General features: G+C 40.4%; 59 protein-coding genes (1 of these 59 cut by a window edge). 37 read left to right on the top strand and 22 right to left on the bottom strand.

All coding sequences use genetic code 11. The features are described from left to right. Nucleotides 1-1,094, bottom strand: partial view of an alpha-glucan family phosphorylase gene (gene glgP, locus J4N25_RS10900; protein WP_207422233.1) — the 5' portion only. 559 nt of this gene lie to the left of the window's left edge; only the first 1,094 of its 1,653 coding nucleotides appear in the window; it begins with the start codon at nt 1,092-1,094; its stop codon lies off the left edge, out of view. A gap of 191 nt (nt 1,095-1,285) precedes the next feature. Next, nucleotides 1,286-2,248 carry an isopenicillin N synthase family dioxygenase gene (locus tag J4N25_RS10905; RefSeq protein ID WP_207422234.1) on the bottom strand — a complete coding sequence of 321 codons (963 nt, stop codon included), beginning with the start codon at nt 2,246-2,248 and terminating at the stop codon, nt 1,286-1,288. A gap of 255 nt (nt 2,249-2,503) precedes the next feature. Between J4N25_RS10905 and J4N25_RS10910 the strand changes: the two genes are divergently transcribed. From J4N25_RS10910 to J4N25_RS10920, 3 genes are all read left to right on the top strand, one after another. Next, nucleotides 2,504-4,609: a ferredoxin-like domain-containing protein gene (locus tag J4N25_RS10910; RefSeq protein WP_207422235.1), complete on the top strand. Its 2,106-nt coding sequence runs from the start codon at nt 2,504-2,506 to the stop codon at nt 4,607-4,609. A 9-nt stretch (nt 4,610-4,618) separates the two neighbouring features. Then, nucleotides 4,619-5,347, top strand: a complete 729-nt coding sequence (locus J4N25_RS10915; RefSeq protein WP_207422236.1) for a precorrin-2 dehydrogenase/sirohydrochlorin ferrochelatase family protein — start codon at nt 4,619-4,621, stop codon at nt 5,345-5,347. A gap of 78 nt (nt 5,348-5,425) precedes the next feature. Continuing rightward, nucleotides 5,426-5,929, top strand: coding sequence for an RrF2 family transcriptional regulator (locus J4N25_RS10920; RefSeq protein ID WP_207422237.1), 504 nt, complete (start codon nt 5,426-5,428; stop codon nt 5,927-5,929). A 201-nt stretch (nt 5,930-6,130) separates the two neighbouring features. Here J4N25_RS10920 and lnt read toward each other — a convergent pair whose 3' ends face one another. Further along, the gene (lnt, locus tag J4N25_RS10925; RefSeq protein WP_207422238.1) at nt 6,131-7,765 is read right to left on the bottom strand and encodes an apolipoprotein N-acyltransferase; all 1,635 of its coding nucleotides are present in this window, start codon (nt 7,763-7,765) and stop codon (nt 6,131-6,133) included. Nucleotides 7,766-7,821: 56 nt separating this feature from the next. Continuing rightward, on the bottom strand, nt 7,822-8,601 hold the full coding sequence (locus J4N25_RS10930; protein ID WP_207422239.1) for a hypothetical protein: 780 nt from the start codon (nt 8,599-8,601) through the stop codon (nt 7,822-7,824). Nucleotides 8,602-8,707: 106 nt separating this feature from the next. Between J4N25_RS10930 and J4N25_RS10935 the strand changes: the two genes are divergently transcribed. After that, the gene (locus J4N25_RS10935; RefSeq protein ID WP_207422240.1) at nt 8,708-9,799 is read left to right on the top strand and encodes an alkaline phosphatase family protein; all 1,092 of its coding nucleotides are present in this window, start codon (nt 8,708-8,710) and stop codon (nt 9,797-9,799) included. 75 nt (nt 9,800-9,874) lie between these two features. Then, nucleotides 9,875-11,131, top strand: a complete 1,257-nt coding sequence (locus J4N25_RS10940; protein ID WP_207422241.1) for a prephenate dehydrogenase — start codon at nt 9,875-9,877, stop codon at nt 11,129-11,131. Between the two features lie 48 nt (nt 11,132-11,179). On the opposite strand, the gene J4N25_RS10945 is transcribed toward J4N25_RS10940, so the two are convergent. The 6 genes from J4N25_RS10945 to J4N25_RS10970 all read right to left on the bottom strand — a co-directional run bounded on the left by J4N25_RS10945 (nt 11,180) and on the right by J4N25_RS10970 (nt 19,532). After that, complete coding sequence (locus tag J4N25_RS10945; RefSeq protein WP_207422242.1) at nt 11,180-11,908, bottom strand: proline and serine-rich protein 1 family protein; 729 nt, start codon at nt 11,906-11,908, stop codon at nt 11,180-11,182. 207 nt (nt 11,909-12,115) lie between these two features. After that, entirely contained in the window at nt 12,116-12,706 is a 591-nt protein-coding gene (locus tag J4N25_RS10950) for a hypothetical protein (RefSeq protein WP_207422243.1), read from the bottom strand. Between the two features lie 196 nt (nt 12,707-12,902). Continuing rightward, nucleotides 12,903-14,663 (bottom strand): RagB/SusD family nutrient uptake outer membrane protein, encoded by a 1,761-nt coding sequence (locus tag J4N25_RS10955; RefSeq protein ID WP_207422244.1) that lies wholly within the window; start codon nt 14,661-14,663, stop codon nt 12,903-12,905. 7 nt (nt 14,664-14,670) lie between these two features. Further along, nucleotides 14,671-17,946: a SusC/RagA family TonB-linked outer membrane protein gene (locus J4N25_RS10960; protein WP_207422245.1), complete on the bottom strand. Its 3,276-nt coding sequence runs from the start codon at nt 17,944-17,946 to the stop codon at nt 14,671-14,673. Nucleotides 17,947-18,012: 66 nt separating this feature from the next. After that, on the bottom strand, nt 18,013-18,924 hold the full coding sequence (locus tag J4N25_RS10965) for a FecR family protein (protein ID WP_207422246.1): 912 nt from the start codon (nt 18,922-18,924) through the stop codon (nt 18,013-18,015). Nucleotides 18,925-18,995: 71 nt separating this feature from the next. Further along, nucleotides 18,996-19,532: an RNA polymerase sigma factor gene (locus J4N25_RS10970; RefSeq protein ID WP_207422247.1), complete on the bottom strand. Its 537-nt coding sequence runs from the start codon at nt 19,530-19,532 to the stop codon at nt 18,996-18,998. Nucleotides 19,533-19,695: 163 nt separating this feature from the next. On the opposite strand from J4N25_RS10970, the gene J4N25_RS10975 reads away from it, so the two are divergent. After that, nucleotides 19,696-21,579, top strand: coding sequence for a metallophosphoesterase family protein (locus tag J4N25_RS10975; protein WP_207422248.1), 1,884 nt, complete (start codon nt 19,696-19,698; stop codon nt 21,577-21,579). Between the two features lie 15 nt (nt 21,580-21,594). On the opposite strand, the gene J4N25_RS10980 is transcribed toward J4N25_RS10975, so the two are convergent. Next, nucleotides 21,595-22,671 carry a phosphatidylinositol-specific phospholipase C1-like protein gene (locus J4N25_RS10980; RefSeq protein WP_207422249.1) on the bottom strand — a complete coding sequence of 359 codons (1,077 nt, stop codon included), beginning with the start codon at nt 22,669-22,671 and terminating at the stop codon, nt 21,595-21,597. A gap of 50 nt (nt 22,672-22,721) precedes the next feature. Beyond that, complete coding sequence (locus tag J4N25_RS10985; RefSeq protein WP_207422250.1) at nt 22,722-23,456, bottom strand: hypothetical protein; 735 nt, start codon at nt 23,454-23,456, stop codon at nt 22,722-22,724. A gap of 592 nt (nt 23,457-24,048) precedes the next feature. On the opposite strand from J4N25_RS10985, the gene rplC reads away from it, so the two are divergent. The 29 genes from rplC (at nt 24,049) to rplQ (ending at nt 39,109) form a co-directional block, all read left to right on the top strand. Further along, the gene (rplC, locus tag J4N25_RS10990; protein ID WP_207422251.1) at nt 24,049-24,666 is read left to right on the top strand and encodes a 50S ribosomal protein L3; all 618 of its coding nucleotides are present in this window, start codon (nt 24,049-24,051) and stop codon (nt 24,664-24,666) included. A 1-nt stretch (nt 24,667) separates the two neighbouring features. Beyond that, nucleotides 24,668-25,297 carry a 50S ribosomal protein L4 gene (gene rplD, locus J4N25_RS10995; protein WP_207422252.1) on the top strand — a complete coding sequence of 210 codons (630 nt, stop codon included), beginning with the start codon at nt 24,668-24,670 and terminating at the stop codon, nt 25,295-25,297. Nucleotide 25,298: 1 nt separating this feature from the next. Further along, complete coding sequence (rplW, locus tag J4N25_RS11000) at nt 25,299-25,589, top strand: 50S ribosomal protein L23 (RefSeq protein WP_207422253.1); 291 nt, start codon at nt 25,299-25,301, stop codon at nt 25,587-25,589. A gap of 6 nt (nt 25,590-25,595) precedes the next feature. Further along, nucleotides 25,596-26,420 (top strand): 50S ribosomal protein L2, encoded by an 825-nt coding sequence (gene rplB / locus J4N25_RS11005; protein WP_207422254.1) that lies wholly within the window; start codon nt 25,596-25,598, stop codon nt 26,418-26,420. Continuing rightward, entirely contained in the window at nt 26,420-26,686 is a 267-nt protein-coding gene (gene rpsS / locus J4N25_RS11010) for a 30S ribosomal protein S19 (protein ID WP_207422255.1), read from the top strand. Before rplB ends, rpsS begins: the two co-directional genes overlap by 1 nt. 3 nt (nt 26,687-26,689) lie before the next feature. After that, nucleotides 26,690-27,043: a 50S ribosomal protein L22 gene (gene rplV, locus J4N25_RS11015; RefSeq protein WP_207422256.1), complete on the top strand. Its 354-nt coding sequence runs from the start codon at nt 26,690-26,692 to the stop codon at nt 27,041-27,043. Between the two features lie 10 nt (nt 27,044-27,053). Further along, on the top strand, nt 27,054-27,920 hold the full coding sequence (rpsC, locus tag J4N25_RS11020) for a 30S ribosomal protein S3 (protein ID WP_207422257.1): 867 nt from the start codon (nt 27,054-27,056) through the stop codon (nt 27,918-27,920). Between the two features lie 42 nt (nt 27,921-27,962). After that, on the top strand, nt 27,963-28,385 hold the full coding sequence (gene rplP, locus J4N25_RS11025; RefSeq protein WP_207422258.1) for a 50S ribosomal protein L16: 423 nt from the start codon (nt 27,963-27,965) through the stop codon (nt 28,383-28,385). Between the two features lie 82 nt (nt 28,386-28,467). Continuing rightward, nucleotides 28,468-28,695 (top strand): 50S ribosomal protein L29, encoded by a 228-nt coding sequence (rpmC, locus tag J4N25_RS11030; RefSeq protein WP_207422259.1) that lies wholly within the window; start codon nt 28,468-28,470, stop codon nt 28,693-28,695. A gap of 14 nt (nt 28,696-28,709) precedes the next feature. Next, complete coding sequence (rpsQ, locus tag J4N25_RS11035) at nt 28,710-28,964, top strand: 30S ribosomal protein S17 (RefSeq protein ID WP_207422260.1); 255 nt, start codon at nt 28,710-28,712, stop codon at nt 28,962-28,964. Between the two features lies 1 nt (nt 28,965). Next, entirely contained in the window at nt 28,966-29,334 is a 369-nt protein-coding gene (gene rplN, locus J4N25_RS11040; protein ID WP_207422261.1) for a 50S ribosomal protein L14, read from the top strand. Between the two features lies 1 nt (nt 29,335). Continuing rightward, complete coding sequence (gene rplX, locus J4N25_RS11045) at nt 29,336-29,677, top strand: 50S ribosomal protein L24 (RefSeq protein ID WP_207422262.1); 342 nt, start codon at nt 29,336-29,338, stop codon at nt 29,675-29,677. Continuing rightward, a complete protein-coding gene (gene rplE / locus J4N25_RS11050; RefSeq protein ID WP_207422263.1) occupies nt 29,677-30,243 on the top strand; it encodes a 50S ribosomal protein L5 in 567 nt (188 codons plus the stop codon). Before rplX ends, rplE begins: the two co-directional genes overlap by 1 nt. Beyond that, nucleotides 30,236-30,505 carry a 30S ribosomal protein S14 gene (gene rpsN, locus J4N25_RS11055; RefSeq protein WP_207422264.1) on the top strand — a complete coding sequence of 90 codons (270 nt, stop codon included), beginning with the start codon at nt 30,236-30,238 and terminating at the stop codon, nt 30,503-30,505. The genes rplE and rpsN overlap by 8 nt, the downstream gene beginning before the upstream one ends. A 234-nt stretch (nt 30,506-30,739) precedes the next feature. Then, nucleotides 30,740-31,138 (top strand): 30S ribosomal protein S8, encoded by a 399-nt coding sequence (rpsH, locus tag J4N25_RS11060; RefSeq protein WP_207422265.1) that lies wholly within the window; start codon nt 30,740-30,742, stop codon nt 31,136-31,138. 16 nt (nt 31,139-31,154) lie between these two features. Continuing rightward, on the top strand, nt 31,155-31,712 hold the full coding sequence (rplF, locus tag J4N25_RS11065) for a 50S ribosomal protein L6 (RefSeq protein ID WP_207422266.1): 558 nt from the start codon (nt 31,155-31,157) through the stop codon (nt 31,710-31,712). A 5-nt stretch (nt 31,713-31,717) separates the two neighbouring features. After that, nucleotides 31,718-32,071 carry a 50S ribosomal protein L18 gene (gene rplR / locus J4N25_RS11070; protein WP_207422267.1) on the top strand — a complete coding sequence of 118 codons (354 nt, stop codon included), beginning with the start codon at nt 31,718-31,720 and terminating at the stop codon, nt 32,069-32,071. 79 nt (nt 32,072-32,150) lie between these two features. After that, the gene (rpsE, locus tag J4N25_RS11075; RefSeq protein WP_207422268.1) at nt 32,151-32,669 is read left to right on the top strand and encodes a 30S ribosomal protein S5; all 519 of its coding nucleotides are present in this window, start codon (nt 32,151-32,153) and stop codon (nt 32,667-32,669) included. Between the two features lie 4 nt (nt 32,670-32,673). Further along, nucleotides 32,674-32,853, top strand: coding sequence for a 50S ribosomal protein L30 (gene rpmD / locus J4N25_RS11080; protein ID WP_207422269.1), 180 nt, complete (start codon nt 32,674-32,676; stop codon nt 32,851-32,853). 2 nt (nt 32,854-32,855) lie between these two features. Continuing rightward, nucleotides 32,856-33,302 carry a 50S ribosomal protein L15 gene (gene rplO, locus J4N25_RS11085; protein WP_207422270.1) on the top strand — a complete coding sequence of 149 codons (447 nt, stop codon included), beginning with the start codon at nt 32,856-32,858 and terminating at the stop codon, nt 33,300-33,302. A 7-nt stretch (nt 33,303-33,309) separates the two neighbouring features. Further along, nucleotides 33,310-34,644 carry a preprotein translocase subunit SecY gene (gene secY, locus J4N25_RS11090; protein ID WP_207422271.1) on the top strand — a complete coding sequence of 445 codons (1,335 nt, stop codon included), beginning with the start codon at nt 33,310-33,312 and terminating at the stop codon, nt 34,642-34,644. A 2-nt stretch (nt 34,645-34,646) separates the two neighbouring features. Next, the gene (gene map, locus J4N25_RS11095; protein ID WP_207422272.1) at nt 34,647-35,423 is read left to right on the top strand and encodes a type I methionyl aminopeptidase; all 777 of its coding nucleotides are present in this window, start codon (nt 34,647-34,649) and stop codon (nt 35,421-35,423) included. An 80-nt stretch (nt 35,424-35,503) separates the two neighbouring features. Then, a complete protein-coding gene (gene infA, locus J4N25_RS11100; RefSeq protein ID WP_021071231.1) occupies nt 35,504-35,722 on the top strand; it encodes a translation initiation factor IF-1 in 219 nt (72 codons plus the stop codon). Nucleotide 35,723: 1 nt separating this feature from the next. Then, nucleotides 35,724-35,840, top strand: a complete 117-nt coding sequence (gene rpmJ / locus J4N25_RS11105) for a 50S ribosomal protein L36 (RefSeq protein ID WP_008506259.1) — start codon at nt 35,724-35,726, stop codon at nt 35,838-35,840. 81 nt (nt 35,841-35,921) lie between these two features. Beyond that, nucleotides 35,922-36,299: a 30S ribosomal protein S13 gene (rpsM, locus tag J4N25_RS11110; protein ID WP_207422273.1), complete on the top strand. Its 378-nt coding sequence runs from the start codon at nt 35,922-35,924 to the stop codon at nt 36,297-36,299. Between the two features lie 13 nt (nt 36,300-36,312). After that, on the top strand, nt 36,313-36,702 hold the full coding sequence (rpsK, locus tag J4N25_RS11115) for a 30S ribosomal protein S11 (protein ID WP_207422274.1): 390 nt from the start codon (nt 36,313-36,315) through the stop codon (nt 36,700-36,702). A 109-nt stretch (nt 36,703-36,811) separates the two neighbouring features. Then, on the top strand, nt 36,812-37,420 hold the full coding sequence (rpsD, locus tag J4N25_RS11120) for a 30S ribosomal protein S4 (RefSeq protein WP_207422275.1): 609 nt from the start codon (nt 36,812-36,814) through the stop codon (nt 37,418-37,420). A gap of 61 nt (nt 37,421-37,481) precedes the next feature. After that, the gene (locus J4N25_RS11125) at nt 37,482-38,474 is read left to right on the top strand and encodes a DNA-directed RNA polymerase subunit alpha (RefSeq protein ID WP_207422276.1); all 993 of its coding nucleotides are present in this window, start codon (nt 37,482-37,484) and stop codon (nt 38,472-38,474) included. A 116-nt stretch (nt 38,475-38,590) separates the two neighbouring features. Next, nucleotides 38,591-39,109 (top strand): 50S ribosomal protein L17, encoded by a 519-nt coding sequence (gene rplQ / locus J4N25_RS11130; protein WP_207422277.1) that lies wholly within the window; start codon nt 38,591-38,593, stop codon nt 39,107-39,109. A 114-nt stretch (nt 39,110-39,223) separates the two neighbouring features. On the opposite strand, the gene J4N25_RS11135 is transcribed toward rplQ, so the two are convergent. The 5 genes from J4N25_RS11135 to truA form a co-directional block, all read right to left on the bottom strand. Then, nucleotides 39,224-40,150, bottom strand: a complete 927-nt coding sequence (locus J4N25_RS11135; RefSeq protein WP_207422278.1) for a hypothetical protein — start codon at nt 40,148-40,150, stop codon at nt 39,224-39,226. 73 nt (nt 40,151-40,223) lie between these two features. Further along, nucleotides 40,224-41,147, bottom strand: a complete 924-nt coding sequence (locus J4N25_RS11140; protein WP_207422279.1) for a FimB/Mfa2 family fimbrial subunit — start codon at nt 41,145-41,147, stop codon at nt 40,224-40,226. Between the two features lie 495 nt (nt 41,148-41,642). Then, nucleotides 41,643-42,542 (bottom strand): nucleotidyltransferase family protein, encoded by a 900-nt coding sequence (locus J4N25_RS11145; protein WP_207422280.1) that lies wholly within the window; start codon nt 42,540-42,542, stop codon nt 41,643-41,645. A gap of 228 nt (nt 42,543-42,770) precedes the next feature. Beyond that, nucleotides 42,771-43,877, bottom strand: coding sequence for a M42 family metallopeptidase (locus tag J4N25_RS11150; RefSeq protein ID WP_207422281.1), 1,107 nt, complete (start codon nt 43,875-43,877; stop codon nt 42,771-42,773). Nucleotides 43,878-43,936: 59 nt separating this feature from the next. Beyond that, nucleotides 43,937-44,725, bottom strand: a complete 789-nt coding sequence (gene truA / locus J4N25_RS11155) for a tRNA pseudouridine(38-40) synthase TruA (protein WP_207422282.1) — start codon at nt 44,723-44,725, stop codon at nt 43,937-43,939. Nucleotides 44,726-44,841: 116 nt separating this feature from the next. On the opposite strand from truA, the gene J4N25_RS11160 reads away from it, so the two are divergent. Further along, nucleotides 44,842-45,309, top strand: a complete 468-nt coding sequence (locus J4N25_RS11160) for a DUF4293 domain-containing protein (protein WP_207422283.1) — start codon at nt 44,842-44,844, stop codon at nt 45,307-45,309. A 190-nt stretch (nt 45,310-45,499) separates the two neighbouring features. Continuing rightward, a complete protein-coding gene (locus tag J4N25_RS11165; protein WP_207422284.1) occupies nt 45,500-46,918 on the top strand; it encodes a glycoside hydrolase family 28 protein in 1,419 nt (472 codons plus the stop codon). Nucleotides 46,919-47,004: 86 nt separating this feature from the next. On the opposite strand, the gene J4N25_RS11170 is transcribed toward J4N25_RS11165, so the two are convergent. From J4N25_RS11170 to J4N25_RS11190, 5 genes are all read right to left on the bottom strand, one after another. Continuing rightward, nucleotides 47,005-49,872 carry a glycoside hydrolase family 2 protein gene (locus J4N25_RS11170; protein WP_207422285.1) on the bottom strand — a complete coding sequence of 956 codons (2,868 nt, stop codon included), beginning with the start codon at nt 49,870-49,872 and terminating at the stop codon, nt 47,005-47,007. A gap of 41 nt (nt 49,873-49,913) precedes the next feature. Next, on the bottom strand, nt 49,914-52,778 hold the full coding sequence (locus tag J4N25_RS11175; protein WP_207422286.1) for a glycosyl hydrolase: 2,865 nt from the start codon (nt 52,776-52,778) through the stop codon (nt 49,914-49,916). A gap of 61 nt (nt 52,779-52,839) precedes the next feature. After that, nucleotides 52,840-54,390 (bottom strand): rhamnogalacturonidase, encoded by a 1,551-nt coding sequence (locus J4N25_RS11180; RefSeq protein ID WP_242695869.1) that lies wholly within the window; start codon nt 54,388-54,390, stop codon nt 52,840-52,842. Next, the gene (locus tag J4N25_RS11185) at nt 54,380-55,663 is read right to left on the bottom strand and encodes a rhamnogalacturonan acetylesterase (RefSeq protein WP_207422287.1); all 1,284 of its coding nucleotides are present in this window, start codon (nt 55,661-55,663) and stop codon (nt 54,380-54,382) included. Before J4N25_RS11185 ends, J4N25_RS11180 begins: the two co-directional genes overlap by 11 nt. A gap of 88 nt (nt 55,664-55,751) precedes the next feature. After that, complete coding sequence (locus J4N25_RS11190; RefSeq protein WP_207422288.1) at nt 55,752-57,134, bottom strand: glycoside hydrolase family 88/105 protein; 1,383 nt, start codon at nt 57,132-57,134, stop codon at nt 55,752-55,754. Between the last annotated feature and the right edge of the window lie 537 nt (nt 57,135-57,671).

Genomic DNA, 57,671 nt, shown 5'->3' on the forward strand with positions numbered 1-57,671 from the left:
TACATAAGTAGGTCTGCTCTCTTATAAGCTGCAAATCTTCTTGCCCATACGATAGTTAGTACTTCTTCTTTGAAGAGCTTACCTGTTTGATTGGCTACTTCTTTGAATAAATCCCTTTTTAGCTCTCTTTTGCGTTCTATGATCGCTTCATCATTATTTTCGTTGATCGCCTTGTCTAAGATCGGATCCGCCCAATACCTCTTATTTTGAGCATTGGTAATAGAGTTAATAGAGCAAATTCCCGGATTTCCTTTCCACATTTCCCTGGAAACCGTTTCATGCATTTTAGATACAGCATTTGCCCTTCTAGCAAATTTCAAAGCCGCTAGCGTGTAATTGAAATAGTCTCCTTGTATTCCCAAAAGATGCTTAACCTCATGATCTTGCATATGATAGAAAAAGCTCATTTGTTTTAACTTATCAAAGTGATGCTCTTCGTTCCCTGCTACTTCCGGAGTATGGGTTGTAAAAACCACTCGCTTGTTTACCTCCGTCAAACTCCTGAACTTAGAGTAGAGGTAAAAGTTTAAAGAAACAGAATGTCCTTCATTCATATGGTAAACTTCGGGTGTTAAGCCAAGGATATCCAAAAGGGTTGCACCGCCTGTGCCCAAAAGAATAGATTGCGCTATACGCGTACTTTCATTCGAATCGTATAAGCGACGTGTTATTGTTTGTGATAGGTAGTCGTTCTCGGGAAGGTCTGTGCTTAAAAGAAACAGGGGGGCAGAACCAAATACCTCAGGTCTTAAAAGCCAGGCTTTAACTTTAACAGGTGAGCCATGAACCTCGATAGTGAAAACTATACCCGTGTCTTCAAGAAAAGAATAATTTTTTTCAATATAGGATGCTTTCATATGAGCATTCTCATCCCATTCCTGATTGTAATAACCATACTTCCATAATATGCCAATTCCAATTAAGTTCTGTTTCTGCTCATAGGCGCTTCTCAAGTGAGAGCCTGCCAGAAAGCCCAAGCCACCTGAATATATTTTCAGCGCCTGGTCTATTGCAAACTCCATTGAAAAATAAGCAACGGAAGTGGAGTATTGAGGATCTATATCGTATCCAAAAATTTCTTGTCTTGTCAACATGGAAGGATTTATTTGTTAAGCATTTAAATGTAAATAAAAAAACTTCATGAGCAGAAACTCATAAATCGAAGAGGAAATTAACCAGGAACGTTTTCCTTTAAAAAATGCATCAATAGGCATTGCAGAACATCTACAAGCTGAATTATTTAGAGGGGTGAACTAGATCTCATATTTAGCGTTCCTGGTATTTTTTATTTTTTCAAACCGATCTCTCTCAGGCGTTCGTCCAGATATTCGCCCGCAGTGGTGTCTGGATAAGCCTTAGGATGCTGCTCGTCAATGCAATTATTCAGGCAAGTCAGGTCCATTTCGCTTTTTGGGTGAAGGAAGAACGGAACAGAATAACGCGACGTTTTCATTAACTCCCGCGGTGGATTCACTACCCGGTGAGTGGTTGATTTTAACTTGTTATTTGTTAGTCGCTGTAACATGTCGCCCACGTTCACAACAATGTCTTCAACGTTTGCTTTCACCGGGTACCACTCTCCATGTCGGGTTAGCACCTCCAAACCATCCGCGCTGGCGCCAATTAATAAGGTAATTAAGTTGATATCTTCATGAGCACCTGCACGGACGGCATCTGCAGGAATTGAATCCGGATCTTCGATAGGAAAGTAGTGAATGGCTCTAAGTATGGAATTGCCGTTATGAACCTTCGAATCAAAGTAATTCTCGTCCAGTTCAAGATATACAGAAATCGCACGAAGCAATTGTTTTCCCGCACTTTCAAGACGTTCATATACTTCTTTGGTTACCTCATTAAAAGCTGGTAATTCATCAACAATTATGTTATCAGGATAAACCTCTTTGACCACATCCTCATCTGTTACAGTTTGGCCTCGTTGCCAAAATTCTTTCAGATCAGGCGTCTTCGCGTCCTTGGCCTTTTCTTTCCCCTTGCTCGTGTACCCCCGCTGTCCCGCCAGCTCCGGTTTCTCGTATTTTAGTTTTATGTCTTCAGTTAAGCTAAAGAAATTTTTTACCTCAGCGTACAGCTTATCCATCAGCTCCTTGGTCATGCCATGGTTGGCTATTGTAACGAATCCTGTTTCTGTAAATGCTTTACCTATATCGTCAGAGAACTTCTTCTTTTGCTCGGCACTACCTTGCAGATAATCATGCAGATCAAGGCGTGGAATATTAACTTCTGTCATATTAATGCGTTTGAATCTAAAATAAATGTATTTGTGGAAAATGATCAATTATTTTACCTTTAATAGTAATAAATATCAGTTTTTCAGTGCCTTAAGTTGTTCACATTTGTTGTAAGCTCCGATTTTCTTATAAACACCAGCCTTGGTATCACTAATGTCATAATTAACTCTCTGTGCTACTGTCTTTAAACTTAAATTTCAGCAAAGGGTTTATAATTCGTAGTTTTGAGGTTCCAAATATTAATTCTATAGGTAATGCAAAGTTTTAGATCTGAACTGGAAAACCCGATTGTACAGAAAGACATAATTGAGCTTGAGAAAAAGATCAGGTTGTTCAGAGAGGGAAAAATACACGAAGAAAAGTTCAGAAGCTTAAGATTGGCTCGTGGTGTTTATGGCCAGCGCCAGCAAGGAGTTCAGATGGTCCGTATTAAATTACCCTACGGAAAAGTAACCACTGCACAGTTATTACGTATCTCCGATGTTTCGGACGAATTTGCTACAGGAAATCTTCACATTACCACCCGTCAAGATATTCAGGTGCATTTTGTTAGCTTGGAACGCACCCCTGAACTTTGGGCTGAACTTGAAAAAGATTCTATTACCCTTCGCGAGGCTTGTGGTAATACAGTAAGAAATGTAACAGGTTCTGCCATGGCCGGAGTTGATCCGGAGGAACCATTTGATATAACTCCTTATGCTCATGCATTCTTTGAGTACCTTTTAAGGAATCCTATATGTCAGGATATGGGACGTAAATTCAAAATAGCGTTTTCATCTTCTGAGCGTGATACCGGTTTTGCTTTTATTCATGATTTAGGCTTTATCCCTAAAGTAAAAATAGAAAACGGTCAAGAGGTACGCGGATTCAAGGTTGTTATGGCCGGAGGATTAGGATCTCAGCCACATATAGCCGAAGAGGTTTCTGAGTTTGTACACGAAGATCAAATCATTCCTTTTGCTGAATCGATCATCCGTATTTTCGATCGTTATGGTGAGCGGGCAAAACGTAACAAGGCCAGGTTTAAATATCTTATTCAGGATTTTGGAAGAGACAAGATCCTTGAGCTGGCGGAGCAGGAGCGTAAAGCATTAAAGGTTAAGGAATATAAGATCAATAGAGATCTACCTCAGCCAGTACTTCCTGCAGCACAAGTTCCTGTTGTTGAAATTACCGACTCTGTTAAATATGAGCAGTGGTTGAAGTCCAATATTTACCCTCAGAAACAAGAAGGATTTGTCTCTGTAGGGGTAAGAGTGCAAAATGGTGATATCAAAACTCCTGTTGCGCGCAAACTGGTTGATATTGTTCGCGCTACAGCAGCAGATGATATTCGCCTGACTAACTCACAGGGCTTAATGCTTCGCTTTGTTAGAGAAGAGAGCTTGCCTTATTTGTTTGAAAAGTTGAACGAACTGGGTTTAGCACAACCTGGATTTGAGAGTGTAATCGATATCACTTCTTGTCCAGGTACCGACACTTGTAATCTTGGTATTTCTAATAGTACTGGTATTACCCGCGAATTGGAAAGAGTTCTTCTGGAGGAATACCCCGATCTGATCTACAATAAAGACATCCTGATTAAGATCAGCGGTTGTATAAACTCCTGCGGCCAGCACGCAATGGCTGCCATCGGATTCCACGGCTCTAGTATGAAAGTTGGAAAAATGGTAGCTCCAGCCCTGCAGGTATTATTAGGAGGTGGCCCAACAGGAGATGGAACAGGTGTGGCTTCAGAAAAAGTGATCAAGGTGCCAAGTAAACGCGGTCCGCAGGTTTTGCGTACTCTTTTAAACGATTACTTCGCCAACGCTCAGGAAGGTGAGCTATACAACCAGTATTACAACAGACAAGGTAAGATCTATTTTTACGACTTGTTAAACCCGATAGCAAGTCAGGAAAATATCACACCAGACGACTTTATCGACTGGGAACAAACCGAACCATACAAACCGGAAATCGGTGTAGGTGAGTGTGCCAGTGTTCTGATCGACCTTGTTGCTACCTTATTATTTGAAGCTGAGGAGAGAATTCAGTGGAGTGAGGAAGCTTTTGCAAGGGCAGACTATTCAGACGCCATTTATCATGCATATACTGGTTTTATTAATTCGGCTAAAGCCTTATTAGTTTCAGAAGGTGTTAAAACGAATACCCAGGCAGGGATTATTAAAGATTTTGATGAAAAGTTGGTTGCAACCGGGAAAGTAAAATTACCTTCTTCGTTCGACGAGCTGGTTTATCAGATAAATCAGAATGAGCCTACCAAAGAGTTCGCTGAGTATTATTTAGAGCAATCTAAGTTGTTTAATCAGCAGCTTAAAGAGTACCGGAACGCACAATTAGTCAATACTGAAATTTAAGCTGATTGGATGTCTGATTCAACAGAAAATAATCCAAATACTGGTACGAACGGGAAAGAGCAGAATACGCTCTTTCCCGTTTTTTTAAAGCTCGAAAAATTAAATTTACTGATAGTTGGAGGAGGAAATGTTGGGGAAGAGAAACTATCAGCGGTTCTTAATAACAGCCCTCAGGCTAAAGTAAAGCTGGTCGCCACCGAGATCTTTCCTCCCGTTCGGGACCTTCTTCAAAGAAACAATATCAGTTTTCTGGAAAAGCCCTTTACCGAAGACGATTTGGATGGAATAGATTTGGCTATAGTTGCTATTAATGATAAAGAGATCAGCAGTCAAATCCATGCGTCCTGCAAGGCAAAAGGAGTTTTAACAAATGTAGCGGATAAGCCTGCATTGTGTGATTTTTATCTTGGTTCAATTGTGCAGAAGGGAAACCTAAAGATCGCAATTTCTACAAATGGAAAATCGCCGACGATATCCAAAAGAGTTAAGGAAGTTTTAAATGAGGCTTTTCCCGCCGAAATTGATGATTTGCTAGACAATATGGAAAAGATTAGAAATTCTCTCAAGGGAGATTTCTCTGAAAAGATCCGCCAATTGAATACTATAACCAGTAGTCTTTCTGCCCAGCCGCAAGCTTCAAATAAGCGGAAGAACCAGTTAACTATCCTACTGTATCTCATTATGGCAATAGCATTAATGGGGGTAGGTCACCTCTTGTTCTCCTATATATTCCGCTGATATTTGGCGGATCCCCATTGCGGATAAAAATCAAATATTTGTTGTAAGTTTGTTAAAATCCTTTTCAAAATTTAAGCAGTGTTAACCAAAAAGACTAAATACGCAGTTAAAGCATTAATGGCCCTTGCCAGAAATAAGGACAATAAGCCTATGTTGATCGCTCAAATTGCCGAAAAAGAACAACTTCCTAAGAAGTTTCTCGAGGCAATACTGCTCGAGCTTAAACGCAGCGGTTTCCTTGGTAGTAAAAAGGGAGCAGGAGGTGGATATTATTTGATGAAAAAGGCTGAGGAAATCAAGTTGGCCGGAATTATAAGGGTCATTGATGGGCCGATTGCATTGTTACCCTGCGTCAGTTTAAATTTCTACGAAAAGTGTGAGGAGTGTACAAGTGAGATATACTGTGGCATCCGGGATGTGATGAAGGATGTTCGCGATGCTACCCTGAACGTTCTTACACAAACCAGCCTGGCTGATATGATCGAACGTGAAGAGTCTTTACAGAAGAAGTTAATATCTGAAAAGGCTGAAGGTATATCTGAAGAGAATTTTAAAGGTGACTTCAGCGGCTCTGTAGAGTGATTTTTTTTATAATTCCAGAACAAGGAATTAAACATATTGTTATTTAGATACCCTAATTTTTTAACCAAAGTATTTTCTTAAGAAAAACAAAGGTTGGGTGATTAAGGGTTAAGCAAGCGGCCAGGTTTCCTTTGTTACCTGGCCGTTTTTATAACACTAATATCTCTTTTTTTTATAACTGTTTAACTCAAAGTTGGTGTCTTAGGTCTTATTATAATACTTCCGGATCAATCCTTTAAAACCTAACCATATCATTAATGTAATGCCTGCAACTATGGCTATGTAGGCTAAGTAGTCTCCATACTGAACATAGAAAGTTAGTTCTTCATTAAGATTTATATCAGCCTTAAGGGCCGTGGCCACCCACCATTTGCTTTGCTTTACAACATCACCACGTTGATTAATAAAACCTGATATTCCCGTATTGGCCGAACGTGCAATCCATCTTCGGGTTTCAATGGCCCGTAACTTTGCATACGCGAAATGCTGGTCTTTTCCCGATGTATTACCCCACCAACCATCATTAGTAACAATTGCTATAAATTGAGCTCCTTTTTTGACACTTTTTGCCACGTATTCACCCCAGATAGACTCATAACAGATCACCGGAGATACTCCCATCCCGCTCTGGGCATAAAAAACAGAAGGGTCATCCTGATGCCCGTAGTCGCCGGTTGCCCCTCCAAAGGCTTTAAATAGCGGCTTCAAGAACGTCAATGAATGTGCAAAAGGTGTTTGTTCTACTCCAGGAACCAGTTTCGACTTGTGATACAGTTGTATTCTTGAAGAATTCTCTATTTGTATGGCTGCATTAAATACATCTATATATCTTCGATTTTCCTCAATAAGCCGCGCTGTTGCTGTCTTTTCAGTGTCATACCACGCAAAGCTCTCTATACCAGAAAGAACGTTTCCATTTTTATATTTAGCTAAAAAACCTTGTATTGTAACAAAGTCTGGATTTGTAAGCAGTCTATCTTCATCAGCATTATCTGTAATTGCCGTCTCTGGCCAGATAAAATATTCGGTGTTGGGCTGTCCAACAGAATCAGAAAGTCTTATCAAGTTTTGTACCTGCTGCGCCCCGGGCAGAGAACCGAATTTCTCATAAGGGTCAATATTAGGTTGTACAACAACTACGTTTGCAGGGTTCTCGTGCTCCAAATACTTGTTGTACATAGTTATGGAAAGAGTAATGGGAATAAGTACCCAGGCAGATAGCCCCGGTACCAGTCTTTTCTGTCTTTCCAAAGCCCTGTCATCTGTCGAGCTCCTTGCCAGTGTTAGTTCGAATGTTAGAATGTTTGCGACTAGTATCCAGATCGTGCCTCCATACACTCCTGTATATTCATACCACTGCACAAGCTGATGCGACGAGGCGAAGCCATTGCCAAGCGTCATCCAAGGGAAGGAAAGGTCCCAGGTTTGGTGCAGGTATTCGTAAGCTACCCAGAAACAAACAAGGCCAAGGTAACCTATAATCCTGTTGCTCACCCTTCGCAACTGATAGTACAACCACCAGGCAATTGTCATTAGTACAGCAGCAAGGCCAAAAGGGATTAACGATATAAGCACAGCTACCCACGCAGGCATTACTGAGTTAAGCGAATTGAATACCCAGTAAATACAAGATGTGTTCCATACAAAAAAAGTAAGGAAGGCGATGCCGAAAATCTTTTTTCCCTTATTAGTAAACTTAGCATCAATTATTGCTTCAGTACTAAGTAACAGTGGAACAAATGCAACCAACAGGAGGGGAGCGGTAAAAGACATAGGCGGCCAGGCCAGCCATAATAAAAGGGCGGTGGTTAAGGCCTTTAAATATAATTTCTGCACGTTATCGTAATGATGTTAATATTTGCCGCTTTATTTCTGCCTTACCACTTAATAAATTACTTGTTTTTCTCCAGCAATTCTTCTACCCGGTTTCGCTCGGTCTGAAGTTCACGGGCCAGTTTTTTCTCTTTGTCGTTTGCCTTTATTTTGTAAGCCTGGTATTCAGCTGATATTTCATCAAATAATTGCCTGCGATACTTTGCCTCTCTGATGCTCCGGCCCGCGGTGAATAATACAATCAATAAAGCGGCAGCTAAGGTAATAACGGCGCCCCACATAATTGTATTATAAGTTGATTTATCTACCCGCATACCAAGTAGATTTACCTGATCAATAGTTGATCTCGACTCTTCCAGGTTCTTTTCGCCTTCTGATACCTGCGCTCTCAGATCCTGAATGGTTTTTTCCTGCTGGGCAAGTTTGGCTCTTAAAGGTGCGCCCTGGGTTTTGTACATCCTTAAACTGTCCTGCACACTTCTCCATAAATTCCGCAACCTGTTAGGATTTACTACCTGGTACCCCTGTTGCATCCAGGAGCGTTTAAGTAATTCGTCATATTGTCCTGCCAAACTGTTGTTACCAGGAGCAGGTTGGTATGCCGGTGTAGTCGTTTGAGCCGGTGCAGGTCTGCTGCCCGTTGGTTGTATGGTTTTAGATCCGGATTTTTGAGCACCTGATCCTGTTGTCGCCTTGACTTCACTAACAGAGGTCTTCTTAGCAGGTGCAGCCGTTGTACTTACTCTCTTTCTTACAGCTGAAGTGTCCTGTCCTTGCACTGCCGTTGCAACCATTAGCAGAAGAGCTATCGAGAAGCTTTTAAATAGTCCTTTTTTCATAGTGTTAATGTAAGGTTAATAGCCAGGGTGAAAATATAAATTTATAATAACAACAAAAAGCCAACTTGTCTTTTGTATTGCTTGTTATAACATCAAACGAGACAATATGAGAGCTGGATTTTTAAGGATAATAACGCTGCTTTTTATTTTACCAGGTTTATCGACTGTAGGACAATCAAGGACAGAAAATGTTGTTTTGATTACTTTAGACGGAATGCGTTGGCAGGAGATTTTCCAGGGAGCAGATAAAGATATTTTATATAGGAAGAAAGGTGTCGAGAATGTAGCCGAGATTGAAAGTCAGTTTTGGGACAAGGACCCTTTGAAAAGAAGGGAGAAGCTTTTGCCCTTTATTTGGAGTGAGATTGCTACAAATGGGCAGATTTATGGTAATAGAAGCTTGGGTAACAAGGTAAATGTCAGGAATAAGTTCAGGTTTTCCTACCCTGGCTATAATGAGCTCTTGACTGGTTTCCCCGACAAAAGAATAAATAGCAACGCCAAAAGGAATAATCCTAACCAGACTGTTTTGGAGTTCCTGAACAAAAAAATTGAATATAAGGATAAGGTAGCCGCTTTTGCATCCTGGGACGTATTTCATTATATTCTAAATCAGCAACGATCGGGAGTACATGTCAATGCGGGGAACGATACATTGAAGGCTCAAAAATTGAGTGCAAGGGAAAGGTTTTTAAACCAGTTGCATAAAGCATCTCCAAGTCCCTGGTCTGGCACTCGTTTCGACAAGATTACTCACCAGTATGCTAGCGAATACTTTAAAAATAATAAACCTAAATTCCTGTTAATCGCTTACGGAGAAACTGATGAATATGCTCATCATGGTAATTATTCATCTTATTTGAAGTCTGCCAATAAAACGGATGCATATATCCAGGAGGTTTGGAATTGGATACAGTCGGATGAACAGTACCGCGATAAGACCACTTTGGTTATCACAACAGATCATGGAAGAGGAAATGGCAGGAGATCGTGGAGAAGCCACGGGGTTCTCCAAAAGGGTTCTAACAATACTTGGTTTATGATCATGGGGCCGGATACTCAACCACTGGGCGAGATGAAGGAAAAAGAGCACTACTATAACAATCAGTTAGCGAAAACTATTGCAGGCTTTCTAAACCTTGAGTATCCGGTTCAAGGGGCTTATGGAGAAGTAATAGCTACGGCAATGGAACATTGAACCAGGTACTGAATTCATCTGCTGTGGTGTTTCCCAGTCCTGCACTTCCAGAAATTTTTCTCTAAGTTTACGCCGATGAATATTGGAATAATAGGACTTGGAGACATGGGCTCTATTTATGCCCGAAAATGGTCAGAAAAAGGCTATTCCGTATATGGCTGCGATCTGCCGGAGCGATATGAATTATTAAAACATGCCTTTCAGGGAACATCCGTCACTGTTCTAGAAAGTGCAAAAGCGGTAGCCCGTAAGTCTGACTTCTTGATGTATGCTGTTGAAGCCGCAAAGATTGCTCAGGTAGTTGCCAGCACCGCTGATTCTGTAAAATATGGTGCTGTCATTGCCGGACAAACTTCTGTTAAAGATCCCGAGATTGAGGCCTTCGAAAAATACCTACCTTCCGACGTTCATATTTTTACATGCCATTCCCTGCACGGTCCTGCTTTTTCTACGGAAGGCCAGAAACTAGTAATTGTTCCTCATCGGATAAATAAAGAGAATTATTCCCGTGTCCTGCCAATCTTTGAAGCTTTAGGATCTGAGATCATTGAGGTAGAGAATTATCACATGCATGATCAGATCATGGCCGATACCCAGGCAGTTACCCATATGGGGTTCGAAAGTATGGGGACGGCGTGGAAAAACTCTGGCTTTTATCCCTGGGATCATGGTGCTTATTCAACCGGAATAGATAATGTGAAGATCCTGACAACTCTGAGGATATTTAGCTATAAGGCTCACGTTTATGCGGGACTTGCGATCCTAAATCCTTTTGCGCGGAAACAGGTAAGGCAGTATGCAAAGTCAGAATCTGCACTATTCAAGATGATGATCTGCGAAGATGAGGTTGCTTTCAGGAAACGTCTGAAGGAGGCAAAAGAGTTTGTGTTCCACGGGGAGAGAGATTTTATTACTCTCGATCAGGAGGTGATGGGAGATTTCAAGATGACGTCTGATCCTAAACATCATCATCCTAACTCTCATTTAAGCTTGCTTGCAATGGTAGATGCCTGGCATAAGCTGCAAATCAATCCTTACGAGAACCTGATCTGTCAGACTCCTCCATTCAGATTGCGTCTTGGTATAGCTGAATATCTGTTTAAAAACGAGGATCTGCTTGAAGAAACAATTCAAACAGCATTATATGATAAGAATATCAGGGCCGATGATCTCGAATTTCATTCTGCTGTGCGTGAATGGGCCTCAATAATTGAATATGGAGATATGGAAGGTTATCTTTCTCATTTCAATCTGGTGAAAGATTTCTTCGCCGATCGTTTACAGGAAGGAGCCAGGCAAAGCGCTCGTCTAATCCAGAAATTAACTACCTAAAACAGCTATTCGGGCAAATAGCTGTTTTAGGTGAAAGACTGTTTGTTATTACCCGCCGACCCTTTGGTACCTCTCCGTCACAATAATCGACTTAACTTTATCCTTGTCCTTTTGAAAGTCAAATGCGTCTAATAACATGAATGCATTTTCAGGGTCAGTTACAGAAGGGAACATCTTTCGTACAGCGGAAACCTTTCCGTCTGAAAATGCCATTAGCCTAACAACATCTATCACCTGGTCTACAGTAAAACCAGCATATGGTGCGGTTAAATCAATAACCGATAATTTATTCTTGTCAAAGCTAGCTTGCCTGAGAGATTTCGAAAAACGTTCGAAAGCAGACGAAGTCATTAGGGGAGGACAGTTATTCAGGTAAGGCCGGCCCATAGGAGGCCTGTTGCTATAACCTTCAGTTAGGGGCTTGTCCCAGTTGTCATAACTGCATCTTCCCAAATCAAGGTCCTTTACAGGTCTTAGCGCGTCTTGGTTTAATACCGCTATTGTACGTATCCCCGGTTTAACAAATACATCCGAGCGATAAATAACCTTGTTGTTAGCTTCAATTACAACAGGATACCTTCCTTCTCTGATATCAAAAAACCTGAAGCGTCCGTTAATGCTGCTGATAGACTCATCACCCAGAGAGACAGTGAACCGTCCTCTTGCAGGTACTTCAATGAAATATTCGGAAAACGCTGTCCTAAAGGAAGGCTGGGCATTAACTAGCGAACAGAGAAAAACAAGAGCGGTGATTGTAATAAGTTTAATTGTGTTCATAATTGAAATATCTAAGTGTGTGATATTTCTATGACAAAATCTTTTATCAGGGGTTTAATAGTAGCAGAAAAAACTTCTGCGGATTAGAAGCTGCTGGAGAAGGAATTGTAGTCTAAGACTCTTTATAGCATTGAAATTAACCTGAGTATTTTGATAACCGATATTAAAAAAGAGAACCAATTTCCGCTGGTTCTCTTTTCGAAAAACTTATCTCGGCTTCACGGTAGTTTCTCCATCTTCCTCAACTTTTGTTTTCGAGTTTGGAGTTTTTAGTTTCGCATCATCTCCGGTTTCCACTTTCATTTTTGAATCCCCGGACTTCACTTTCATTTCATCATTGTCCATTTTTAACTTATCGTCGCCCGACTTGATTTTTATACTATTGCCGTCCCTTTTGATTTTAGTTTCATCAAGCTTCCATACGCCTTCTTCCTGAATTAAGGCATTGTTAACGATATTCCCGGAAGGTCCGTAAAGCGTGTCTCCTGTACTAACATTAACAAAAAGCATATCTTCACTGATAGGCTTCCGGGTATCTGCATAAATGTATCCGCCCCCGGATTCTGTATCCTGAATAATGGAGCCGGAGCCCGAACCTGAACCTGCACCAGCGCCTGAACCGGAGTTCAAAGTTACGAATGAAGCTGTTGCGCTATTATCTGTAGCTGTGCCATCTGCTGAAGTCTCAGAGGCAGTAGCTGTAGAATCTGATGCGGATGTACTTCCCGATTTATTAGTACATGCTATAGCTAAAGGCAGTGCAGCTATTGCAATTGTTTTTAAATACTTAATTTTCATCTCCTTTAAGTTTAATTATATGATAACACTATACTTAAAAGAAAGTTTACTTTGGGCCCTGCAAAGCATATTTCCATTTACGTCACTTCTCTTTGTGAACTTATTAATTTCAAGCTTCACCGGAAAAACTTTCAATGCCCCGAAAATAAAACGGGCAGCCCTAATGGACCGCCCGGTGTTAATTTTTGGTCACCTCCTAATTGGTGTACCCAAAGTTTTGTTGGAATTCCTTTGTCACATCCAGGGTCGACTGAGGAATGGGAAATACCCTTCTGAATGGTTGTGTTGAGGGCTTTGCGGTATAGGCTAGATCAAACTTGCCGAAACGGATCATCTGCGGACGGCGGTACATCTCCCAATACATCTCAAAGCCAAGCTCCCTGTAAAGTGTAGCCTCGTCAAGGGTCGTAAGCTCTTTTCCTGCCGCATTCCCATAAAGCTCCTCGCGAGTTCTGGAGGTTCTCAACTTATTAATATCAGCTAAAGCTTCTGCAGTCATTCCCTTTCTGAAATATGCTTCTGCTCGCATTGTATAGATACCACCCAAACGGAATAGTGGTATATCAACATTGCTGCTTCCATTTCCTTCTTCTGGATCGAATTCAAACTTAAAGATCCGCGCCCCACGGTTAATTTGATCCTGCTTTAGAATAGCCTGTGAAGGATTATCAAAGTTTAATTCAGGAGTGAAGTTCATTTTAGTGGTCACACTTTTTTCCATTACAAGTTCAGATACTTTGATCCGGCCATCCGTAGTCATCTCAAACTTTCCACCTGAGGTTAATACCGGCCCATACTGTTGCCCCGCAGAGATTCCCCAGTTAAAGTGGAACCAGGGTAAGTTATTGCTATTAGGTACAATGCTCGTAGCTGGCACACTACCTGGGCCGTCGTTCATAAACCATGTGCCGTCGCTGTAACGGTACTTTCTCGAGAAACGTGGATCGTCATGGTGACCGTCCCAACTATGGTAAAATTCTGGAGTAGTGCATGAGCCATTAGTCCCCCTATTAGCAGGTGACGGCCGCTGATTACGCTCTACACACATGTATCCCAAATCATTATCTCCATTACGGATATTATCTATCTTTTGAACCACAACAAAGATCAACTCTGGTCCATTTTCATTCTTGATAGCGAAATTATCGAAGTAATTGCTTGCCAGTCGGAATTTAGATGAATTGATAAGGAGCGATGTATAATAAATAACACGGTCCATATCTGTTTCATTACCATTTACTGCTTTTTCGTTGAAATTGAACGTAGGAGCATAACGGTCTTTATAAACTGCCCTGTTCAAGTACATGTTCGCAAGAAGTGCATACGCTGCTTCTTTAGTAAAGCGGCCATTATGGGTAGAGTGGTCTCCAAGACTGGCAAGGTCAGGTATTAACGCTTCCACCTGTAGGATCAGCTCATCTATACCAGTTGCCGCTTTTTTAATTTCAAGCGGAGCTTTATCTAACATAGGATCCCTGTAAGGTGCCTGATCATAAAGGTCAAGAATGGTGTAGGTATAGTAGGCCAAAAGGCACTTGGCTTCTGCCAGTAACATTGGTTTTTGCTCTACATCGCTATTGCTGATCTGCTTAATTGCAGTTAATGACCGTGTAATGCCGTTTGTTAATAAATCCCAGTTATCGGTTACTATAGGATTATCAGCCTTCCATGTAAACTCATGCATCGATCTCCACTTCCCCCCGTCTCCCCAGTCACTTCCCCGGGTTGGAAGCATGGCTATATCTGTTGTATATTCCTGAAGAGAAAATATACCGCCGTTATCAACAAACGTACGATCTCCCAGGCGATCATATGCAGCGGCTAGCGCCCCTGTAGGACTAGAGGCATTATCCCCCAGGACTTCATCGAGCACTACCTCATCCAGGTCGGTACAGCTTGCTGTAAAAGCCACTGACATTATTAAAAAAGCGTTTTTTAGCTTATATAGAGTTTTCATTCTAGTATTATAGTTTTAGGGTTGCTCCGAAAATGAATGTTTTTGCAGTAGGGTAGCTCGCATAGTCTATTCCCAGTGACTGGTTTCCTCCGCTTGATTTTGGACTGTTGATCAACGGGTCATATCCGCTATAATTTGTGATGGTGAAAAGGTTTTGGCCTGTCACGTAAAGTCCTAAGCCCTGCAACCATTTCAAACTTTTTAGTTTAAGGTTATAACCCAAGCGAGCAGAGTTTAATCTTAAGAAATCTGATTTTTCAAGGAATAGAGTAGAAAGCTGAGGGGCATTGGATGAGTTAGCGCCTGATTCTAAATAACCTGATGCAACGTTTCGGTCTGAAGCAAGGTTGTTGATATTTAAAGCGTTTAATCCAGTATTATTTACAAGGTAGGCCCCGGTCTGTCCGATAAAAGAAAGGGAAAGATCAAATCTTTTATAGTTCATTTGGCTATTAAATCCAAAGCTGAACTTTGGAATGGCCCCTTCAATAATTACTCTATCATCACTGTTGATCGTATTGTCCCCGTTCCTGTCTCTGAAGATGTTTGCCCCTTTCTCGTCAAACCCAATATGCTCCAATAGATAAAATGATCCGGCCGCATAGCCGCTTTTGTAAATATTTGCTACAACGCCCGATTGTCCTGGGCCTGATATCGTACCTGAATAAATCTCAGATACAGGGAGGTTTTTGATGGTATTATCAAGAGTAGCTCCGTTTACATCAGCAGACCAATTAAAGTTTTTGGTCCTGATAATTCTGGATCCTAGCATGAACTCAAATCCTTTGTTAATTATCTCCCCATCAATGTTCACCCAAACGGTTGTAGTTGGGCTTAGTACTTGAGCCGGTATGTTTAGGATAGCATTTGTGGTGGTTTTATTGAAATAATCAAGAGTTCCATAAAACTTCCCCCTGAACAACTCGAAATCCAGGCCTAAATTCGATTGTGTTACTACTTCCCACTGAAGGTCTGGGTTGGGCGTCCGCGTTACGGATATTCCATTTACCAGAGTAAGGTCTTTATTTAAGTAATAGCCGTCGGCACCAGACAAAGCATAGCTTGCTTTTGTAAGTTTATTTTGAACTTCCTGATTTCCGGTTTGTCCCCAGCTGGCTCGTACCTTCAGGTTGTCCATCCAATTCAGATCTTTCAGAAAGTTCTCCTGCGAAATATTCCATCCAAGTGCAAAAGATGGAAAATATCCGTATTTATTATTTTCCCCGAAACGGGTGGATCCATCGGCTCTTAGCGAAGCTGTAAGAAGATATTTGTCATTTAACGTATAATTTGCCCTTGTAAAAAATGATTGTAGTTCATTTTCCTGGGCAAAACCTGCCACGCCACTTTGTGTTCCCGAAAATGCAGGATTGTTTTCTGGGGTAACCCCTCCCTCAGCTTTCGCAATTGCTGTTAACGCGAAACTGTTTCCTGACCTTTCGAACTTTTGATAAGAAAAACCTCCTAGTACTTCTAAACGGTGTCTTTTTGCAGATAAGTTATACGTCAGATAGTGCTCAAGGAGGCTGCTTTGCGACTCCATATTGTACTGCACGTACCGGCCGGTAGGATTGATGTCTGTGAGGTTCGGGTAGATGGTAGTGTTTCTTTCAGAGGTAGAGCGATCTATACCAACATTGAGTTTATATTCAAGACCCTTTAAAATTCTGAACGATAGATCAGTATTTCCTAATACTCTAAGCGTATTTGTTTTATCATTGTAAACGCTAAGCAGATAAGCCGGGTTGTAGTGGGCATTCATTTTAAAGTTCGTGTACGCTCCCGTCTCGTCAAAAACTGGCCTCGTTGGATTAGCCATCAATGTGTGAACGATCAGCTGCCCATTAGAGCCTCCGTCATCACTTGTAGGAACCCCGAAATCGCGGGTTTGACTCGCTGTAAGGTTTAATCCTATTTTTAGTCGTTGGTTATCAAAGAATGATTCCGATGCGTTAATTCGGGCTGAACTTCGCTTAAAAGAACTATTCGTAATAACCCCTTCCTGGTTCATATGTGCAAGAGAAACATAGTAGTTCCCAGAATTTGATTGCTTCGAAAATGCCAGCGAGTTATTGGTGGTATTGGCCTGTCTGTAAATAACATCCTGCCAGTCGGTATTGCCTCCATGATCAAATGCAGGTTGAGTAAGCGCATTGCGATACTGGTCTGCAGATAATACATCAAGCTTATGAGCAACCTTAGAGATACCAGTATAACTTTCGAAGCTAAGATTGCCGTCTCCTTTCTTACCCTTTTTTGTGGTAATGATAACTACACCATTCGAGCCCCTTGCTCCATATATAGCCGCAGCAGAAGCATCTTTTAATACCGACATCGACTCGATGTCGCTTGTATTGAGAAAGTTTAATGGATTCTTAGCCTTCGAGCTACCAAAGCCAACGTTTTGGCCGGCCGGACTTGCCTCGTCATTGGTAAGTGGTACTCCATCAACAACAAACAAGGGAGTACTACCACTTCGGATAGAGCCAACTCCCCTGATCGTTACATCTACACCACCTCCGGGCTCGCCGCTGTTTCCTACAACTCTAACACCAGCAACTTTTCCTTGAAGAAGGTTATCTGCTGATACAACTATTCCCTGACGGAAGTTCTGTTCATCTATTTGAGCAACAGCCCCTGTTACGTCTTTTTTCGTACGACGTCCATAACCAACTACTAAAACCTCGTTTAGTTTTGCAGCATCAGGCTCCAGCCGGATTTCCATATTTGCAGAGTTTGCTGAAACAGTTTTTACCTGGTATCCCATAAAACTGATTTGCAAAGTTGTTCCCAATGCAGCTTGTATGGAGAATTTTCCATTAGCATCAGTAACAACTGCATTATTGGTTCCTTGTTCCTTTACTGTTGCACCTGGTAAGGGATTTCCTGTTTCATCCAACACCCGGCCTTTTATTGTTTCATTAACAGCTTTTGTATTAGGTCTTTCCTTGTTTTCTACCTTTTTTCGGATAAGGACAGTGTTATTACTAATGTTGAAACTGAAGTCAGCTTTTGCCGCAAGTGCCTTAAGAACGGTCTCTATCGGCTCGTTAAGTGATACTGTATAATGGTTTTTATCTGTAATAATAGCTTCTCCATAGCTGAACTTTAAATTACTTTGTCTGCTGAGGATATTGAAAATGTTTACGAGTGTGTTGCTTGCTGTCTTGCCTTCCTCTTTTCTCTTCTCTACCCGAGCTGAATAGGATGGTTGTGCGATAAGTACGAAAACAGCCAAAAAACAAAACACTTTGAAGATTTCTGTAGTATATTTACGGTACATATTAATTGATAATGGATTTAATTAATGTTGTTTAATAAGCCGCTTTGTTCCAGCAAAGCGGTTTTTTTATTGGCTCACTTTGACTATTTTAACATAGGCTTTAAATTTTAGGGCTGTAACATAATTTATCTGATTAAGAATACTTTGAAGCGATTGTGCAGCTTCGATATAGAGTGATACTTTAGTGTTCAGCAGCTGAGCGTTATCCGTTTGAAAAGTCACTCCGTAACGTAGTTTTAGTACTGTAAACACCTCCGATAAGCTTGCCTGATCCAAATAGAGCTCTCTTCTAAACCAATTTGCCAGAAGTTCTTTGCTACCCCGCTGCTTTATCAGCTTATTATTTGTATAATAAGCTTCTTGATTTGGGAGCAGATTAACATTGATCTCACCTACCGATACATTAACCTTACCCGTAGCTACTGTCACTGCACAAGAGTTTTGACTTAGAGCTATATGAAAAGAAGTGCCTAATACTTTCGTCTGGAGAGGACCTGACTGAATAATAAATGGACGTTCCGGGTTTCTGGCAACTTTAAAAAATGCATCCCCCTTCAGTAGTCTTACTTCTCTGTTATTTCCCGCAAACTTTTCAGGGTATTCGAACTCCGAGTTAGCAGCTAAAAAGATAACGGAGCCGTCTTGTAGCACAACAGAATCCGCCGAAGATTTCGTAACGAATCTTTGCATGGTAAGTCCTTGTACTCTTATAAGAAGGATCGATAAACAAATTACTAATGCTGCACTTGCTGCTATCGCATAAGGGTAGAGGGATCTCGCTCCCTTCTTTTTCCTAATTTTAGCAAGAATAGATGCCCTAACGGCTTCTTTATTGCCCATCTCATTATCATCCCAGACAGATTCTTGATACTTCTTTTCCATGAAAGCATTAAGTACCGCCTTCTCGTCCTCCGACAAATCTTCTCTTCCAAGTTTGGCTGATAGGTCTCCGAGGTAATTCTTTCGTTTTTCTGACATCTGTCCTTATAAATTCATGTATAAGTACCAGAAGCAGGCTAAACGTACTATCGAAAAGTATTAATGATTTGTTAAGAAATTATAAAATGCAGAAGGGCTAAAAGCAGGGGTATCAGACAGGCATGAAGGTTATTTGCCTTGAATTTAAGTTGCTGAAGAGCAGCGCTCAACTGATTCTTAACCGTCTGCTTTGAAAGATTCAATCGCTCGGCTATCTGTTCAATGTCCAGATTTTCAAGCTTGTTCATTATCAGTATCTCCTTTCGTTTTGGAGGTAACTCATCAAGGAGCAGATAAAGTTTGTCTATTAATTCGGCTTCTAAAGTGGGCTCATTTTCCTGGATGTAATCCTCGAACTGTTCATCTAGAATGGTGACATCGAAACTTTTTTTGCGGTACTCTTTAAAAATTTGATTTTTTACAGCGCGAAAGAGAAAGCTCTCGATGGAGGAGATTTGAAGCATGCCGCGTCTCTCCCAAAGATCTGTGAATACCTCCTGCACAATATTTTCTGAAAGGTATTCGTCGTGGGTAAGCTTGAAACAAAAAGCGTATAACTTTTCCCAATGTTGAGAGTAGATTTCTTCAAACTTTGCAAGGTTGCTCATAAAGTTTTGTGAGTAGTGGCGAAGGAACGGTATTAACTTCGATTGAGCTTTATTCCTAAATTATCTTTTAATTAAATTTTCATTTAGCAGATTTGCGAACGTATATCCGTTCTTTTTTTTCTTCATTAACGCTGGATTAATATCTTTTGCAAACTTTTGCCGGATGAAACAATGGCTTTTATGTCTTTTTGTATTTCAAACAGGACTATCCGCTAGCTTATATGCTCAAAATAAATTAGCCGAGCCTAAAATTGCTTTTATTTCCGATGTGCATTTTGCAGATCTCTACGGTCAACTTTCCGGTACTGACTTCCAGGGGGTGAAAAATCCAATTGATGGCAGGAACACACTTTTGCGCACGATGAGTTCGCAATTGCAGTCTACCCGCATTTTTAATGAGAATTATTTTGCATTTATCGCTGCTCTGGAGGATGTTGCAAAGAGAGGTGTTCGACTTGTAGCTCTTCCAGGAGACTATTCAGATGACGGGCAACCGGTGCACTTGAAAGGATTACAAAAAATTCTAAAGGAGTACCACCAGAAGTACGGAATTCAATTTTTCATTACCACAGGTAATCACGATCCTGTTGGTCCGTTTGCCAAGGATGCTGGAAAGAAGGATTTCTTGGGCGAAAAGGGAATGTCACAACCTATCTTTAGCAAGGCAGGTGTCTACAACCCTACTAATAAAAATGAACATCCAACGGCTATCAGTCCGGATATTTCGGAGCTTGGATACGAAGGCGTAATGGATCATCTTTCTGAATTCGGCTTTTTTGCTCAACCACATTACCTGTACTGGGCAAGTCCGTTCAGCTCTTACTCCCCGGACAATTACAGCTATCGAAAGGCGAGAGAAGCTTCTCAACTCCATAACCGGATGTACACAGTTGCTCCGGGTGATACTATCCCCGACGCTACTTATCTTGTTGAACCTGTAGATGGCTTATGGTTACTTGCTATTGATGGTAATGTATACCTCCCTGCCAGAGAGGGTAAGGCAAAAACTTTCTCTAGCGCCGAAGCTGGGTATAATAATGTAATCTTACATAAGAGGCATATCCTCTCCTGGCTTAAAACAATTTCTGAGATGGCAAAGCAACGAGGCAAAACCCTTATCGCCTTCAGCCATTATCCCATGGTAGATTATAATGACTCGGCTTCCCCCGAGATAGCAGAGCTCCTCGGACCAGATAAATGGCAGTTAAAGCGACTGCCTGGCTTAAATGTGGCTCGTGAGTTTGCCAAAGCAGGAATTAATATCCACTTCGGCGGACACATGCACATCAATGACACAGGTGTTTTTTTCGACAACAGTCGAAATTCCTTGGTGAATATTCAAACACCATCACTGGCGGCTTATATCCCGGCCTATAAACTACTGACGTTAAAAGAGCAAGGTAAAGCTGAAATAGAAACGATCACTATAAGTGAAGTAAAGGGCTTTGATAAGCTTTTTCCGCTGTACCGAACAGAGTATGAATTTTTATCAAAAAATTCAAGTGGTGCAATCTGGGATAGCAAGATATTGAATAGTAAAACGTATTATGATTTCACCCGTAATCACCTTGAAGAACTCGTGCGTTTACGTTTTCTACCGCAGGATTGGCCGGAAGATCTGAGAAATTTTCTGCCGAAAGCCTCCGGACAGGACTTGCTTTTGTTGTTGAGTAGTGGTTTAAAATCCTCTGAATCAATCGCGTCCGAAAATAACAAACAGGATCTTTTAAATAGGCTTAAAGCAAACAAACTACAAATGTCCGACTTTGCAAAGTGGACGGGGATTGATCTGATAAACGATTTTTATCGTCTGAGAAGCGCCGATCAACTTGCATTAAAAGACATCGGGGTTCAACGTTTGCGGCAGTACCAAGTTCTTGCTGGTCTGGCTGCATCTTTGCCTGAAAGTCAACTTGCAACGGAAAAGAATAAAAAGAGTCTTGTATTGTTTTTTAGTATATTCAATAAATTCCTCAAAGATTCACCGGCTGATCATTTCCTGATTGACCTGTCAACCGGCGATATAAGAGAACTACCATCAAAATAGGTTGCTATTGGGAACTCAATCGTTTATTTTTTCATCGAGTATAACGGGGTTTGGCCGAACGTAAGTTCCATCATTGAATTGAACCTGGTACGAGGACGGAAAGAATGAGCTGGGCTTATAGTAATCGGTTGTAATAATTTGAGCCCCCGATTTTTCAGCCATGCGAAAATGTGTATAATCGTTTCTTCTAGCCTCCCGGGTGTCTGCATCAGCCCTTGTTCGGACAATGTATCCCTTCTTAACCAATTTTGGTATACTCGAATCCTCAGGATTATTCCTTAGAAGTGCTGCGGCTTCAGGGGTACCAGGTTCTGCATTGACAAAAAGTACCCTGCCTTTAAGGGACGGATGGCCTTTTATATACATATCCCGGTTTTTTCCGGTATTGTCCAGAATGAATAAGAACTTACCTTTTGCCTGCTTCATTTCGGGCCAGTTACCTGCAAGAACAGCAGCCTCGAGAGTATTGTAATTCCCGCGGACCATGTCAGGAGTGATTAAACGATCTGCACCGAGATGTTTTCTAATTGCAGCATCCAGTTCGTTGAACAGCTGCTCAGTGAAGGGTTCAGGTGTAGTTCCTAAATGATTCGTTTCGCCATCCTTAGGTTCAAGAGTAATAAAGACTGGTATATGGCCCGGATTTGCTACCGACCAGTCGTGCAACTGCTTCAGGCAGATCTCGAAAGTGGGAGCCGAACTTCGGAAATCGATATCTGGGATATGAAGAACCTTAAATCCCGGTTTCTGCATAAGTCCCTTTGGGTCGAAAGCTTGTTCTGCCTTCACCATTTCAAGTCCCTTAGGCTTAGCATATTTTCCTCCTTTCGAATCGGGATAGACATCGATCTCCAGGTTCCGCAAGCCCATCTTCAGCTGTTCGGGAATTGTAATATGCTCATATTGCAGGCTATTTAGCCTTTTTGTACTGTCCCCTTTCATTAAATATTGAAGGAGGGCAGGTTCAATTGCTTTTTTATAACTGTTATGAGAACCTATAACCTGAATCTGGTTTAATCTTTCTTGTGCCAAAGCATTAGAAAGCAGGGCAGAAGGTCCAAGCATTAATAATGCAGCTAATATATTTTTCATTGATTTTTATATGTGTATTATAATTTCTGCCCAAAGTTATTTTCGAAGTGTTAAGCAGAAGTTATATCTGAAATAACAAGCTCTTTGGTTTCTTCCTTTTTTTGAGTTTCAATTCTGCTTGCCCAGATACACCGGAATCCGGAGGAGGCAGCTCCAGTGTAAGGCTTGTTCTTTTCAGTGGGATGCAGGATAAGAAATACTATGGCATACTCGTAATCTGAGTATAATTCAAAATCCAGTTTACAGGAACCCATTTTAACCTCCAGTGGATAAATCTCTGAATACTTTACACAACTTGAAGATCGCAACTTAGTGCGGTCGATAAAGATGCAGAGAACACCATATATATAACCGTCCGGAAATTTCCTGTTAAAGTTCGGTGCTTGGCTCCATTCTACCTTAACTGTTATTATCGTCCCATCAACATTAATGTTCCATTCAGGGGACGCCAGACGGTTGAACGTGTATTCTTCATAGACCTCGAAGTTTATAAATTTTGTCGGATCCAGGCATGGGCTGCCTTTGTAAGCTGCTCTGGTGAGTGATAGTAATCTGGGCCAAAACCAACGAGGTTTAGTTTCGTACAAGAATGGTAAAAGCTCTTTTCTTATCAGGGAGGCATCTTTATTAGATATACTTTGCTCCTTACTGCTCATTTTCATTTTATCATTCAAGGTCACCTCTGTGTACGTGCCCCGCTTTGCGCGCTGGTGCTCTCCGTAAGTGTTGCTTTTAACTGTTATCAGGTCGTCATTTTTCTTTTTAGGTTTTTTGCTTTTTTTCATGCCAGGAAAAGGTTTAATTGTATCTTTATAAGATTATCATCTAAGGTAATCCTTCCTTCGGTAAAATTCAATATAATTTCAGCGACCTTATAGCGACCTTACAGCGATGTTATAGCGACCTTATAGCGATATTTATTGTGGAAGCATTTGTACCTGGTTCGTACCTGGTTCGTACCAAAGGGCAGACAGATTCGGGAGACAGGGCAGAAGCGTTCGGGAGAGCTAGCCCGGGCTGCGAACGCTTTCCGAACTAATCCCGAATAAATCCTGACGGTCTCCCAAGGCTGTCTCCTTTTCTTTCTTTATTTGGTAATAATCCTTCGAGAAGCGCTCTAGTTTAATTCGAAAATATGCGGCATTTCATACTTCTTCCAGATCTCCTGATCTGTCATGAATTCTTGGATTAAGAATACCTGAGCTTCCAACCGGCTAATAGCGAACCACTAAACTTATTCTTGAAAAAATAAAAAAATAACTCCCTCACTATTTGATAATTAAAGTATTGTCTCTATCTTTGCCGACCCATTTAGGGGGTACTATGCCTTGAGCGAAGCCCTACTGCTTCGATGGGCGAAAAAAGAAACAAAAGAAAATGTCAGGAATTATTGGTAAAAAAGTAGGAATGACCAGCATTTTCGACGCCGAAGGAAAAAACATTCCTTGTACGGTGATCGAGGCTGGCCCTTGCGTTGTAACGCAGATTCGTACCGCCGAGAAGGACGGGTACGAAGCGGTTCAGTTGGCTTTCGATGAGAAGAAAGAAAAAAACACGACTCAACCATTAAAAGGCCATTTCGCTAAAGCAGGAACAACTCCTAAGCGTAAGCTTGTTGAGTTTAAAACCTTCGAAGACGAAAAGACTTTAGGCGACACTGTTACAGTTGAGATCTTTGCAGAAGGCGACTTCGTTGATGTAGTTGGTACTTCAAAAGGTAAAGGTTTCCAGGGTGTTGTTAAGCGTCACGGTTTTGGTGGTGTGGGTGGTCAAACTCATGGTCAGCACAACAGAATGCGTGCTCCAGGTTCATTAGGAGCTTCTTCATGGCCTTCACGTGTATTCAAAGGAATGCGCATGGCTGGTCGTACAGGTGGTGCTCGTGTTAAAGTTCAGAATCTTCAGATCCTGAAAGTTTACGCTGAGCAGAATTTATTAGTTGTTAGCGGTTCCATTCCGGGAGCAAAAGGTTCTTACGTAATCGTTGATAAATAAGATGGAAGTTAATGTAGTAAACATTTCAGGTAAAGAAACAGGTGCCAAGGTGCAACTTCCTGAAGCGATTTTCGGTGTAGAGCCAAACGATCACGCAATTTACTTAGATGTTAAGCAATACCTTGCGAACCAACGTCAGGGTACTCACAAATCTAAGCAACGTAACGAAATTGCAGGATCAACCCGCAAACTATACAAACAAAAAGGTACTGGTGGTGCCCGTGCTGGTAACATTAAATCACCTTTATTCAATGGTGGTGGTCGTGTTTTCGGTCCTCAGCCACGTGACTATAGCTTTAAACTGAACAAAAAGTTAAAGCAATTAGCTCGTAAATCAGCCCTTTCTTACAAAGCACAAGATAACAACATTGTAGTTTTAGAAGATTTCTCTTTCGATGCGATCAAAACTAAAAGCTACGCTAAGTTAATTGCTGACTTAAATGTTGCCAACGAGAAAACTTTGTTAGTATTACCGGCTGCTAATAACAATGTGTACTTATCAAGCAGAAACATCAAAAAAGCAAAAGTTATCACTGCTGACCAATTAAACACTTACGATGTGTTGAACGCTGGCAAACTTTTGTTAACTACTGATTCTGTTAAAAAATTAGAGGAGGCACTGGCCAAGTAATATGGAAATTTTAAAGAAACCTATTTTAACAGAAAAAGCATCGATTCTAACTGAGAAGCTGAATCGTTATGCATTTAAAGTAGATCACAGAGCCAACAAATTGCAAATTAAAACAGCAATTGAACAAATGTATGGTGTTAACATCGCAGCTGTAAACACTATCGTGGTATCTGGAAAGACAAAAAGCCGTTACACAAAAGCAGGAAATGTATCTGGTAAAACAGCCAAGTACAAAAAAGCGATCGTAACGCTTAAAGATGGTGAAACTATAGACTTTTACGGCACTATATAATTAGACATGGCAGTTAGAAGATTTAAACCAGTTACCCCTGGAACTCGTTTCCGCGTTGGAGGCGATTACTCAGATGTTACTACAAACGTTCCTGAAAAATCGTTAGTAGTTTCTATTAAGAAGTCAGGTGGTAGAAATAACACTGGTAAAATGACTATGCGTTATCTCGGTGGGGGACATAAAAAGTCATACCGATTGATTGATTTTAAACGCGATAAACACAACATCCCCGCAACAGTTGCCACAATTGAGTACGATCCTAACCGTACAGCCCGTATAGCATTGCTACATTACGCTGATGGTGAGAAGCGTTACATTATTGCTCCTGAAGGACTAACAGTTGGACAAACTGTAGTATCCGGAGAAGCATCAGCTCCTGAAGTTGGAAATGCACTTCCGTTAAAGAACATTCCTCTTGGTTCAATCATTCATAACATTGAATTGAATCCTGGTCAGGGTGCTTCAATTGCACGTAGTGCCGGTACTTATGCACAGCTTTCTGCTCGTGATGGTAAGTACGCTATTATTAAATTGCCTTCTGGCGAAACCCGCATGATCCTTGCAACTTGTCTTGCAACTATCGGATCAGTATCAAATGCCGAAAAATCAAATGAGGTATTAGGTAAAGCTGGACGTAAACGTTGGTTAGGTTATCGCCCTCGCGTTCGTGGTGTTGCCATGAACCCGGTAGATCACCCAATGGGTGGTGGTGAAGGAAGAGCTTCCGGAGGTCACCCACGTTCAAGAAAAGGTTTATTGTCTAAAGGTTACAAAACCCGTAACAAGAAGAAAGCTTCTAGTCGTTACATTATCGAAGGGAGGAAAAAATAATGGCACGTTCAATTAAAAAAGGCCCTTATATCGACCACAACTTATTGAAAAAAGTTGATGTTCTTAACGAAAGCAGTAAAAAGACTGTGATCAAAACTTGGTCTCGTCGTTCTATGATCTCTCCGGATTTCGTAGGTCACACTTTTGCTGTTCACAACGGAAATAAATTTATTCCAGTTTATGTAACTGAGAATATGGTTGGTCACAAGCTGGGAGAGTTTGCTCCAACGAGAACTTTTAGAGGTCACGCTGAAAAGAAAAAATAAGCCATGGAAGCAGTAGCAAAATTAAATAATTGCCCTACCTCACCTCGTAAAATGAGACTGGTTGTTGACCTGATCCGTGGTGAGCGTGTAGAAAAGGCACTTTATATCTTAAAGTATACAAATAAAGAAGCTGCACAGAGAGTTGAGAAACTTCTTCTGTCAGCAATAAAAAACTGGGAAGCGAAAAACGAAGGTCAACGTCCTGAAGAAAGCGAACTGTTTGTGAAAACAGTTATGGTTGATGGAGGTCGTCAGTTAAAAAGACTTAGACCAGCTCCTCAGGGTCGTGGATACAGAATTCGTAAACGTTCTAACCACGTAACATTGGTAGTTGACAGTAAAATCGCACAAAACTAATTTATAGGAAATGGGACAAAAAGCACATCCAATAGGTAACCGTTTAGGAATCATCAGAGGTTGGGATTCTAACTGGTTCGGTGGCAACAACTACTCCGATAAATTAGTTGAAGACGAAAAAATCCGTAAATATTTATCAGTACGTATCTCTAAAGGCGGTATAGCTAAATTAGTTATCGAGCGTACTCTTAAACGTATAACTGTAACTATTCACACTGCACGTCCAGGTATCGTTATTGGTAAAGGCGGTCAGGAAGTTGACAAGATCAAAGAAGAGTTAAAGAAACTTACTAAAAAGGATGTTCAAATTAACATCTTCGAGATCAAACGTCCTGAGCTTGATGCTCAATTAGTAGGAGAGAGCGTTGCAAAACAGTTAGAAGCTAGGATTTCTTTCCGTCGTGCAATGAAAACTGCTATCGCGTCAACAATGCGTATGGGTGCAGAAGGTATCAAAGTAATGTGTTCTGGTCGTTTAGGTGGTGCCGAGATGGCGCGTACTGAACAGTATAAAGAAGGCAGAATTCCTCTTCACACTTTCCGTGCAGATATCGACTATGCATTAGCTGAAGCGTTAACTACTTACGGTAAGATCGGTATCAAGGTATGGATCTGTAAAGGTGAAGTATACGGTAAACGTGACCTTTCTCCAAACATCGGTCAAACTTCTAACACTCGCGGAAGAAACGAAGGTGCTTCGAACTTCGGTGGAAATGAAAGAGGTGGAAATGACAGACGCGGTGGAGATAGAAGAGGTGGAAACGATCGTGGCGGAAACCGTGGTGGAAATAACCGTGGTGGACAAGGTGGTCAAAACCGTGGAGGAGGCCAAAACCGTGGTGGAAACCAAGGTGGTGGTTTCAGAGGAAAGAAATAATTGAATTTTTAAAATCGTTTGACGATATAAAAAGATACTAAAATGTTACAGCCAAAAAGAACGAAGTTCAGAAAAATGCAGAAAGGCAGAATGAAGGGTCTTGCAACTCGTGGTGCAGAACTTTCTTTCGGATCTTTCGGTATTAAATCTCTCGAACCAGCCTGGATTACTAGTCGCCAGATCGAAGCTGCACGTATTGCTGTTACACGTTATATGAAACGTGAAGGACAAGTGTGGATTCGTATTTTCCCTGATAAACCTGTTACCAAGAAACCTGCAGAGGTTCGTATGGGTAAAGGTAAGGGAGCTCCTGAATATTGGGTAGCTGTTGTACGCCCAGGTAGAATGATTTTTGAAGCTGAAGGTGTGCCTTTGGAAATTGCTAAAGAGGCATTACGTTTAGCCGCTCAGAAATTGCCGGTTCAAACAAAATTTGTAGTACGTAGAGATTACGTAGAAGCATAAAAAGGTTTTGAGTTGTGAGTTGTAAGTTTAAGTAATCACTTACTTACAACATACAACCTGCAACATAGAACAAGAAATTAAAATGAAACAGTCAGAAATTTTAGAGCTATCAACAGAAGAGATCGTTGCAAGGATTAACGAGGAAAAAGCAAGTTTAACTAAGTTAAAATTTGCTCATGCAGTTTCTGCAATCGAAAACCCTTCTCGCATCGCGAACATCAGAAAAGATATTGCTCGTTTAAACACAGAATTGACTAAGCGCAAAGCGGCTTCAGCTGCTGAGTTACAGTCCGCTTCTGAAACTGAATAATAGTAAAAGTCGACATGGAAAGACGATTAAGAAAAACCCGTATCGGGTTGGTAGTAAGCAACAAGATGGACAAGTCTATCGTTGTTTCTGTAGAAAGGAAAGTAAAGCACCCTATCTACGGTAAATTCGTAAAGAAAACTACCAAATTTATGGCTCATGACGAGGCTAACACTTGCGGTATTGGCGACACAGTGTTAATTATGGAGACTCGTCCGCTGAGTAAAACTAAGAACTGGAGATTAGTTGAAATTTTAGAGAGGGCTAAGTAACATGGTACAACAGGAATCAAGACTGAATGTTGCTGACAACAGCGGAGCTAAAGAAGTTTTAGTGATCCGTGTCCTAGGCGGTACTGCAAAAAGATATGCATCTTTAGGTGACAAAATAGTTGTTACTGTAAAAAGTGCTATCCCTTCTGGTAACGTAAAAAAAGGTACTGTATCTAAAGCAGTAGTTGTTAGAACTAAGAAAGAAGTAAGACGTAAAGACGGATCTTACATCCGCTTCGACGACAACGCAGCCGTATTGTTAAATAACCAGGACGAGCCACGTGGTACACGTATCTTTGGCCCGGTAGCTCGTGAGTTGCGTGAAAAACAATTCATGAAAATTGTATCATTAGCACCGGAGGTATTGTAAAATGGGAAATATCAAAAATACACAAGCCAAGCTTAAAATCCGTAAAGGTGACCTAGTGCAGATCATTGCAGGTGACTCTAAAGGAAAACAAGGTAAGGTTATTGAAGTACTTGTTAAAGCTAACAGAGTAGTTGTAGAAGGTGCAAATCTTGTATCTCGTCATACTAAGCCTAACGCTGCTAACCCTAACGGTGGTATCGTTAAGAAAGAGGCGCCTATCCATATTTCTAATTTAGCAGTTGTAGATCCTACATTAGGAAAACCTACACGCGTTGGCAGAAAATTAAACAGCGAAGGTAAATTAGTTCGCGTAGCAAAAAAATCTGGGGAGGAAATTAAGTAATGGCTTACGTACCAAGATTAAAATCGAAATATAAAGAGGAGATCCGCACAGCGCTTAAGGATAAATTCCAGTACAAAAGCGTTATGCAAGTTCCTAAATTAGAGAAGATCGCAATTAACCAAGGTGTTGGTTCTGCAACTTCTGACAAAAAACAAATTGAGAACGCTATCAACGAGTTGACTACAATCACTGGTCAGCAAGCTGTTCCTGCGAAATCAAAAAAGGATATCTCTAACTTTAAATTACGTAAGGGAATGCCTATTGGTGTTCGTGTAACTTTACGTGACAATAAGATGTATGAGTTCCTTGATCGTTTGATCGCAGTAGCTTTACCTCGTATCCGTGATTTCAAAGGTATCAATGATAAAGGTTTCGATGGAAATGGAAACTATACATTAGGTATCTCTGAGCAAATCATCTTCCCTGAAATCAATATCGATAAGATCAATAAGATCCAGGGTATGGATATCACCTTTGTGACTTCTGCAAAGAATGATGTTGAAGCGCTTGAGTTATTAAAGCAATTCGGATTACCATTTAAAAATCAAACAGTAAATAATGGCTAAAGAAGGTGTTAAAGCGCGTGAAGTTAAACGTGCGAAATTAGTTGCCAAATATGCTGATAAAAGAGCTGCTCTTAAAGAGGCTGGCGACTTTGAAGCTTTAGATAAATTACCTAAAAATGCTTCTCCGGTACGTTTGCACAATCGTTGCAAGCTAACTGGTCGTCCTCGTGGATATATGCGTCAGTTTGGTATTTCACGTGTTACATTCCGTGAAATGGCTCTTGCTGGTAAGATCCCGGGAGTAAAGAAAGCAAGCTGGTAATAATATACTAAATCAAAAGTTAGAGTTAAGAGTAAAAAGCTTGATCCTCAGGATCCTTTTGATATTTAATTTTTAACTTTTGAATTTTTAGGAAAAAGGTTAATTAAAATTCAAAAATTATCGCTTTGATAGTTTTTGAATTTTTTTTGTACCTTTGCGTTCCAATTTTAAATTTTAACCGATGGAAGGTCGTCCCTGTGACAGGGAAGGAAACCACCATCAAAAACAAGTATAATGAATACAGATCCAATAGCAGATTATCTTACAAGAGTAAGGAATGCCATCAAGGCCAACCATAGGGTTGTCGAAATTCCTGCATCAAACCTCAAAAAAGAAATCACAAAAGTTCTTTTTGACAAAGGTTACATCGCGAACTACAAGTTTGAAGATTCTAACATTCAAGGCACTATCAAAATCGCTTTGAAGTATCATCCGATTACTAAAGTTCCTGCTATTCGCACCATTACACGTGTGAGTAAGCCTGGTTTGAGAAAGTATGCAGGTGTTGATAAAATGCCACGTGTTTTAAATGGTTTAGGTATCGCTATCCTATCTACTTCTAAAGGTGTAATGACCGACAAAGAAGCTAGAAACTTGAACATCGGTGGCGAAGTTTTATGTTACGTTTATTAATCAGGAGGATTAAAAGATGTCAAGAATAGGAAAAGCGCCAATCGCAATCCCGGCTGGAGTTACGGTTACAGTTTCTGAACAGAACCTGGTTACTGTAAAAGGTCCAAAAGGAGAATTAACTCAATTAGTTGATTCAGATATTACAATCGCTCAGGAAGAAGGAAATGTTGTTGTTCAACGTCCGTCTGAACAGAAGCGTCATAAAGCATTACATGGTTTATACCGCGCTCTGATCTTTAACATGGTTAAAGGTGTAACTGAAGGTTACAAAGTAGAGCAAGAGTTAGTAGGTGTAGGTTACCGTGCTACAAACACTGGTAATACATTAGACCTTGTATTGGGTTATTCTCACCACTATGTATTTGAGTTACCAAAAGAAATCAAAGTAGCTACAACTGCAGAAAAAGGTAAAAACCCTACAATTATTTTAGAAAGTATCGACAAACAATTATTAGGACAGGTTGCTGCAAAGATCCGTTCTTTACGTGCACCAGAACCATATAAAGGTAAAGGTATCAAGTTTGTTGGTGAAGTGTTAAGAAGAAAAGCTGGTAAATCGGCATCTAAAAAGTAATCATCATGGCAGGAGTAAAATTATCTCGCAGAGAGCGAATTAAAAAAGGAATCAGAAAAAGATTAACCGGTTCTGCAGAGCGTCCACGTTTATCTGTTTACAGAAGCAACAAAGGAATCTACGCTCAGATTATTGATGATACAACCGGTAGAACTATCGTTTCATCTTCATCTTTATCAAAAGATTTTAGCGCAACTGGTAACAAATCAGAGCAGTCTAAAGCTGTAGGTAAAGCAGTAGCTGAGAAAGCTGTTGCGGCTGGTATCAGTCAGGTAGTATTTGACAGAAATGGTTATTTATACCATGGACGTATTAAATCATTGGCTGAAGGAGCTCGCGAAGGCGGTTTATTATTCTAAACACAGATTACACAGATTGTAGTTGTTTGCACCGGTCGGTGTAATCGATTAAAATCGGTGAAATCCTAACAAACAAAAGATGTCAACAATAAATATTAAAAGAGTTAAATCTAGCGAGATTGAATTAAAAGATCGCTTAGTTAGCATCCAACGTGTAGCGAAAGTTACCAAAGGAGGTCGTACTTTCTCTTTCTCAGCTATCGTAGTGGTAGGTGATGAGAACGGAGTAGTTGGTTACGGTCTTGGTAAAGCAAAAGAGGTAACTGAAGCAATTGCTAAAGGTATCGACGATGCTAAAAAGAATCTTGTGAAAGTTCCTGTTATCAACGGAACTGTTCCTCACGAGCAATATGGTAAGTTTTCAGGAGGTTTCGTTTTCATTAAACCTGCTGCAAACGGTACAGGAGTTATCGCAGGTGGTGCGATGCGTGCAGTATTGGAGAGTGCTGGTATCCACAACGTATTAGCAAAATCAAAAGGTTCATCAAACCCACACAACGTGGTTAAAGCAACAGTTTCTGCGCTTTCACAAATGCGTGATGCTTTCACTGTAGCTCAGCACCGCGGTGTTGATCTTAATAAAGTTTTTAACGGATAATACCATGGCGAAGATCAAAGTAACTCAAATTAAAAGCGTTATCGATAGAAGCGAACGCCAGAAGAGAACTATCCAGGCTTTAGGTTTAGGTAAAATCAACAAGTCTGTTGAAGTTGAGGCTACCCCGGCTATTATCGGGATGGTAAGAGCAGTTAATCATTTAGTAGCAGTAGAAAGTATTTAATCATGAACTTAAGTAATTTAAAACCCGCAGAAGGTTCAACCAAAAATAGAAAGCGCATTGGTCGCGGTACTGGTTCTGGCCGTGGTGGTACTTCAACACGTGGTCATAAAGGAGCTGGTTCTCGTTCAGGAACTTCAACGAAAGTTGGTTTCGAAGGAGGTCAAATGCCTTTACAACGTCGCTTACCTAAAGTTGGCTTCAAGAACATTAACCGCGTGGAATACGTTGGTATTAATCTTGACGTCCTTCAAGGTCTAGCTGAAAAATTCAATTTATCTGCAATAAACTTCGATACTCTTAAAGAACACGGACTAATTTCTAAAAATGATTTAGTTAAAATTCTTGGAAGAGGCGAGTTAAAAGCTAAATTAGATGTTACCGCTCATGCTTTTACAGCAACTGCTCAAAAGGCAATTGAATCAGCAGGTGGTGCAATCGTTAAATTGTAATTAATTAATGAAGAAGCTTTTCACTACTCTTTCAAATATCTGGAAGATAGAGGATTTAAGAGTGCGTATTTTAAACACACTCTTATTTCTTTTAATTTATCGTATAGGATCATTTATTACGTTGCCGGGTGTTAATCCCCTGGCGCTTGAAAGTCAGCAGAAGGCTGGGATACTTGGTCTGTTAAACATGTTTGCAGGTGGATCATTTTCACGTGCTTCTATTTTTGCGTTAGGGGTAATGCCTTACATATCTGCATCCATTGTTGTGCAGTTGTTGGGTATTGCTATTCCGTATTTCCAGAAGATGCAGAAAGAAGGTGAGAGCGGTAGGAAGAAACTAAACCAAATCACTCGTTACCTTACTGTTGTGATCACTTTTGTTCAAGGTGCTGCTTATGCCCGTACTCAAATTCCTGTTGAGGCGAAGGTATTAGGCGAGCCTTGGTTCACTGTTGCTACAATGGTTATTCTAACTGCAGGCACTTTATTCGTAATGTGGCTTGGGGAGAAGATCACTGACAAGGGTATTGGAAATGGTATATCATTAATCATAATGGTGGGCATTATCGCTCAGTTACCTGCTGGAATTATATCAGAGTTTCAGTCAAGATTAGGTAATGGAGGAATTATTGCTTTCATTGTAGAACTGATTGCATTATTTTTCATCGTAGTATTTACAATCCTTATTGTTCAGGGCGTTCGAAAGATTCCTGTACAGTATGCTAAGAAGATTGTAGGAAACAAACAATATGGCGGGGTTCGCCAGTACATTCCTTTAAAAGTGAATGCTGCCGGTGTTATGCCGATCATTTTTGCTCAGGCAATTATGTTTATTCCTGCTACAGTTGGACAGTTCTTTCCTAGTGCTCAAGGCTCATTTCTTACTTCTTTAAGTAATTATACTTCAGTAGCATATAACGTAACTTTCGCAATTCTCATCATAGCTTTCACTTTCTTCTATACAGCCATCACTGTTAATCCGGTACAAATGTCTGATGATATGAAGAAAAACGGAGGGTTTATACCTGGTGTTAAGCCTGGAGCAACCACCGGAGAGTACATTGATGCTGTAATTTCGAAGATTACATTACCAGGAGCGGTCTTCCTGGCCATCATTGCCATTTTGCCTTCTATTGCTAACGTATTAGGTATCAACAGTCAATTTGCTCACTTCTACGGTGGTACGTCTTTGTTGATCTTAGTAGGTGTAGTTTTAGATACGCTTCAGCAAGTGGAAAGCCATTTATTAATGCGCCACTATGATGGTTTAATGAAAACTGGAAGACTTAGAGGACGTACTCCTATTGCCTCTGGTACTGGCGCTGCCGGGTCTACCATCTAATTATGTCGAAAGTTTTATATAAGACTTCAGAAGAAATAGAACTAATAAGGAAAAGTTCCTTATTAGTTTCTAAAACTTTAGCTGAAGTAGCTAAAGTAATCGGGCCAGGTGTAAAAACCATAGAGCTCGACCGTTTAGCTGAAACTTATATACGTGATAATGGAGGTGTTCCTGCATTCCTTAATTATAACGGATTTCCTTATTCTCTTTGTATCTCTCCAAATGACCAGGTGGTTCACGGCTTTCCCGGTGAATATGAGCTTAAAGATGGAGATATTATTTCAGTAGACTGTGGTGTAATTCTAAACAAGTTTTTCGGTGATTCTGCTTACACCTTCACAGTAGGTGAAGTTCCAGAAGAAACAAAGAAGCTTTTAGAGGTCACCAAGGAATCTCTGGTAAAAGGTATTGAAAGGGCTGTTGCCGGTCTTAGGGTTGGCGACATCAGTTATGCAGTTCAGGAACATGCCGAAAAACATGGTTACGGAGTAGTTAAAGAGCTTGTTGGACATGGAGTTGGTTTTAAACTTCATGAAAAACCTGAAGTTCCTAATTACGGTAAACGTGGTTCAGGAATGAAACTGGAAGAAGGTATGGTGCTGGCAATCGAACCAATGATCAATGCAGGTAAAGCTGCTATAAAGTTTTGGAAAGATGGCTGGACCGTAAGTACTAAGGACAACCAACCCTCGGCTCATTTCGAGCATACGGTAGCCGTCAGGAAAGGCAAAGCGGATGTGTTATCGACCTTCGAGTATATAGAAGAAGTTTTAAGATAAAAAAAATTATTATTTAAATTTTTTTGTTTAATTTTGCGCTCCCGAATTAGCGGGCCTAATTAAATAGAAATCAATAAAATATGGCTAAACAAGCCTCTATTGAGCAAGACGGAATCATTAAGGAAGCATTATCTAATGCAATGTTTCGCGTAGAGTTGGAGAACGGACACGAGATCATTGCACATATATCAGGTAAGATGCGTATGCACTATATTAAAATTTTGCCTGGGGATAAAGTTAAGCTTGAAATGTCTCCTTATGATTTAACAAAAGGCAGAATAACTTATAGATATAAATAAGATGAAGGTTAGAGCATCAATTAAAAAGCGTAGTGCGGATTGTAAGATCATCCGTCGTAAGGGTAAGCTTTATGTTATTAACAAAAAGAACCCTAAGTACAAACAACGCCAGGGATAAAATTAATTGAAGGAGTGAATGGAGAGATATCACCAGATCGATACATTCATGAATTCAGTCATTCAATCATTTAAATAAAATATGGCTAGGATAGCAGGTATTGATTTACCAAGAAACAAAAGAGGAGAGATCGGACTTACTTACATTTTCGGTATCGGCAGAGCTACAGCTCAAAGGATCTTAGATCAAGCTGGTATTGACCGTAATGTAAAAGTACAAGAGTGGACCGATGATCAGTTAGCAGCAATCCGTACAATCATTAATGACGAAATTAAGGTTGAAGGTGCTTTACGTTCTGAAGTGCAATTAAACATTAAGCGTTTAATGGACATCGGATGTTACCGTGGATTACGTCACCGTAAAGGTTTACCAGTTCGTGGTCAGAGAACCAAGAACAATTCACGTACACGTAAAGGAAAACGTAAAACAGTTGCTAACAAGAAAAAGGCTACTAAATAATACCAGATAAGTAATGGCTAAGACTAAAAAAGTAACCAAAAAGCGTATTGTTGTTGTTGAACCAGTTGGGCAGGCACACATTAACGCTACTTTCAATAATATCATTGTTACTCTTACCAACAGTCAGGGACAGGCTATTTCCTGGTCTTCTGCAGGTAAAATGGGTTTCAAAGGATCTAAAAAGAATACTCCTTATGCGGCATCTCAAGCAGCGTCTGACTGTGGTAAAGTTGCTTACGATTTAGGATTACGTAAAGTTGAAGTATTCGTAAAAGGTCCTGGTGCCGGACGTGAGTCTGCAATCCGTACACTTCAAACTGCAGGTATTGAAGTAACAACGATCAAAGATATTACTCCGCTTCCGCACAACGGATGCCGTCCTCCAAAGAGACGTAGAGTATAATAGCTTTCGGCGTTAGGCTGATCGCAAGGAGCTGAAAGCTCAAAAGAAATTTATTGTTAAAGCTAAGATTCGGTAGCTAAAGGCTACCAGATACTTTAAAGAAAATACAATGGCAAGATATACTGGCCCAAAAAGCAAAATCGCCCGTAAATTCAGAGAACCAATTTTTGGTCCTGACAAAGCATTAGAAAGAAAGAATTATCCTCCGGGCATGCACGGTGCTTCAAAGCGTCGTGGTAAACAATCTGAATACGCTATCCAGCTTCAGGAAAAACAAAAAGTTAAATATACATATGGAGTTTTAGAGCGTCAGTTCGAAAACTTGTTCCATACTGCTTCTTCTAAAGAAGGTATTACTGGTGAAAACCTTTTAAAATTATTAGAAGCTCGTTTAGATAATACAGTTTATCGTTTAGGAATTGCTCCTAGCCGTTCAGCTGCTCGTCAATTGGTAGGTCACAAGCACATTACTGTAAATGGCGAAGTTGTAAATATTCCTTCTTACTCTCTACGTGCAGGTGATGTAGTAGCTGTTAGAGAACGTTCGAAGTCTCTTGAAACCATTTCTAATTCTGTTGCCGGAAGAAGAATTAACAAACATACTTGGTTAGAGTGGGATGCAAACAGTTTAACTGGTAAATTCTTAAGCTATCCTAACCGCGATGAGATCCCTGAAAATATCAAGGAGAACCTTATCGTCGAGTTATACTCTAAATAACATATTTAAGCTGCCCCTACCGGGGCGGCTATTACAGTTTAAAAACATTAACTGAATATAAATGGCAATATTAGCATTCCAAAAGCCTGATAAAGTTATCATGCAGAAATCTACGGATTTCGACGGTACATTTGAGTTTCGTCCGTTGGAACCAGGTTTCGGTGTTACCATCGGTAATGCTTTACGTCGTATTTTATTGTCTTCGCTTGAGGGCTTTGCAATCACCTCGGTTCGTATTTCAGGTGTTTCTCACGAGTTTTCTACAATTAAAGGTGTTGTAGAAGATGTAACTGAGATCATCTTAAGTTTGAAACAGGTTCGTTTTCAAAAGACAGGCGAGTCTGGCGATTCTGAAAAAATATTCGTAATCATTAACGGTCAGGAGCAGTTTAAAGCTGGAGATATCACAAAGTTCTCTAACAATTTTACTGTATTAAACCCTGATCTAGTGCTTTGTAACATGGAGCCTTCTGTGACTTTAGAAGTAGAGTTAACAGTAAACAAGGGTCGTGGTTACATTGCCGCTGAAGAAAATAAAAATGCTGACGCGCCAGTGGGTGTGATTGCTATCGATTCAATCTACACACCTATTAAGAACGTTAAGTATACTATTGAAAACTATCGTGTAGAGCAAAAAACTGACTATGAGAAGTTAGTGCTTGACATCTCTACTGATGGTTCTATTCACCCTGAGGATGCTTTGAAAGAAGCAGCCAAGATCCTGATCCATCACTTCTTGCTATTCTCTGACGAGAATATTATGCTTGAGGCACAGGCTAAGGAAGAAACTAAAGAAGTTGATGAGGAAATCCTACACATGCGTAAGATCCTTAAAACAGAATTAGTTGATCTTGATCTTTCTGTTCGTGCATTAAATTGTCTTAAAGCAGCAGATATCCGTACCCTGGCTGATCTTGTTTCTTATGATGTTGCTGACATGTTAAAATTCAGAAACTTCGGTAAGAAATCATTGACTGAAATTCAGGATTTGGTTAAGTCAAAAGGTCTTTCTTTTGGTATGAACCTGTCTAAGTATAAATTAGACGAAGAATAATCGGACCTTCAATAGGTCTTTATCATACAAATATCTCTGAGAAGAGAAATACTTATAAGCGACATGTTTATAATTCCCTCGTAAGAGACGGTATAGGCATGTAAAACGAAAACATAATGAGACACGGAAAAAAAGTTAATCACTTAGGTCGTACCGACAGCCATAGGAAGGCATTGTTGGCTAATATGGCCTCCTCGCTTATCGAACACAAGCGTATTACTACAACATTAGCTAAAGCGAGAGCTTTACGTACTTATGTTGAGCCATTAATCACTAAGGCTAAAAACGATACTACTCACTCTCGTCGTACAGTATTTAGCTACCTTCAGAATAAGGAAGTTGTTGCTGAACTTTTCCGCGACATCGCTGAGAAAGTAGCTAACCGTCCTGGTGGTTATACTCGTATCATCAAGTTACCTAACCGTCCTGGTGATAACGCAGAAATGGCTTTAATAGAGCTTGTAGATTATAACACTGTTTATACTAAGGAAGCTCCTGCTGCTACTGAGAAGAAATCTACTCGTCGTCGCGGTGGCTCTGGTAAAGCTAAGAAAGTTTCAGCAGCACCTGCTGCTGAAACTCCAGCTAATGATGCACCAGCTGCTGATGCACCATCAACTGAAGAAACAGCTTAGTCCTTTAGAAATGAATATACAAAAAAGCCCTGTGATTTATCACAGGGCTTTTTTGTATGAATAGAATTCTGGTACTTCTTCTTTTCTAACAAATCCTCCCGTTAATATAATTTTTTAAAAGTTAACTACTGGACCGGCTGTTTCCCAAGTTGGATCTACAGCAACGGTGAAGCTTGCATTTGTGGTGAATAGAGAACCCTCTAATCTCGTCTTCTTGTTGGTGTAGAAGGTGCAGCTTAAATTCTTTTGAGCGACAATTTCTTCTCCAGCATAAGCAATTATTTGTACCGCCCGTATCCCATTAGCAACTACATAGGTGGAAATTACGTTAGTGCCACTGTTAGAAGGATTAACTCCACTTATTTTATCTACATTTCCTCCACTGCTATCCCGATAAAAGTTATAGAATGGCGCATCATCAACGATTACTCGAATGGAGGTTATATTGGATGGTATAGCGTCTTTTATTACTACATCTAGTCCCGCAACCATTCTCGTCAAGGTTACCTCTTGATTCAACGGTTCTCCACCTACAGTGAAAAGAACCTTTTTGTAAAATATCTGATCAACTGGTATAAAGGGTATTGCGACAGAAGTCATGGTATTGAAGTGGCAATTGCTATAGAGCATGTCTGGCCATTGGCCGCCAAGTCCGGCAAGTCTGTAAAATTGGTGTCCACTTGCAACAATTATGGCTACATAATTACCCGGTACCAAGGCCGCAGTAATAGTTCCGAAATTACTATCGGAACGCTTATAAGTTCTATCGAAAGCGAGAAATCCATCCGTTAAGGTTTCGTCATCAAATTTATAGATCTGGCAATATAGCTTGGGAGCATATTTCATCAGAGTGTCATTAGAGCTGACGTTAATGCTTTTTTGAGGATTAATTTCGGTGACTGTTTGTTGGAACCCGTTCGTGCTGAAAGTAACCACTTGTTTGTTTTTTTCAAGTTTTTCTGGTTCTATTGGATTCTTTGAACATGACATACTTAAACTAACCGCCAAGAATATCATTAAGTAGATATGAGATAGTTTCATAGGATATGTGATAGGGGGAGATTTCCTCTCCCCGTTTAGTTTTAAATTATAGTAGTGATGGTGAATACTAACTCTAAAAAGGTATCACTGGTCCTGGCTCACCCCAGGCAGGGTCTACTGTTACTGCAAACTGAGCATCAGATGAGAATAGCTTGCCCTTCAGACTCGTCTTTCTATTTGTGAAAAAACTACAGTTAACAATTTTTTCAGCCACGGTTCCATCCTGAGAAAGAGCTCTTATTGTTACTTTCCTTGTGCCATTTGCCAATACAAACATGGATATGGTTTTTTTACCAGGGGCTTGGTGTGGATAGAATCCAGCAATTTTATCAACATTGTTAGATCGAGTATCGGTCTTAAAACTGTAAATTGCGGTATCATCAACTATTAGGTCTATTGCGGTAACATTCGGAGGTATCTCATCGGTAATAGAAAGATCAAGTCCCGCAACTATTCGTTGCATATTTACCGTTTGATTTACTGCCTGGTCTGCAACCGTGAATAATACCTTTTTGTAAAAAATTTGATCTACAGGGCGATGCTGATCAGTCATAGCTGACACAGTATTAAAATGCGAGTTGGAATAGATCTCATCTAACCAGCCGCTGCCAAGCCCCATGAGACGATAAAACATATGACCGCTTCCTACAAATATTGCTACATAATTTCCTGAAGCAAGAGATGTATCTATTTTACCAAATCCTTGTTGAGTAGATAGTTGTGATTTCGAATACACTAAATAAGCTTCTTCGGGGTTCTCATCACTAAATTTATAGATCTGACAATACAACTTTGGAACATACTTTTTTAATGAATCGTCAAGCACCGAGTTTTTCAATTTGGCACTCGCTAAAGTTTCATGCGTTTCCGTAAACTGTGTGGCTTGGAACTTAACCTTGTAAAGATCCTTTTTTCCTTCTGGCTTTAGTTCAGACTTACTGCATCCTGCCGCTACTAGTCCTAATAGCAGGCAGAGGTGAATGTAAATTTTTTTCATAGTAATAGATTTTATTTGTTTTAATAATCAGGAGTTTCTGATATCGCTGTTGAAGTATTTGCGGTTGGTGGGTTGGTTAGTTCTGGAAAATATAAATACCCTGTCAGGTTCGCGAAAAAAAAATTATGTATGGAATTCTTTTTTGAGGGATTGATAATGAGGGTATTAGCTTTCATAGATGTAGATTTAGACGGTTGATGCTTATACTACCTAATTTTGAAGATCTTATTCTCCAATAAGATAATATTTAATTGTTTAAAGGTATGAAGGTTACTTCAAAAATTTAAGGTAAAATTAATTTTTGTTAGGGCTTCAATTAAAGGTTAAAAAAATAGTAAAATCTTAATAAGGGACTTGTTTTCTAATGATTTTTTAATAAAAACAAAATGGTAGGTAGATAAGGTGTGAGAATCAGCGATTTAGTTTAGGCTTAAAGGTGTTATGTTTAAAAAATGAAAGAGAGAACTAACTCCCTTTCATTTTTTTAATATACTATTACCAGAGCTTATTAGGGTACGTTCCGTTTGCTATCAGGTCAGATAGACTTTGTTGTACGATAGGCTTATCTTCTTTGTAAGTTACACCGAACCATTTTGAAGCTGTTGGAATAACTTTGAAATTAGCCTCACCTGTTCTAACTAATTCTTCAGCCATTAAAGGAATAAAGAACTCTGCTTTAGGGTTATTCTCGTTTGCTTCTACGAACCGTTTGAACATAGGTTCAGCTTGTTTAAATATTGCTGGTGTGAAGCCCCAGAAGTTCATAGACGCACGTGCATCATCATCTAATGGTGTTGTTGTGCCATCTTCATCTTCGTAAACGATAACTCCGTCTTTTTCATATACTTTTGTACGTTCGTTTATTTGTACCAGGTTTCCTTCAGGAGATACTTTACAAATTCCGCGGGAAACTGAGCCATGTTCAGATAAAGTTTTATCTACCTGATAACCCATTAAGGAGAAATAATCATCTCGAACTTCGGAAGTTAAAAATTGAGCCATTTTCTCAAATGCTTCATAGCCATAGAAATCATCCGCGTTGATTACACAGAATGGCTCTTGAACCTGATTAGCTGCTTCTAGTACAGCATGTCCGGTTCCCCATGGTTTTTGTCTTTCAATAGTCTTATCAATACCGTATTTGGATAAATCGTAGCTTTGGAAAACAAAGTCGATCTCAACTTTTCCCTCTAATTTAGGAGCGAAAATACCTTTGAAGCTGTCCAAAAATTCTTCGCGAATGATAAATGTTACTTTGCCGAATCCTGCACGAATTGCATCGTAAATAGAATAATCGATAATAGTTTCGCCGTTAGGGCCAAAGCCATCAACTTGTTTCATGCTACCATAGCGGCTCGCCATGCCTGCAGCTAAGATTAGTAAAGTGGGTTTCATGCAGTAAATTTAAAAAATGGATTGTTAATTAATAATTATCACGAATAAACTTTGTTATAATTATTTTATCGTAATAATGTTTTAGCTTTCCTGCAAAAATTTCATTTTTAATTTGACCAATCTCCTTAACTCTGTATAAAAAGAAAAAGGCAGCACAGATTTTGTGCCGCCTTCTTCCTCAAGAGTCCTATGATTTTATTAACGGCCTCTTTGTAATAATATTTTATTTTACTTCAAATACCTGAAGTCCTGGCCAGCTTCAATTTTAAGTAAAGATTCGTAAATTAATCGGATAACGTTGTCTACATCTTCTTTATGTACCATTTCGACTGTAGTATGCATATAGCGCAATGGCAGGGAGATGAGCGCAGATACTACGCCGTCATTGGAGTAGGCAAACGCGTCTGTGTCAGTACCGGTCCAGCGTGAGGAAGCTTGGCGCTGGAAGGGAATTCCTGCTTGTTCTGCTGCCGCAATTAGTAATCGGTTTAAATTGTTGTGAACTGATGGGGCGTAGGAAACAACGGGGCCTTTTCCGGCAGCAAGATCACCTTGAACAACTTTGTTGATCATCGGTGTCTGGGTATCATGAGTTACGTCCGTAACGATAGCCACATTAGGTTTAATCCTGTTAGCAATCATTTCAGCTCCTCTAAGCCCAACTTCTTCTTGTACCGCATTAACTATATATAGTCCGAAAGGAAGAGACTTTGCATTTTCTTTTAGTAGGCGTGCAACTTCTGCAATCATGAATCCTCCAACACGATTGTCTAAAGCACGGCCCACATAGTAACGATCATTTAAAACTAAGAATTCATCTTCATAAGTAATAACACAGCCTACATGTATTCCAAGAGCTTCAACTTCTTCTTTAGTTGTGCACCCACAATCAAGGAAGATGTTTTTTAAAGTAGGAGCCTCTTCTTTTTCTCCATTTCTTGTATGTATTGCAGGCCAGCCAAATACAGCTTTTACAATACCTTTATCTGTGTGAATATTAACGCGTTTCGAAGGCGCAATTTGGTGATCCGACCCTCCGTTCCGGATGACATAGATTAGGCCATCCTTTGTAATATAATTTACAAACCAGGAAATTTCGTCACAATGTGCCTCAATAACTACTTTATATTCCGCCCCTGGATTGATCACTCCTACTGCTGTTCCGTAGTTATCAACATAATATTCGTCTACATATGGCTTTACATAATCTATCCATAGTTGCTGCCCGGTCCATTCAAACCCGGTAGGGGAAGGTGTATTAATATAATTTTCAAGGAATTTTAATGATTCTTCGGTAACAACCTGCACATGTTTGTCTTCTTTATCTTCTGCCATGCTATGTATTAATTAATAGTTTGAAATGTAATAATTCCTATATCAACAAATGTAAAAATTTAAAAATGTTTAAAGGCGATCTCCTTATTTCGCTCCTGGATATAAGGGTAACAAATACTAGTTAAGTAAAGACCACAGGCCGGAACTGATGTACCGGCGTTTGAGCGACTTTTACTTTTTATGATGGTATGTAAGTCTTCAACTACGAGCTTATCGCGACCGATTTCAAGTAAAGTTCCTACGATTGCCCTTACCATATTCCTTAAGAAACGGTCGGCGGAAATATGAAAAACATAACCATTACTTGTTCTTTCCCATTCAGCTCTGATTATCTTGCAATTGTTGGTAAACACTTGGGTGTTTGACTTACTGAAGCAGCTGAAATCAATATACTGAAATAGAATCTTTGCCGCTTTATTCATTTCTTCGATATCAAGGTCATCTTTAACCAACCAGGAGTGATTGTGTTTGAACGGGTTTTTTTCCTGATGAATATGGTACTGATATGAACGACTAGTTGCATCAAATCGAGCGTGAGAATCGCCCCCAACTTTAATAAATCTAAAAACAGCTATATCGAAGGGAAGGAGAGCGTTAATTCCATTTATTTCCTTTTGCTCCAGTGATATTATCTTATCCACAAGGTCGAAATGGGCGAAAAACTGAGTAGCATGGACTCCGGTATCGGTGCGTCCACATCCAACTGTTTCTATCTTTTGCCGGAAAAAAATCGATAAAGCTTTATCCAATAATTCCTGTACCGAAGTGGCATTAGGCTGTACTTGCCAACCATGATAAGCTGTTCCATTGTAAGCGAGCTCGATGAAATAACGGGTAATTTGCTGCACGTGATTAATTCGTTTTCCTCCCTCGGATCGAACTTTTTCTATTTTTTTTGTTTGTATCCAATGGGGATTTAAAAGTGAAAAAATTCTCTAAGTTTGCACTACTTTATTATTGAATTATGATACAAAGAATACAATCAGTTTGGCTGTTTCTGGCTTCAATAGCTATTTTTCTACTATTTCTTTTCCCTTACATACAATTTGCAGATCCAACAGGTATTTATAAAGCAATAAAAGTAACTGGTTTGTACAAGGCAACAGGCGAGGGGGCTGTGATAGAACAGGCGTTCACCGCTTTAACCATTGGAACTGTTGTGGTAGGTTTAATTCCTCTTGCAATCATTTTCTTTTATAATAATAGAAAAAAGCAATTAAGCTTTTGCTATATAGCCATAATTATTGTTCTGGCTTATAGTTTTTGGTTAGTGGAATCAGCAAAAGAATATGTGGGAGATCTAAATCTTCAGATGCAGAATTATGGTTTGGGAGTGTTCTTACCTTCGCTTTCTATTTTGTTTTTAGTATTGGCTTCAAGAGGAATACGGAAAGATGAAAGGTTAGTGAAATCGGCGGACAGATTAAGATAAAAAAATTTGGATTGCAAAAAAGCCTGAAAGCAAAACTTTCAGGCTTTTTTGTTTCTAACACATTTGATCATTGTTAAAACAAATACAAGTCAAAAGCTCTCTGAATAGTAGTGTAAATTTTACAAATCCCAATCTCTCAATTTTTTTTTAAGATATAACTTCGTACGCCATGTAGTGGCAGTTAACCAATATGAAAAAATACTTATTATTCTGCTGTTGTTTGCTTATTCTACAGTCATTAAGTGCCAGGGAAAGGGATCCTAAATGGACAAAAAAGGTCGGATCTGTTAAGCTTGTCTTCAAGAATGCCACCTTTAAAGTAAATAGTTATGGAGCTGTCAGTGATGGAAAAACTTTAAACACTCAAGCAATTCAAAAAGCAATTGATGATTGTGCAGCTAAAGGGGGAGGAGTAGTGAGCTTTGAGCCTGGCAGATATCTAAGTGGGGCAGTATTTGTTAAGGAAGGTGTAAACCTTCGTATTGACAAAGGTGTGGAAATATTGGGAAGTTCTGATATTAAACACTTTCCTGAAATTAACTCACGAATAGCAGGTATAGAAATGCCTTGGCCCGCGGCCTTAATTAATATCATTGGGCAGAAAAAAGCAGCGGTAACGGGTGATGGTATTGTAAACGCACAGGGCAAGCCTTACTGGGATTATTATTGGAATCTTCGAAAGGAATATGAAGCGAAAGGGCTGCGTTGGATCGTAGATTATGATGCGAAACGTCCTAGAACCTTTCTAGCTCAGGAGTCTTCTAATATATTATTATCTGGCCTTACTTTTCAGCAGGCAGGTTTCTGGACAGTTCAGATTCTCTATTCTCATCATGTAACCATTGACGGAATTACCATTCAGAATAATATCGGAGGTCATGGACCAAGTACTGATGGTATTGACGTAGATTCTTCCTCCTGGGTGTTGATCCAGAACTCCGATATCGATTGTAACGACGATAATTTTTGTTTAAAAGCTGGGAGGGACTGGGATGGATTGCGTGTAAACCGCCCTACTGAATATGTTTTAATCCGTGATTGTGTTGCAAGGGCTGGGGCAGGTTTATTAACTCTTGGAAGCGAAACAGCAGGCAGTATCAGACACGTTTTGGCTAAAAACCTAAAGGGGAATGGAACAAGCAATGGCTTAAATATAAAGTCGGCGACAACCCGAGGTGGCGTAGTGGAGGATATTCATTTTAAAGATATTGAATTAAATAACGTTGGAGTAGTGGTTAGAGTAAGTATGAACTGGAATCCTGCTTACAGTTATTCGACCTTGCCTGCGGGGTATAATATAGAAACAGTTCCTCCCCATTGGAAGGTGATGTTAACCAGGGTAGAGCCCGCAGAAAGAGGTATTCCGAAGTTTAAGGATGTTTATATATCAAATATAAACGTAAATGGAGCAAAAGGTGCAGTTATTGTAGCGGAAGGTCTTAACAGTTCTTTATTAAGTAATTTTTCTTTCAAGAATTTCAATGTAACCAATGCGACTAAAGCCGGAAGTATTTCATTTGCGGAGAATTGGACGACTAGCAATGTGAACATTTCAACAAAAGATGCTAGTAAGGTGACGATTAAGAATTCGACTAACGTAAGTTTTTAGGCCTTACAACTGCCTAAGGTTAGGTTGATAAAAATAAAACAGCAGGCGATCTTTTTGATTGCCTGCTGTTTATGGCATGCACCCTTTTAGTCAGTCAGAATGTTTTCTTTTGGCATTGTAAACTGCCTGTTCTCCGTTGTTTTTGGAATGCCGAAATAGAAGTACAATGTCCGTCTTATTGGAGCATTAACTTTATTCAATTCACTTAAAGGCCCAAGAACTTTTGTGTTCGGACTGATATTCAGGCCGAGTTTAGTACCAATTGGCGGGATTCTGTCAAGGAAAGAAAGGTCGCCGGATGGTAGATCTGGATGCGGTTTTATTCCGCTTAATCCGTAAAAGTTGAATAGCCTCACGAACAGATCATCATTAGGGGTTGCTACTGTAAATCGCCCTTCCACCGTATTTAGCTCAAGCCAAACTACATCAGCAAAGTACCCTTTAAATTCAGGGTAGATCCAGGGCGCCCTGCCTGTTTGGGTATCGTTATTTCGGTTTTCAAAAACATTGTAAGTTGTTCCATAGATACGGTTTTTCCAGACGCGTGCAGGACCTTTACCCAACCACTTGGCTCCCAGGACGAAATTCTCCGGATAATTGAAGCTGATACCGGTAAACCAGTAGTCTCCGTTTAAAGCATATTCGTAGTCCATTTGCAACATCCCGTTTGGAGACATCCGCCATTTTACGTATTTCAAATCCCCAGAATAAGAAGACTCGATTACATGTTGTTCGCCTTCTTTATAATGCTTCAATCCATTAAAAGTAGCGTTTCCGCTTACCAGGACTGGTCCGTTGTTAAGAGAAAGCTTGTAATTATTATTATCATTTGCAACGCCGGCTAGTTTTCCGGTGTTTTTGTTAAAGCTTACAGAAATTCCACTTGCTTTCAATGTGATCAGACTGTCTATCTCTGTAACGTTAACGGCCGCACCAGTTTTACCAGCTAATATGCTTTCAAGTAGCTGGGCGTTCGACTTGACTTTCCAGGTCCAGCGGTATAATTCATTATTTTGGGGATCGAAAGCCGTTAACGCAAGTGCGTCGTAATTTTTCCAATCTTCAGGGAGAATAACCTTTAATGCACCTTTTGCTGTTGGAGCTACATTAGGTGCAGTAACAGCTGCTTTTTTAGCAACAGTGTAACCTGAAGTTGCGTCGTCGCGCTTTTTGAAGTTCACCAGTTCCCATTGAAACTTGCACTGATTCAAGTTGGTGAAGTGGAAACGGTTTTCCACTGGAATTTCTCCCTTGAAATTAGGTGGCAGATTTTTTAACGTTATTCTAACGGGAGAATAGATTTCGCGAATTGCATAAAAGCTGCCCTCTTTTTCGCGATGAGGCCCAACGATACCATCAGGAGCATTAACTCCATTAACATCCAACATGTTGTTCTGGTCGGTACGCATAATACCTTCATCAGCTAAATCCCAGATAAAACCTCCTGCACCTTTTTTAGCATTCCAGTGCAGTTCCCAGAAATCTGCTAATCCAGCTCCTGCTCCCCCGTCGTCCTGCGCATGTAAGAACTCTGTTACCATATAGATGTTAGTGTCCGCCAAGATCTTTTGAGTACTGTAGTAATCTTCGTAGTGATTACAGTCGATACCGTTAATGGCATTTCCGGGTTTGTGATGTGCATGGATTACGGTACGTTTGGATAGGTCGTATTTACCGTAGTCGTCATCCAGGTCAAAGTTATGACCTCCTTCGTTACCGTTGCTCCACAGAATAATAGAAGGGTGATTTACGTCTCTCGTGACCATTTCTTTCACTAAAGGAGCACCAGCTTTAGTGCTATATGCTTTTTGCCAGCCTGCTAATTCATCGAGCACATAAATTCCAAGTGAGTCACAGAGCCGGAGAAAGTTTTTATCAGGCGGGTAGTGTGAGCAGCGAACCGCATTCATATTCATTTCCTTAATCAGTTTCGCATCGATGAGGTCGGCTTCGGGAAAAGTGGCACGACCGTATTCAGGCCAGAATACGTGCCGGTTAACTCCCTTCATCTTTATCTTGGTGCCGTTTAAATAAATGCCATCTTGCTTTCTAACTTCGATAGTTCTGAAGCCAAACTTATCTGAAGTCTTGAAGATTGTATTTTCACCATTTTTGATGTAAATATTTACGCTGTATAAGTTTGGCGTCTCGGCGGTCCAAAGGAGAGGCTTTTTAATTGTAGTTCTTAAATTCACTACAGAGTCTCCACCTGTCGCCTTAGTAGTAACCGTTCCAACTACTTTGCCTTGTTTATCTATAATTTCTGCAACTATATCCCGTCCGGCCTGGGCGTTGTTCAAATAAACATTCATGCTGAAGGCACCTGTAGCTTTTGCATCAATTGCAGTCCAGTCAATGTTTTCTTTTGGAAGAGCTTCAAGATAAACTGGTCTATAAATACCGCCAAATACCCAGTAATCGGCTAGTCGCTCAGCATTATTAACAGAATTATCAGCAGACATTTTGCTAACCGTTGCCTCAAGCAAATTTTTCTGACCGTAATTAAGCTTGTCGCTGATATTATATTTGAACCGGTAAAACGCACCTTGATGTATAGGTCCAGCAGATTTTCCATTAATCTTAACTTCTGTATCTGTCATTGAACCCTCAAATACAACGTACACGTCTTTACCTTGCCAGTTTGAAGGAACATCAAACTGATGCTTGTAAAGACCTTTTTCATCTTCGAAACGGAAATTTTTCCCGTAGGTGACGTAGTCACGGCCATAATTGTACCCTCCGAATCCTTGCTGTTCCCAATGTGAAGGTACTTGGATAGAGGTCCAGAAACCGCTTTGGCGACCTCCTGTTGCCCAAAAGTCCCAGGTCTTAGTGTTTTTGACATCAGTCCCGGAGAGATATTGAATCTGCTTCGTAACCTCAGATTGGGCTATGGCATTTGCTGTAACGAGTAATGATACCCCAAGAGCATAAATCCCCTTTTTTAAGTTCATAATAATTCTTTATTTCTTTTATTGATTGCTTCTATATTGTTTTATTTAGGATTGATGGTAGTCAGCGGTGTTATCGTAACGGGTCCGATTAAACCGGATTGCAGTGGCTCCCAATTGGCTGCCGTAAATAAACCATCCTTACCAGCGTTCTCCCTTCTCCTTGGAGGCATATTTGTATTATAGAATTTTTTCCAATTTACTTTATTCCTATCAAGATAGATAACCCTGTTAGCCATTGAATTGGTTATAAAAATTTCAAGCTTATTTTTTTTCTTCATTAAGTTGGCTGGTATTTCCACTTGATAAGCAGGCCCTAGTAAAGTTGCAAGCTCTTGTCCATTGACTACTACCCTCGCGCTTTCTTCAACCTTTCCAAGATCAAGTAGCAAGTTCGACGAAGGAGTTGTAGGTCTCTTAAAATGGGTAGAATATTTTGCTGTTCCTGAAAAATCCTTCACGCCTTCCGATGTAAATGTCGTCCACGAAGCAAGGGTTTTTGTTTTTGATTCTTTTGGAATTGTGGGACCGCCAGTTATAAAATTTACTGTCCATTCACCATTGATGGGTATTGCAGTTCCTTGAACCTCCCTGTAAGTATAAGGAGCGCCATTAACAGGGCTTTCAGAAGTTTCCAAGATGCAGCTTTCTCCTTTAGCTAGTTGTAAGTAAACTTCCGTTGTATTGCCTGAAGACCTACGGATAGCAGCGTATCCAGATTTTTCGGTCATAGGATTAAACATGGCAACAGAAGCTGCAGAGGTTCCTACTGGAACCCATTCATTAATCTCCTTGTTGCCTGAATTGAGAATAAAGTAGTAATAGGCACCATTATTCTTTCTTCGAATAAATTGAAGACCTTGGTGTACCATACTTTCTGGTTGTACGCTTGCTGCTTTTAAGGCTTTGTCAAGATCATCTGTTACATATACCGTACCTTTCCCAACGCTGGCCTTTTTAAGACCTGATACCCCTGTTCCTGAAAAAGCTAACTGCTTTGTGACATGTTTGAAGTCGGCCCTTCTTTGTTCCAGAAAATTTCCTAGTCCAGGTACGTCATCCGGCGTGCTTTTGAAGAATATTACTTTTGAGCCGCTTCTTGCCAGGTCTACAAGTTTTTGATAAGTGGCTAAAGGCATAAAGCGGGTTTGCGGAACCACAATTGTCTTGTAGGTAATATCCGCCGTTTTTATTAAACTATCTAAAGTAGCTAGATTGTAGATTTGGCGGTCAGATATAAAATCGAAACTGTAACCCTTTTCCTCTAAATTTTTAGCGTTTTCCTCCACGCTGTTACCTTTGAAGCCTTTCTCCAATCCGTCGTAATGTTGAAGAAGGGAGCGGCCGGGTGTGGCAAATGAGTCGTATATCGGAAGGTAAAGTAAAACGTCGTTGGATGGCTTTCCTAACTGAAGGAAGGATTGAGCTCTTGCTACATAATTGTTAAGCTTCCCAAAATCTTTCCAAAAGGGATTGTTAGGGGTGAAGTGGACAGCGGCATAGAACAGCCAGCCTGGCCATGGATCGTTTTTAGGGGTGTAATTTGCTCCGTGGTAAAAGGTATGGTTGACACCACCCAATAAAAACAGGTCCATTGCTTTTTTGATGTCGCCCAATTTTGAAAGGAAATGTTCATTCTCCCAGGTTGCGGATTCTGATGAAGCAAGAGGCTTCCCGGTAACGTGAGCTGCAGAGGATGCAAATTTTATCCTTAAAATATCTGTGCCTTCTATCTCCGGGATGTCTGTAGCTGCATAAAGATCTAAGATATTTGCAGGGGAACCGTGTGCCTGGTTTCGGATCAATGCTTTACGTGAACTAGCCCACTGATGCCAGGTTTCTGTATAGTTTTCTAACAATAGATCGGATATGGTTTCACGATAGTCAGTAAGGACCCTTTGGTTCTTATCTTGGACGTCTTTAGCGAACAACGCAGGGAGATAATTCTTCAGATCGTATCCACGTCTTTTGCGGAACTCCTCAAAAAACTTTGGCGTCCAGTTTGCTTCACCCTGAGCATCGTCAACTTCATAAGAATCGTTGAAAAACGCTCGAAGAGAAGACAGATCGTGCCCCTTAAACTGCTCATCAAAATACTTGAGGAAGTTGCTTGTTGCCTGCCTGGAGAAGTGGTCAATGGCATATCCTTCTCCTCCGGGACCGGCTCGTTCAACCATCTTTCCATGCCATCCCATAAAGGCAGCGTATAACGTCCATTCGCCTGCTGGGGCCGTCCAATTTAAGATTCCATTTGCATCAACTTTTGAGGTCAGATCAACAGTTTGTCCTTTATCCGAGTAGGCCATCAAAGCCTGTAAAGGCAATGCCTTCGGAAAGCGAACCTGATCAAACGCGTGAAGTTGTAAATTTGGGTTGGATGCAATTGGCTCTTTCAACTTAGAAATATCAATTCGTTCTCCCACGGTTCTAACTAAAGCAGGCTGGTTGTATAGTACAGCCTCTTTGAGTTTTTCTCCGCCCTTTAAAATGTAATTTTTAAAAGCAATGTATTTGCTAGCGTCTTCATTTCCTACCCAAGGACCTCCGAAAGGCCAGCCTGATGCCTGGGCCATATCTACGCCTAAGTCGAGACGCTTTCCTTCTTCTAATGTGTGTTTTAGTGCATTTGTCCATTCCGGAGAAAGAAAGTTCAGAAATTGCTTTTCATAGCCCTTCACTCCATAAATTGGAGTTATTTCTACACCTCCTAAACCTGCTTTTGAATACTCTTCCAGCATCCAGGTTAGGTCTTGGTTGTTTACAGCGCTACCTTCCCACCACCACCGTGTCCAGGGTTTGTTTTGCTGAGTAATCTTTGGCCATTCAGGCTTTGAGGTCTGAGCGCTTACAAAACTCGTTACTGCCAGCATTGATCCTAATAGACTTGCTTTTAAGTATTTCCGGTTCATCAATTTCTTTGTCAATTAATATTCTTAAAGTAGACTGGTTGCCTTTAAAATTAAGCGAATGTCATAGCTCCTTTTCGCTTACTTTTTTGTAACGCTTGTCTGGGATAGATTTACTCAATGACGAGGTAAACTCTGTTACATTTTTTAATACTAAACGCGGCGCACCTGGTGCCTTTTGAGCCTCGACGTTGTTGAGTTCAATGTTGTCTATGTCGTCAAGGACAATCGCCGGGCGAGTTTCTTTGCCAAGAAAGCTAACTTCTACATTGTCCATCTGAATATTCTTAACATGCCGGATAAAGAAGCCATAAGCGGGTATAACGCCGAATTTTTGAGGCTCAGGATAGGAGCCTTTTGAATCTTCGGGAACCACTTTTTGAATTACGCTCTCAGCCGAATCTATTGGCCGGTAAAAAATCCGGATATTGCTCAGTTTAACATCTTCGATGTCCCGCTCAGCATCTCCAAGAATTAGCGAAGAAAAATGTGAGTCGGCATTGTAAACTACCATGTTACTGATATTTATACGTCTTAGCTGTCCTTTCGGAGTTCCTGCAGGACCACGCATTCTTCTGCCAAGGCGAAGGAAAATAGGTGAATTTACAATATCTCTCATGGTTATATTTGAAATTGTAACGTCTTCTAAGAGTCCGCCATCCACGGTTTCTAAAGCAAGCCCACGGCAAAAATCAAATACACAATTGGTGATAGTAATATTCTTGAAACCTCCGTTTGATTCGGTCCCAAATTTAATTCGGCCGGTAGGTCCTTCGTGGTCAGGAACGAGGTGACCCTCCTTACGTTCATAAGTGCCTTTAATAAAGGTGCCTCTATCATATCCACTTACCTGGCAATTGGTAATTGTCACATTTTCGGTAGCACGAGCAAACCCTAGCCCGTAAGAGCTTTTAAGGCAAATTGCGTCATCCCAGGGAGAGTTCACACTGCAATCTGAGATGCGGACATTCCTACAGCAATCTACATCAATACCATCCCGGTTTGTATCAATTTTTAAATTGCTTATGGTCATATTATCTATTCCTGTTGCAAGGATTCCGAAGTGCCCTCCGTAAAGAATAGTAAAGTCTTTTAAAATCACGTTTCTGCACAATTTCAAAGCGATTGCCTTGTTGCCGACAGGCGCTCTGTAGGGACCACCTCTTGAAAGTCCTTTTCCATAGATAGTTCCCGGACCAAGAATGGATATGTTCTCAAGGTTTTCGCCCCAAATTAAACTGTTGTGCCAATGGCTGTGTCCGAAATCCTGGTAAGTATCGTTAGAGGCTGGTTCAGGAGCATCGTAGCCAATATTGCCTTTAGGTTCTGCTGCTACGATCGTTGCTCCCTGGTCAATGTAAAGTGAAATATTGCTTTTTAAATGTATTGAGTAGCTTGAATAGGTGCCGGCAGGAAAATAAACGGTACCTCCACCTTGTCGCGAAGCTGCTTCAATGCTTTTATTAATTGCATCAGTATCAATAGTAACACCATCCCCTTTGGCACCAAAGTCTTTAACATTATAGTATACTGGGCTTGCATTTGTTTTGGGGCTAAAAAGAGCGCAGAAAATGAAGGCTAAAAGTGTGTGCATATTGAAGTAATTAGTTCCCATCAGGCTTAATGGTAGATTTCGATGGACTTAAGGGCCAGTAAAATGAGGTGATTAAGTCGGGTTTGGCCGGATCAAAGCTCTTAAAGTCGATAATGTATCTCGCAAGGTCAAGTTTTATATCCTTAATCCCTTGCACCACACACTTTGCCATTTCATATGCCCCGAAAGGATTTGGGTGGGTATTATCTATCTGAGGGTTATGAGCGAAAGCTTTTTCAGATTCTTCAGGTCCCCACGCTTCATAAAGTGATTTAGTCATCTTGTTAAGATCAATTAAAGGAACGTTCTCCTCCTGTGCCGTTTGTCTGCAGGCAGCAGGATAATCTCCCAATGTTTCGTTGATTTGGCCGTTTTCGTTAAAGTTCCGCCTTTGGATAGAAGTAACAATAACTGGAATTCCTCCTTTTTTACGAGCTTCGGATATAAAGTATTTTAAATCCCGTTTATAACTAGTGAAAGGACCAATTCCTTCTCCCTTTTGTTTTTGATCGTTATGTCCGAATTCAATGAAAAGATAGTCGCCTTTTCGCATCTGGCTTAAAATCTTTTTTAGCCGGTTCCCTGCAAGGAAATTGCTAAGCGTTTCTCCTGATTCAGCGTAATTAGCTACAGAGATCTTTTTAGGTTCAAGAAATGCCGGAAGCATTTGCCCCCAGGCTGCGAACGGTTCTGAAGCTTGATCAACTACGGTTGAATTACCAGCAAGGAAAACTCTGATTGGTTTGTCAGCTTTTTTAATTTCTATAGCAGCCACCTTTGGTTTAGCACCATTAAACTCAAGGGTTAATTGGTTATCCCAGTGAAAGTAATTGATTTCCCGCGGTTTCAGTTTCACCCTTTCGTTTGAATCAGCAATTTCCGGAGTGCGAATGTGTACTGTAAATGTCTTTTCTCTTATCTCCCCTTGATTAGTAACTTGCTTGTAAGCCATCAGGCGACGGCATTCAGCTCTTACTGTTTGCTCCGAGGTGCCATTTTTATCCCCTAGAGTAACTTTTACATTGTAATCACCTTCTGGTAAGTCAACCGTAAAATAAAAAGGCTGATCACTGGTAATGAAATCATTTTTGAGAGCATTTTTCCCATGAACAGCTCCGGTTAATGTTGCACCCGGTAGAAATCCATAACCTTTTTCTTTCGTATAAGTTGTTCCCGGAAGGATTTGTGTATAACCTGTTGCTAAGGCGCCTGGGCCGAAATCAAATTTTCTTGTTTGAGAAAATGCTAAGCCCGAAACAAAAAGCCCCCCTAGTAATGTCGCTAATACTTTCATTAAAATCTGTAGAATAATGATAAAAGGTGATGTGTTATTTCAAGAATAAAGCTAACAGCCTGCAAGTGTTAGCTTTATTTTTTGTTGACTATTTGGTTATCTGTACCGAGCTATCATTTATAACAAAGGGATGTACCTGAAGCATTCGATAGATCTCTGCCCCGGCTAGCAGCACAGGTCCATAGCCGTGAGCCGCATATACATTTACCGGACGGTAGAAATAGAACGCCGGATCGAAGCCCATTCCTGTGCCTACACACGTTCCTTCAACTTGCCCTTTTGCATTTACTTTAGTAGCGACTGCATTCCATGCCAGTAAAGCCATGGGGCCATAAGCTTTAGGGTCCAGCCATCCTTTGTTCACTGCGCGTGCAATGCAGTACGCGTAGATAGCTGTAGCAGAGGTTTCGAGATACGTTTCATTACGATCCAGCAATTGATGCCAGAAGCCAGTACCATCTTGGCGCTGAGCTAGGCCGGCTGCGTGTTTTTTTAGCAGATCCAAGATTTCGGATCTCCCCGGATGGTTTTCCGGTAGAGCATCAAGCAGCTCGATCTTAGTAAGAATTGCCCATCCATTTGCCCTTCCCCAGTGAAACTGAGGGTGCGGGTTCATGTCTTGCACCCAACCGTGCATGTATAAGCCACGCTCGTTATTGAACATCCTTTGTGAAAATTGGCGATATTGCTTAACAGCTTCATCAAAATATTTTTTATCCCCTGTTAGTACTCCCATTTGAGCAAGCGCTGGTAAGCTCATGTATAGGTCATCTAACCAAAGTGTATTTGGTTGAGGCCTGTTACGGGCAAGGGTTCCGTCACTTAGGCGGAATTCCTTGGTCATAATATAACTAATGAAGTTATCTATAGCCGGACGAATGTCGGACTTTAATTGTCCTGTTCTAAGGGTCTTTATGAAAGATGCCGTCAGGGCTCCTCCATCATCCAGCGCATGTGGATTTAAATAAGAGCGAACAGGTGTAGCAGCTTCAGGGTTTTTCCTTGAGTACTCTTTGAATCCATTAATTACGTCAGCAATGAAGTTAACACGGCTAACTGCGTAATCAGTATATTTTTTATCCCCGGTTGCTACACCAGCCTCAAGCATCCCCGTATAAGTTACTCCCCATTCATAGCTAAGTAACCGAAAATCGCCGGGCTTAAAGACGGTGTTTGAGCTAGCCTTTTTATAGTCAGTAACTGGAGCCTGACTAGTTTTGTCGATTAGTTGAGTGTAGGTCGTTGCGTTTAGATAGTTGAAAACTTTATCTAAAACCGCTTTAACATCAGCTGGCTTTGTTTCGCCATATGGTGTTGGGTATTCTGGTTTAAGTAGATGAAGAGGGGTAGTAGAATCATTCCCTTTCAGTGTGGTGTACTGTGCAAATAAAGGACAAGTTGTTAAGTTAAGCCCTATCGCCACAGCAATATTAAAGGCGGTCTTCTTGTACTTGTAAGTTGAAAATGGCATATAAAAGGTTGTTTAATAAAAAATAGTTTTAATTATTAACAAGGTAACTTTTATAAAAGGTATCCCCCATTCGTAATTAGATTCATTGTATAAAAAACTTTTTTACGGATCAAGGAACAAAACTTGAGCTTTATTGGGATCCATAAGTGTGTGTTGTTAACTGGTTGTGCCTGGATGGCTAAAATTAAAAAGTTTCCCTAATGAACCTATCCTGAGGTATCCTGAAAAGCCTGTTTTTATTAGAATTGTTACAGATGAGGATTAGTAATACATAGGATGTTTCTTGAAGAATAATTCGTTCATGTATCAGTATTGTTAAAATTAATTTACGTAGTTTTTTTTATTCTTGGCTCTTGATAACAAACGGAATTTTGGGCTGTCAGGATGGCTTGAAGCGGGAAGTTTTTTTAAGCCGGGAGATCATTGATAACAGCTAATTAAGGAAGAAAATAGTTTGAGCTTTTAAAGAACATTTTAGTCCTTCTTATTTGAATTGTTGAGGCAATCCTGATGGCGATTCTGAGTTATCTATTAAAT

The organism is Desertivirga brevis (assembly GCF_017355835.1).

Coding starts and splice junctions, on each gene's coding strand:
- J4N25_RS10905 (WP_207422234.1), bottom strand. CDS start 2,248: ATGACAGAAGTTAATATTCCACGCCTTGATCTGCATGATTATCTGCAA.
- J4N25_RS10910 (WP_207422235.1), top strand. CDS start 2,504: ATGCAAAGTTTTAGATCTGAACTGGAAAACCCGATTGTACAGAAAGAC.
- J4N25_RS10915 (WP_207422236.1), top strand. CDS start 4,619: ATGTCTGATTCAACAGAAAATAATCCAAATACTGGTACGAACGGGAAA.
- J4N25_RS10930 (WP_207422239.1), bottom strand. CDS start 8,601: ATGAAAAAAGGACTATTTAAAAGCTTCTCGATAGCTCTTCTGCTAATG.
- J4N25_RS10935 (WP_207422240.1), top strand. CDS start 8,708: ATGAGAGCTGGATTTTTAAGGATAATAACGCTGCTTTTTATTTTACCA.
- J4N25_RS10940 (WP_207422241.1), top strand. CDS start 9,875: ATGAATATTGGAATAATAGGACTTGGAGACATGGGCTCTATTTATGCC.
- J4N25_RS10945 (WP_207422242.1), bottom strand. CDS start 11,908: ATGAACACAATTAAACTTATTACAATCACCGCTCTTGTTTTTCTCTGT.
- J4N25_RS10950 (WP_207422243.1), bottom strand. CDS start 12,706: ATGAAAATTAAGTATTTAAAAACAATTGCAATAGCTGCACTGCCTTTA.
- J4N25_RS10955 (WP_207422244.1), bottom strand. CDS start 14,663: ATGAAAACTCTATATAAGCTAAAAAACGCTTTTTTAATAATGTCAGTG.
- J4N25_RS10960 (WP_207422245.1), bottom strand. CDS start 17,946: ATGTACCGTAAATATACTACAGAAATCTTCAAAGTGTTTTGTTTTTTG.
- J4N25_RS10965 (WP_207422246.1), bottom strand. CDS start 18,924: ATGTCAGAAAAACGAAAGAATTACCTCGGAGACCTATCAGCCAAACTT.
- J4N25_RS10970 (WP_207422247.1), bottom strand. CDS start 19,532: ATGAGCAACCTTGCAAAGTTTGAAGAAATCTACTCTCAACATTGGGAA.
- J4N25_RS10975 (WP_207422248.1), top strand. CDS start 19,696: ATGAAACAATGGCTTTTATGTCTTTTTGTATTTCAAACAGGACTATCC.
- J4N25_RS10980 (WP_207422249.1), bottom strand. CDS start 22,671: ATGAAAAATATATTAGCTGCATTATTAATGCTTGGACCTTCTGCCCTG.
- J4N25_RS10985 (WP_207422250.1), bottom strand. CDS start 23,456: ATGAAAAAAAGCAAAAAACCTAAAAAGAAAAATGACGACCTGATAACA.
- rplC (WP_207422251.1), top strand. CDS start 24,049: ATGTCAGGAATTATTGGTAAAAAAGTAGGAATGACCAGCATTTTCGAC.
- rplD (WP_207422252.1), top strand. CDS start 24,668: ATGGAAGTTAATGTAGTAAACATTTCAGGTAAAGAAACAGGTGCCAAG.
- rplW (WP_207422253.1), top strand. CDS start 25,299: ATGGAAATTTTAAAGAAACCTATTTTAACAGAAAAAGCATCGATTCTA.
- rplB (WP_207422254.1), top strand. CDS start 25,596: ATGGCAGTTAGAAGATTTAAACCAGTTACCCCTGGAACTCGTTTCCGC.
- rpsS (WP_207422255.1), top strand. CDS start 26,420: ATGGCACGTTCAATTAAAAAAGGCCCTTATATCGACCACAACTTATTG.
- rplV (WP_207422256.1), top strand. CDS start 26,690: ATGGAAGCAGTAGCAAAATTAAATAATTGCCCTACCTCACCTCGTAAA.
- rpsC (WP_207422257.1), top strand. CDS start 27,054: ATGGGACAAAAAGCACATCCAATAGGTAACCGTTTAGGAATCATCAGA.
- rplP (WP_207422258.1), top strand. CDS start 27,963: ATGTTACAGCCAAAAAGAACGAAGTTCAGAAAAATGCAGAAAGGCAGA.
- rpmC (WP_207422259.1), top strand. CDS start 28,468: ATGAAACAGTCAGAAATTTTAGAGCTATCAACAGAAGAGATCGTTGCA.
- rpsQ (WP_207422260.1), top strand. CDS start 28,710: ATGGAAAGACGATTAAGAAAAACCCGTATCGGGTTGGTAGTAAGCAAC.
- rplN (WP_207422261.1), top strand. CDS start 28,966: ATGGTACAACAGGAATCAAGACTGAATGTTGCTGACAACAGCGGAGCT.
- rplX (WP_207422262.1), top strand. CDS start 29,336: ATGGGAAATATCAAAAATACACAAGCCAAGCTTAAAATCCGTAAAGGT.
- rplE (WP_207422263.1), top strand. CDS start 29,677: ATGGCTTACGTACCAAGATTAAAATCGAAATATAAAGAGGAGATCCGC.
- rpsN (WP_207422264.1), top strand. CDS start 30,236: ATGGCTAAAGAAGGTGTTAAAGCGCGTGAAGTTAAACGTGCGAAATTA.
- rpsH (WP_207422265.1), top strand. CDS start 30,740: ATGAATACAGATCCAATAGCAGATTATCTTACAAGAGTAAGGAATGCC.
- rplF (WP_207422266.1), top strand. CDS start 31,155: ATGTCAAGAATAGGAAAAGCGCCAATCGCAATCCCGGCTGGAGTTACG.
- rplR (WP_207422267.1), top strand. CDS start 31,718: ATGGCAGGAGTAAAATTATCTCGCAGAGAGCGAATTAAAAAAGGAATC.
- rpsE (WP_207422268.1), top strand. CDS start 32,151: ATGTCAACAATAAATATTAAAAGAGTTAAATCTAGCGAGATTGAATTA.
- rpmD (WP_207422269.1), top strand. CDS start 32,674: ATGGCGAAGATCAAAGTAACTCAAATTAAAAGCGTTATCGATAGAAGC.
- rplO (WP_207422270.1), top strand. CDS start 32,856: ATGAACTTAAGTAATTTAAAACCCGCAGAAGGTTCAACCAAAAATAGA.
- secY (WP_207422271.1), top strand. CDS start 33,310: ATGAAGAAGCTTTTCACTACTCTTTCAAATATCTGGAAGATAGAGGAT.
- map (WP_207422272.1), top strand. CDS start 34,647: ATGTCGAAAGTTTTATATAAGACTTCAGAAGAAATAGAACTAATAAGG.
- infA (WP_021071231.1), top strand. CDS start 35,504: ATGGCTAAACAAGCCTCTATTGAGCAAGACGGAATCATTAAGGAAGCA.
- rpmJ (WP_008506259.1), top strand. CDS start 35,724: ATGAAGGTTAGAGCATCAATTAAAAAGCGTAGTGCGGATTGTAAGATC.
- rpsM (WP_207422273.1), top strand. CDS start 35,922: ATGGCTAGGATAGCAGGTATTGATTTACCAAGAAACAAAAGAGGAGAG.
- rpsK (WP_207422274.1), top strand. CDS start 36,313: ATGGCTAAGACTAAAAAAGTAACCAAAAAGCGTATTGTTGTTGTTGAA.
- rpsD (WP_207422275.1), top strand. CDS start 36,812: ATGGCAAGATATACTGGCCCAAAAAGCAAAATCGCCCGTAAATTCAGA.
- J4N25_RS11125 (WP_207422276.1), top strand. CDS start 37,482: ATGGCAATATTAGCATTCCAAAAGCCTGATAAAGTTATCATGCAGAAA.
- rplQ (WP_207422277.1), top strand. CDS start 38,591: ATGAGACACGGAAAAAAAGTTAATCACTTAGGTCGTACCGACAGCCAT.
- J4N25_RS11135 (WP_207422278.1), bottom strand. CDS start 40,150: ATGAAACTATCTCATATCTACTTAATGATATTCTTGGCGGTTAGTTTA.
- J4N25_RS11140 (WP_207422279.1), bottom strand. CDS start 41,147: ATGAAAAAAATTTACATTCACCTCTGCCTGCTATTAGGACTAGTAGCG.
- J4N25_RS11145 (WP_207422280.1), bottom strand. CDS start 42,542: ATGAAACCCACTTTACTAATCTTAGCTGCAGGCATGGCGAGCCGCTAT.
- J4N25_RS11150 (WP_207422281.1), bottom strand. CDS start 43,877: ATGGCAGAAGATAAAGAAGACAAACATGTGCAGGTTGTTACCGAAGAA.
- J4N25_RS11160 (WP_207422283.1), top strand. CDS start 44,842: ATGATACAAAGAATACAATCAGTTTGGCTGTTTCTGGCTTCAATAGCT.
- J4N25_RS11165 (WP_207422284.1), top strand. CDS start 45,500: ATGAAAAAATACTTATTATTCTGCTGTTGTTTGCTTATTCTACAGTCA.
- J4N25_RS11170 (WP_207422285.1), bottom strand. CDS start 49,872: ATGAACTTAAAAAAGGGGATTTATGCTCTTGGGGTATCATTACTCGTT.
- J4N25_RS11175 (WP_207422286.1), bottom strand. CDS start 52,778: ATGAACCGGAAATACTTAAAAGCAAGTCTATTAGGATCAATGCTGGCA.
- J4N25_RS11180 (WP_242695869.1), bottom strand. CDS start 54,390: ATGGGAACTAATTACTTCAATATGCACACACTTTTAGCCTTCATTTTC.
- J4N25_RS11185 (WP_207422287.1), bottom strand. CDS start 55,663: ATGAAAGTATTAGCGACATTACTAGGGGGGCTTTTTGTTTCGGGCTTA.
- J4N25_RS11190 (WP_207422288.1), bottom strand. CDS start 57,134: ATGCCATTTTCAACTTACAAGTACAAGAAGACCGCCTTTAATATTGCT.